Here is a 41,445-nt window from a genome sequence, read left to right as displayed (position 1 = left end):
GAGCGTGGCGACGTGACCGCTGATACCCCCGAAGATGACCCGCGCCGGAAGTTGGCCGACACGATTGGTTGCCTGAGTAAAAATGTTTCACGGATGGACTGCCCGAGCGATCGCACCGCTGGATTACCGACGATGAGTTGTCTGATTGAGTCGCAGGTGGAAAGAGATGAATCATCGTGTCGAAGGGACCGAAAAATGTTGGGACGACGGCGACTCGGGTGAGGCCATCTTGCACGTCTGGGCGGCGCTCATCAGCGATGGATGTCAACTGAATCGCCACATCGCTGGCCGCCCAGGAAGCCATTGCACTTGGCGGACCAAGAAAGAAAGGCAAATTGCGATAACCGGATTCCGATTCACGTGCCTGCACCCTCTATCATGTAACTGGCTGCTTTGACGTCGTGCTTTACGGAGTCGACCAACACGTGGTGCACACGCATGTTGCGAAGGGCGAGCATTGAGAATCTTTCTTGGCATCGATTGGCATTCGGAGTCTCAATACTCGCATTCGTAAACCGCCACCGGAACTCCGGATTCAGGCGTTCGCATTCAGGTAATAAGAAATTGGGGGCAATGGCGCCGGCGACTTCGCAAATCCCTTGACGGGTAAAATGTGGTAAGATAGCGCGCCCATGGGACCTGCGGTTTAGGCCTGGACAAGTTACGTGGATTTAGTTGTGGCTATCCGATTTACTCGCTCAACAATGAGGAATCACGATGATTTTAGGTAAGTTTTGGCGTTCGATTGCAGCCCAAATCAACAAGTTGGCTAACTTCTTTTGGACCGCCGATCCGATTGCTCAAATGCAGTACGAGTACGACAAGGCGGTCGAAGAAATGAAGGCTGGTCGCGAAGGGCTTGAACAATACCGGGGTTTGGTCGAGCGAGTGTCGCGTCAAGTGACCGACGACAAACGTCATCTCGATAAATTGCAATCCAAAGTAAAGGCTTATTTAACGGCGGGCGACCGCGTGACAGCGGGCAAGTTTGCGGTCGAGCTAAATAAGGCGAAAGCACAGCTTGCCGAAAACGAAGAGCAATTGGCCATGCACGAGAAAGCTTACGACAACAATGTCCGTAAGGTGAAGAATGCGATGGGCAAACTGAAATCGATCCGCGAAAAGATTCAGGCTTACGATGCAGAATTGAAAATGAGTCGCGCCGAAGCCGAAATGGCTGAATTGGCGAAAGACTTCAATTTTGACGTCACAACCGACTTTGGCCAAATTGAACAAGTCATCCAGGAAAAGATTTCGCATAACCGTGGCAAGGCTAGAGTCGCAGCCGATTTGAGCGGCGAGGGTATGGAAGACATTGCGCGCGAGGAAGCGATGGAAAATGCGATGGCCGAAGATGCACTGCGAGGTTTTGAAGTCGAGTTAGGTTTGGTTACGCCGCAAACCGCTAAGATCACCGACGATGTGAAAGAGCTAGGACCTGGCACCAAAACCACGCAATCAAATTGATCTGATGAGCAGCCCTTCACCGATGGATCAACCTTCGCGAAAGGTCTCGGTGCCCGACTGGTATCCCGGTTGGGCTCGCGAGATGGCGAACCTCTATTTTGCTGCGAACACTTGCGTGTTTGTTCTGCATGGCAACGTCAATGATCTCTATCATTGCCGAGTGACCACAAAGGGAAAGACGGTTGATCAGTTTTGTGGCCTGACCGATTTCTTATCGCTGCAAATTTTCGGGGCATGGGATTTGGTCACCTCCTACGACATGGGGCAAGGTATTCAGGCACAAGCCGGTGCTGACCAGCAGCGCCACCGCGATATGATGGCGATTCTCGCCACGAACATCGGAAGCCCAACCACATGGACTCGTTCGCCCGATGATGTGTTGACCAATTACCAACGAATGATCCAGAGGAATTTGCTTGAAGACAGTCCTGCGGATCGTAAACGGATCGCGTTTCTATTTCCCTACGCCCAATTCCTTGTCCCCGCAGCGGCTCAATCGAGTATCGCTAATACGCAAGCATCCCATTTGGTTCGGTTTCTGTCGTGGGCACAGAACCCCTATATTAAACGGGTCAATATGGCGATCTGTTTGATTACCGAAACGCTCAACGACTTAAACAAACGGCTCGTCGAAGATCCCCACGTCGCGACGATCGATATCCCTTTGCCAAGCGATTCGACGCGCCGCGTGTTTATCGAAACGTCGTTCGACATGGAGGATTCGGAAAGTGCAGATGCCGAGTCGGAGAACCAGCAGAATTCGAAGGGGATGTCCGTTGCCTCCATCACGCAAGTTTCCAACGGACTTAATTTGGTCAATTTGAATGTGGCGATGTCACGTAGCAAATTGTCAGGCAAATCAGTCGATGTTCGCGAGTTTCGGCGTTTGAAGAAAGACCTGATCGAACGCCAATGTCATGACTTGGTGACGTTCCTTGAGCCAACGCATACCTTGGATATGGTCGTTGGTCACACGGCAGCGAAAGATCGCTTAAAGCTTGACGCCAAATGGATTGTCGAGGGACAACTTGATTCGGCGCCGATGGGTTATCTGATATGCGGACCTGTGGGCACAGGCAAAACGTTTATCTCCGAATGCTATGCTGGATCGATCGGTATTCCTTGCCTAGTTTTGAAGAATTTTCGCTCCAAGTATGTTGGCGAAACCGAAGGTAATTTGGAAAAAGTGCTTAGCACGCTTCGGTCGCTCGGTCCGGTAGTGGTGATTATTGATGAAGCCGACGCGGCACTTGGGAATCGGGAATCCGGAGGCGATTCTGGGACTAGCAATCGAGTGTTCTCGATGATTGCCAGCCAGATGGGGAATACGCGGTTCCGTGGCAAAATCATTTGGATGCTACTCACCAGTCGCCCCGAACTACTGCCGATCGACTTGAAACGCCAAGGCCGCGCCGAAGTTCATATTCCATTATTTTATCCCAAGGAAGAATCCGAACTGAAGACAATGTTCGCGATCATGGGAAAGAAGAACAAGGTTGTGATGGCTGACGATGCGATTCCCGACGTATCGATTGATCGGGAATTGAGTGGTGCCGATATCGAGAGCATTGTGCTCGGAGCCAAGCGTGAGATGATGGCCGAAAATCGAACCATGCTGACACGTGCTGATATGCAATTGGCGCTCGACAGCTTTATTCCGTCGGCGCAGGGCATGGAGAAACAGTTGCAAGAGTTGGTAGCGGTACTGGAATGTACGGATCGGCGATTTTTGACCGCCCAGTGGCGAGAGGAACTGAGCCTTCCAAATGGAAGAGCGGTGTTGCAGAAGAAGGTTGCTGCGATACAAGAGTACTTGGGTAGAGACTGATGAGACATAGCCTAAAACACGACAGGAGAACAAAATGAGTCGAAAAAGTTGGATGGATGAACAGGGCGAAACCACTCTGATTGATGATTACGCGAGCCAATCGACATCGTTTATTGATGCAATGGCCGATGGCAAAATCGATGAATCCGAAGTCCAATCCCAAGAAGCGAAGTTGGTCGCTTTGATGAAAAAGATTGAACCGACACTCGATGACAAACAGCATGCCGAAATCACGGAATTGCTTTGCGAAATGTCCGTTTACAGCGTAATGCAACTGCTCCATACCGCTTATCAAGCACGCATGAGCCAAGGCGTATCAGGGCTCAAGCTTTAATCAAACATCTTGTTCTAACACACACACATTATCACCGGAGAGTTTCGATGCCTGGTAAACCTACCCCGTTATTCTATGTCGCGACAGTCGCCGTCATTGCCGGTCTGATTGGATTCGCAGGCTACCGAGCCACGCGGCCTGCCGACGATGGCATTCCTCAACCCATTGCCGCTAATGGTTCCGGTAGTTCGGCGTCAGGCAGCGGTGAGAACGATCTTGACCTGAGCAAAATCACGGGTGCGGAGTCTCCTGACTCGGTTGGCATTACCACGGTCAAAGAATACGAATTCAAGCCCAGCGAGCGGTTGCCAGAAGTGAAAGGCACGGCTGCTTACAAGCAGATGGAAGACAACACGGTTCGCTTTGCCTTGAACGTCTGGGCCGGATGGGCACCAATCATTCAAGCCAACAACGGCTTTAGCGCGGGCAAAGTATGGAAGACGCCATCGGGTGAAGAGTTCAAAGTCGAATTGGTGCTAATCGATGATCCCGTCGCGATGCGTGACGCTTACACCAGCGGCGAAGTACATATTGGTTGGTGTACACTCGACATGATGCCGTTGTTGATGGAAGGTTTTGTCAAACGCAATGGTGATCCGATTGATAGCCGTGTGATGCCGCGAATTTTCCAACAGGTCGATTGGTCCAACGGTGGTGACGGTATCGTCGCTCGCGGTGGCATCAAATCGATTAGCGACCTACGTGGCAAGAAGATTGTTTTGGCTGAAAATTCGCCCTCGCAATATTTCATCATGAACATGTTGGTTTATGGTGGCGTGCAACCATCGGAAGTCGAGTTTGTTTACACCGCGGATGCATTCCAAGCTGCGGCCGCTTTCAATTCGCAAAAAGACATCGACGCGGTTGTTTCGTGGGCTCCAGACATCTACACGTTGTCGGAAGTCAAAGGGAACACCATGATCGTTTCGACCGGAACGGCGAACAAACTGATCGCGGATGTTTGGTTCGCGCGTGCCGATTTTGCGCAAGAACATCCTGAGATCTGTGAAGGGATCGTGCGAGGCATCTTTGATTCGATGCAAGAGCTCAACACCGACGAAGGGAAACAAAACGTGGCGACGTTGATGGCGGATGGCTACGGTTTGCCCGCCAGTGACGCACTTGGAATGTTAGCGGATGCTCACAGCACGAATTGGGCTGAGAATTACCAGTTTTTCTTGAACAAGAACAACCCCGCTAATTTCGAACGTGTTTGGAACCAAGCTTACTACATCTATCGCCGCATCGGCAAAGTCACGCATCGTACGGTCAAGTTTGATAACGTGATGGACTTTTCGATTATCGAAAAATTGGGTCAAGAAGATAAGTATGCCAATCAAGTGGACGAGTACACGGTTCCGTTTATCAAAACGACAACCAGCCAAGTCCGTGGTGCCGAAGAAATTCTAACCAACACGGTCGTGATTCACTTCTTCCCCAACAGTTCCGAGCTATACAAGAAGATCACCAAGAAGGTTAACGACAAAGATGTGGAATCGCTGTACGACCCGAAGGTCGATTTCGTTTTGGAGGAGATCGCGAAATTGGCAGGCCAATTTGGGACGGCTCGGATTGTGATCGAAGGTCACACCGATAGCTCGATGCGAGGGCAAGCGCCGGCTAGCTTGGTGAAAGAGCTGTCACAGTATCGAGCCGATGCCGTGAAAAATGCGTTGGTCAAGAAGTTTGAACTCGATCCAAATCAGTTCAACACGGATGGTGTCGGTTGGGATCGTCCAGCTGACCCCGAAGACGCGATGAACCACGCCCTGAACCGCCGTGTGGAAGTGAAGATCTACCCGGCCGAAGCGATTGAGTAAAGGGTTCACGCCGGCGGTTAGGATTTCCGCATCGACGGCGTGATTGATGCAATAGGGAACCCCATTTTCATTCATTGAGCAAACGATCGTTGAACGAACCAACTGACAAATCGCCTTCCGAAACGACGGCTCAACCGGACACGCCGGTTCGTCGCAGCAAGCATCGATGGTTTCCCATTCGAGGTGAGATTGGCTTGGTCGTATCGATTGTGCTCGGTGTTTCGTGCGTTGTATTTCTCTATGGAGCATGGTGGTTTCTGACACGTGGCGAGATCGCCGAGGAACGGATCATCGGCCCCCAAGCTTTGCCGAGTCCTTCGGAAACCTTCGAAACCTTCTCGCTGCTTTGGACGGATCGCAAGTTGTTGCTCAATACGTGGACGACGCTTCGCCGAGTGACGATCGGCTTTGCGCTTGCCTCTCTGGTTGGAATCCCGATGGGGGTACTTGCCGGTTGCTTTCCACCTGTCAAAGCATTTCTGACGCCAATGATTCTGTTCGGGCGAAATATCCCGATCGCTGCATTGGTGCCGTTGACGTTTTTCTTTTTTGGCATCGGCGAGTACCAGAAGATTATCTTTATCTTTCTCGCTTGCGTGGCGTTTGTCGTAGCCGATACGGCGACTTCGATTAGTAATGTCGGCCAGCAATATTTGGATACGGCCTACACGTTGGGCGCGAATCGTTGGCAATCGATTGTCAAAGTCTTGGTACCACTCGCGATGCCCGCAGTGTTTGATTCCCTACGTTTACTTTTTGGATTGGCGTTTGGCTACATTATGCTCGCCGAAACCATTAAGCTAGGTAGCGAATCGGGTGGACTAGGGAACTTGATTTTGACGTCACAACGGATTGGCCCGCGAGCACATATCTACTTGATCATATTGATCATCCCCATCGTGGCATTTGTGCTCGATCGATTATTGTTCCTGGTTCAAAAGGGGCTTTTTCCACACAAATACGGTGGCAATGGATGGGCATTGTATGGCGTGCGAATGGTTGCACACGGTCTAGATGACTTGAAGGGATTGTTCTTTAGACCATCGGAAGAAACGGAGTGGCGATCGTGAGCGATTCGAATTCGAAATCAGGCGAAGCCCACGTTGGCGAGAAGGTAGGTGTTGGAAAGGTGGTGGACGTCACGTCGCCGCCTCATCCGGCGACTCCGCCGGTGGTGGAGTTTGATCACGTTACAAAGACCTACAACGATGGACAGCCGAATGCCTTTACTGCGATCAAGGACATCTCGTTTGTCGTGGAGGACAAGCATAACCACGGTGAGTTTGTTGGTATTTTGGGACCGAGCGGATGCGGTAAGAGCACCATTTTGAAACTGATCGCAGGGCTGGAACCTCAGCATCCAGCGACGCTTGGCACCGTGTCGGTGTTAGGCAAGCCCGTTACCGGACCGGGGGCGGATCGTGGGATGGTGTTCCAAGACTACACCAGTTTCGATAATCGTACGGTGCTAGACAATGTCACGTTTGGGCTTGAGTGTCGTGGTATGCCACGGCGAATTCGCGAAGAACTTGGTCGGCATTGGATCGACCAAGTGGGGCTCGACGTCGAGAATGACCAGTACAAATTTCCGCATGAGTTATCGGGCGGGATGCGGCAACGCGTTGCGATTGCACGAACTCTGATCTTAAAACCTCGGGTAATTTTGATGGACGAACCGTTTGGGGCACTCGATCCACAAACGCGATTGAATATGCAGGATTTGTTAGTTAGTTTGTGGCGGAAAGTGGAGGCCACGGTGTTCTTCATTACTCACTCGATCGAAGAGGCGGTTTATCTCGGCGATCGTGTCTACGTTTTAAGTAGCTCTCCTGGTAGACTAGTGCAAGAATTGGAAGTCGAACCGCCCGACCGGCCGGCCGCCGACATGCAACGAGAGCCAGAATTTCGCGAAACGGTTTATTACGTGAACGACTTGATTGCGGCGGAAGAAGCCTTGAAACAAGCGGGCGCAGAGTAAGGGTTATCTGTGCTGAACTACATCAAAACAGCTTTTTTGAATCAGTGGAATCTGCTGTTGTTCGCGGGCGGGATGGGCTTTGCGTTCATCTCCGGACAACCCGATGTTGCAGTGCCCGTGGTGATCGCAGCGGAAACGGCCTATCTCGGTTTGCTAGGGACACATCCGAAATTCCAAAAGTACGTCGATGCCCAATCGGCAAAAGAGTGGCGCAAAGACTCTAGCGAGAAGAACCAACAGGTTCTTGATCGAATTACCTCGACGTTGCCGAAACCACTGCTCGACCGCTACAACGGTTTACGTCGACGCTGTCAATTGCTAGGTCAAATCGCTAGCGATTTGAAAGAACCGTTGGTGTTCGGAAGTCATGAGCAGCTTGAGTCAATGCAACTGCGCGGGCTCGACCGATTGTTATGGGTTTTCTTGCGTTTGTTGTTTGCCCAGCACCAATTGGAGCAGTTTCAAGAAGCGGTGTCCGAAGAGCAGATTCAAGCGGATTTGCAGCGAATTGACTCGCAACTTAATCGTCTTGGCAATACCGATACGTCAAGCGATGTTGCGAAAATCCGACGTACGTTGCTGGATAATCAGGCAACGTTGAACGAGCGACTGAAGAACTATGCGCAAGCGAAAAGCAATTATCTATTTGTGAAATTAGAGCTTGATCGGGTTGAGAATAAGATCAAATCGATATCGGAGTTGTCTGTTAATCGCCAGGACCCTGAATACATCAGCGGCCAAATTGATGCGGTTGCCAACAGCATGAAAGAAACCGAACGCACGATGAACGACCTTCAATTCGTTACCGGAATCGGCAAACTCGATGACGATGCCCCTGAATTGATAAGCGGCAGGCAAGCTCAGGTTGAGTGAATCTTTGGCGATCGAGGCCCGTTGAGTTGTGTTTTTCTCGCTATGACGAAAGCACTTGATGGAGGTACTTGCCGGTTGGGGTTGACGGGTTGGTTGCGATGGTTTCAGGTGCTCCCTCGCCGATAATGTGTCCGCCTTCGAGGCCGCCCGTGGGGCCGAGATCGATAATCCAATCGCATGCGGCAAGTAAGTCGAATTGATGTTCGATGACGAGGACCGTATTGCCTGAGTCCACAAGTTGTTGAAGCACTGCGACGAGACGTTCGATGTCTTGGAAATGAAGCCCCGTGGTTGGTTCATCGAGCAGGTATAGGGTTTGACCGGTGGAAACGCGAGCCAATTCGGTGCCAAGTTTGATTCGCTGAGCCTCGCCGCCACTAAGCGTTGTACTTGATTGGCCTAAGTGGACGTACCCAAGCCCGACCGATTGTAGCGAGCGAAGTTGTCGTTCAATCCGAGGGACGTTCTCGAAGAACGTAGCCGCGTCGTCGACGCTCATCGCTAGCACGTCTGCCACCGACGCTCCTTTGAAGCGAACTTGTAGCGTTTGTCGATTGAACCGCTTGCCGCCGCAACGTGTGCAGGAAACAAACAGGTCACTTAGAAAGTTCATCTCGATTCGTTCGACGCCAAGTCCTTTGCAAAGCTCGCAGCGACCGGCGGCGGAGTTGAACGAGAATCGGCTTGTTGTAAAGCCGCGTGTTTTGGCTTCACGCGTGGTCGCAAACACCTTGCGAATTTCATCGAGCACGCCACAGTAGGTCGCCGGGCAGCTTCGCGGGCTCCGCCCAATCGGGGATTGATCAATCAAAATCAATTTGTCGATGGATTCGGCACCTTTTAACGAACCGAACGGCCCTGGTGCGTTGGCTTGTAATCCCAGGTGGGCGGCCAAAGCGGGGGCAAGCGTGTCGTTGACAAGCGAACTTTTGCCACTGCCTGACACCCCGCTAATCCCCACCAACATGCCGAGTGGGAATTTCGCAGTGACGTTCTTTAGATTGTGCGTTTTGACATCGGCAAGCTCAATCCATTGTGACTTTTTGGGGACGCGACGCTGCTTAGGAATCGGAATCCGTTTTTTTCGCGACAAGTATTGGCCGGTTAAGCTCTTCGTGTCCTTTTCGACTTGCTTGGGCGTCCCTTGGCTAATGATCTTGCCCCCATGGCTTCCAGCACCTTCGCCCATATCGATTAGGCAATCGGCTGCTCGCATCGTCGCTTCGTCATGTTCGACAATGATCACGGTGTTGCCTTGCTTGCGAAGATCTTCGATGCAATCGATTAAACGATCATGGTCCGCTGGATGAAGTCCAATCGATGGTTCATCCAAGACATAGCAAACGCCGACGAGGCCGCTGCCGATACTTGTTGCCAATCGTACGCGTTGCAGCTCGCCGCCACTTAGCGAATCGGCGGCGCGATCAAGGGTCAGGTATTCGACACCGACACGCTGAAGGAACGACAATCGCTTGATCACTTCGGCCGTAATCGGAGCAGCAACTGCGGATTGGAGTGACGAAAGGGATTTGTCGATGGTAGCCATCCATGAAGACGCATCCCCCAACGGCATCGCGGCGAGTTGATGGATCGCGGTATCCTTGATCGTGACGCTAAGAGCTTCTTTGCAGAGTCGCCCACCTCCACAATCAGGACACGTTTCTTTTTGGTCCGCGTTGTTGATGTGGCCAAGGCCGTCGCACGTTCGGCATGCACCGTAGGGACTATTGAAACTAAAGGTTCGCGGTTCGATTTCCTCGAAGCTGGCTCCACACTCGACACACGCCATTGCGGTCGAATAGATCGCTGCTTTCCAATCCCCCGAATCGTCTTGGATCAGCGACGAGGCCAGTCCGTTGCCCAGACGCAATGCCAACAGCACGCTTTCACGTAGCCGGGAATCACCATCTTGATGGCGGCGTTCGTCATCTGAGCGGATCACCAAACGATCGATCACCGCTTCGATAGTATGGTTTTTTCGCGGTGCCAATTCAGGCACTTCGTCAAGCAAGTAGGTTTCACCATCGGTGCGAACTCGAAGCAGTCCTGCTTGGCGGATCGAGTCGAAGACTTCTCGGTGGACGCCGCGTCGACCTCGGACCATTGGGGCCATTAACACTATCTTGGTTCCATCGGGAAGGGAGGCAAGTGATTCGACAATCGCATCGGGGGACTGTTGAGCGATCGCAGAATTACAATTCGCACAATGAGGTGTGCCGACGCGAGCATAGAGGAGTCGCAAGTAGTCGTAGATTTCGCTGATGGTCGCGACGGTGCTACGTCCGTGCGTCGATCCTGGCTTCTGGTCGATTGCCAACGTCGGAGCGAGCCCATCGATCGAATCAACATCAGGCCGAGGAATTTGGTCTAAGAATTGTCGAGCGTAGGCCGAAAGGCTATCGATGTATTGCCGCTGGCCTTCGGCAAAAAGGGTATCAAAGGCCAGCGAACTTTTTCCGCTGCCCGACACGCCGGTGATGACCGTAAGTTTGTCCCGAGGGATATCCACATTCACGTTTTGCAGGTTATGCTCGCGCGCACTGCGGATTTGGATACAGGAGGCTAAGGCCTTGGTGCTGCTCCTCTTCCGTGCGGGCTTTCGTTTTGTGGCGGCCTTGGGCAAAGATGGGTCTCCTGATCAGAAGTGGTGGGATCAAATTGGGCGAGTGGTGGAATTCGCGATGAGTCACTAAGATTGCGGTCGAGAAATTGGACATCACCCTTCCCGACCCTGCAAGCGTGTTACTTGCCCCATGAACTCTATTCGCTTGTACGATCAACGCGAACATTTACTGCTAGCAAGCTATGCAATGCACAGCTGCGATACGGAGGGGCGTGTGCATGCCGAATCGCCTCACCCATACCGGGGGCCTTTTGCCAGGGATCGCGACCGGATTTTGCACAGCAGCGCGTTTCGGCGACTGAGTGGGAAAATGCAGGTGTTCACCGGTGAGATGGGGATTTACCATCGTACTCGGTTAACTCACTCGTTCGAAGTGGCGTCGGTCGCTCGAACGATGGCTCGTGTATTGAGGTTGAACGAGGATTTGACCGAAGCGTTGGCGCTCATGCACGACATCGGCCACCCGCCGTTTGGCCACTGTGGCGAGGATGTGTTGAGCGAGCGGATGGAAGATGTAGGGGGGTTTTCGCATAACGAGTTCGCGTTGGTGATTGTAAACGAACTTGAACAGCGTTATAGCGCGTTCACCGGTCTGAATTTGTCGCGTGAAACATTGGCTGGCCAAGACGTGCGGGCACATAAAGCCGAAGCGGCTGTCGGACGTGCTCCGTTGTTGGAAGTCCAATTGGTCGATGCGGCAGATTCAATAGCCTATGACGCTCATGATGTCGACGATGCCCTGCAAATGGGATTGTTGACAGTGGATGAGTTATCGGAATTAGCGATCGTTCGCCGGGCGATGGAGGCGATCCGAGCGCGGCACGGTATGTTGCCGATCCGCGAGTTGCGGCAATCGCTGGTTCACGAGCTGATTGATTTGCAGGTCAGTGAACTGCTTAGCGTGGCAGTCGAAATGATGCGTCCGCTTGATGGACGCAATCATGAAGACCTGCAAAACCTAGGCGTCCGATTTCATCATGGTGATGTGCTGAGGAAAGAACGTCGCGAATTGGAGTCTTTCTTGTTTAACGCCGTCTATCGTCATCCAAGGCTGATCCCGGTACGTGATTCGGCGGCTCGTCGGTTGAGCGAGTTGTTTGAACTTTTAGTCGCAGATCCCAATCGATTGCCCCTGCGGTTTCGCCAACGTCAGCGGACCCTTCCGCTCGAAAAAGTCGTTGGTGAGTATTTGGCGGGCATGACCGACGCGTTTTGTGATCACCAGCATCGCTACGCAACCACAACTCCGCGCGGTCCATTGGCGGATTGGTGATGCAAATCTCTAGGCGATAAAAAATGCCGATTAGGCAAGGTTTGCTTATCTTGCGGGTTGTGACGGTCCGATGAATAGGAGTGGAGAATCGCTATCGATTCGGCCGCAGGGACCCTGCGCCGACGGTTTTCGGTCCACTTTCGCACGACCTTCGAGGGGCAAAAGCAATGCAATCGCCAATGAATCACTACCACCCAAATGCTGTGCTAGCAAAACCTGCGTCGATTCGACATGCTGTAATTTTTGGCGTTTTCGCAACCTTTCTAATGGCAAACGTGGTCACCGGTCCGAGTGTTTCCGGCGTTGAAAACCAGTTGCGATCAACCAATCAAACGACTCCATCTGTGGATGAATCACGCGTCAGTTGGCAAGCGAAACGGCCGTCGCCGATGCAATCTACACATCGCGGTTCGCTCGTGTCGCAAGCGGCGCACGGAAACGTGATTGATGACATGCCACCGGCGAAATTGGTTAGCGGCAATGTCCGCCAAGCTGGTTTCTATGATGGCGGCTGCAATTGCGATGGTCCCGTCTGCGATTGTGGTGGCCCGGTTTGCGGTGCAGAACCGAATTGTGGCATGGAGTACATGGTTGAACCAGGCTGTGGGATGGAAGTGGTTTGTGGTGTCGAGCCGACTTTCGGGTATGAGCCCGGTTGTGGTGCCGAAGTCTACTACGAAGGTCCAACTTGCGGTTCAGAAATGGCGTGCAACCAATGTGGTGACTTCTGTGATGGTGGTTGCGATTCAGCGTGCCAAGTTCAAACGATCCCGTTGTTTTTGCCACTACTGCGAATTGATTGGCGCCGTTTCGACTTCTTCGCTGGAGTTCAGGGCTTTAAGGGGCCAATGAATTTCGCGAATACGGACGGCACCAACGGCAACAGTCGTGTCGGTTCGGGAAGCTTTGGCTTCTATGAAGGGTTCAACGAAGGTCGCTCATTGAAACCGCTTTTTGGCTGGGATATGGCGATGCAAGTAGGTGCCCGAGCGACTCAGTCAAACCTTTCAGGCGCAGAGTTTACTTCCGAGACACGAAATCAGGTTTTCGTCACTGCCGGGTTATTTCGCCGAGTCGATTACGGTTTACAGTACGGCGTCGTTATCGATTACCTGAACGACGATTGGTATTTCCAAAGTGATTTGACCCAGCTTCGCGGCGAGTTGAGTTGGAAGGATCAAGGTTGCCACGTTTGGGGACTGCAATTCATGGCGGGGCTTGGCGATGACACTTCGACGACGTCGGTCCGCGATGCGACCGGGGCAATCGTCTCTCCGAACATTACATTTGAACCGACCGATCAATACCGATTGTTCTATCGACGACTCCTACACAACGCTGGTTCGTGGGACGCATTCCTCGGATGGACCGATAACGATGACGGAATTATTGGCTCCAACTTGAACTTGCCCCTTCGGCAAAACTTATCGCTGGCTACTGGTGCGACCTTCTTAATTCCGAACCAAGGGTCTAACAGCGGGGGATACCAAGAGGAATCGTGGAACATCGGCCTTGGGTTGGTTTACCGTCCTGGTGGTCCGAAGGGATGTGGGCGATATTGTCGACCGTTGTTTGACGTTGCCGATAACGGCACGTTCATGGTGGATCGATTGTAGCCCGTTCACGGGTTGAACAATCACGGGTTGAACAATCACGGGTTGAACAATCAGGGGTTGAACAATCACGGGCCGAACCCGCCAGAACCGCACTGCCAGAGTAGAATGGTTCTACACTAAAGGGAAATTCGATCCGTTGACCAACTTGATTTTGATTCCAACCGAACTTGAACGCCAAATCATCGAGCCGATGATATCGGGAGCGATTTCAAATTCATCCGGCATCATCGAGCTATGCGGTTTTGGCTTGGTCGCTGCGGCAGCCCGTTCAGCTCAACTGATTGCCCAGCATGCCCCGGCGCGAGTTTATTTGATTGGCATTGCGGGATCACTTTCCGCTTCATGTCGAATTGGGTCAGCATACGAGTTTGGCCAAGTTCGTTGTGATGGTATTGGTGTAGGCGTCGGCCAAAACCATCGGCCAGCGTCGGAACTCGGGTGGAAGCATTTTGGCGATATCGATGATTCGCTTGCACTCGAATCGACTTCCTCATTAAGGCTCGTTAGTGTCTGTGCCGCATCGGCAGCGTTTGCCGATGCCCATCGTCGCGGTAATGCCGATGCCGAAGACATGGAAGGTTACGCTGTGGCGCTTGCCTGTAAGCTAGTCCATACTCCTGTTGTCATCCTTCGTGGAATCTCTAATCAAGCAGGCGATCGCGACCATTCGCGTTGGCAAATCGAGCACTCCCTTCGTGCCGCTGCGGAATTGTTCCTCCAAACCCAACGTGTAAGCGAGTGACGACAACCATTCAACTCGGCATCTCGACCTGTCCGAACGACACGTTCGCGTTTCATGCGTTGATGAATCGGTTGGTTGATTGGCGAGGACTCGATTTTCAGATTCGTTTGCTCGACATCCAAGAACTGAACGAAGGATTGTTCGGTGGCGATTTTGATGTCGCCAAGACAAGCTTTCATGCGGCCCTATTATTGGCAGACGAAACGATTGTGTTGCCGTCGGGTTCGGCAATTGGTTTTGGCGTTGGGCCGTTGCTTCTCTCGTCCTCCGCCGATCAGCAAGACGCGCCAAAGCATTCCGGTCAAGTTGTTTTGTGTCCTGGTGAGCATACCACCGCGACGCTTTTGTTTCGTTTGTTTTATCCGGACACGGCGACGGTTGAGCAGTGTGTTTTCTCGGAGATCATGCCAAGGCTAGCTCGTGGCGAAGCGGACTATGGCGTTTGTATACACGAAGGTCGGTTCACCTATTCACAAGAGGGACTTGGTCTGGTTGAGGACCTCGGGACGCGATGGGAATTGGAGACAAGTTGCCCACTTCCGCTTGGCGGATTGGTCGCTCGGCGAAGCTTACCTGCGTCCACGATCGGGACCATTCAATCGGTCGTTCACGATTCGATCGAGTTTGCTCGCGCGGCCCCTTCCGCTGCATTGCCGACGATGCGGGATTACGCGCAAGAATTCAATGACGATGTCTTGATGCAGCACGTCCATCTTTACGTGAATGATTGGACGGTTGATTTAGGGAGCGTCGGGCGGCGAGCACTTGCCGAGCTGTCCTACCGCGCCAAGATTGGCCGCGGTGGAATTGAAGTCTATAGCCAACGACTATGACTTGCCGAGTTCGCCTCGGGCGTGACGAGCGAGCGTTTCTTGGTACTTTTTCTTGCCCTCTTCGACGCTCGCGCGAATTGCCTTGGTGCTCTCTTCGCTCTCGCGACGTAGGTCGGCAATCATCTCGAGTGACTCGATTTGGAACCCACTGATAGCGTCGACCAATTTTTGTACCGATTCGGGATTGATCGTGCTGCCATATCCAGCTTTCAATGCCGCTCGTTCAAGTGATCGGCCAAGTGTTGCGACATCTTCGAGTCCCTTGTTCACGCCGTCCTTCATCGCTTCGGTCGCCTGCGTGATTTCGTTCAACCCGTGTTGGCTTGTGTAGACCGTCCCGAGAATTGTGAAGACATGCTCGTTGGTGGTAAAGAACGTTACCGCTCGACGATAGACGCGTTCCTTGACATCGTGCGTTTGCTTTAGTTTTGTGATCAGTGTTTCACCGACGTCGTAACCAATTTCAAGGTTCTCGGCGATATCTTTTAGCAATTGATACGTTTCGTCTTCTTTTTCGAATTTGAAACGAGATTCATCACGCGAGAGTTCGAGTTTGCTCTTAATACCTTCTTCGGTACCGGTGTAGGAGTCCAGGGCGTGTTGTGCCTCTGCCAATCCGTCTTTGGCCTGTTGCAACATCGGCGAATGCTTGTCGAGTAGTTCTCGCGATAGCACTTCGGCTTCCTTCAAAGCAAAACGGAAGTCGATGTAGGCTTCCATGATCGCTTCTTCTTTCGTGAGCGCCTCTCGGGTGTCTTTGGAGACGTCGCCATAAACTTCAACAATTTTTTCAAAACGATCGTTTGGGGATCCTCGGCGAATCTTCATCCACCAATTCGACACCTTCTCGGTGCCGCTGATTTTGCCATCATCCAATTGTGAGATCAAACGCTTGCTGTCCTCGCGAACGGAGTCAAACATCTGGGAAATGTCCATGTAGCGGTCACCAATCTTGATGCTTTCGACATTCTCACGGACGAGCGAGTTGAATTCGCTCATATGCTTGATCACGTCCGCGATCGCCACCACCTTGGCTTCATCGATGTAACGGACCTCTTCGAGCAGCGAAATCAATTCTTGAGGGGCGGCATTCTTGTTTTCGCCACCAAATTTTTTCAGGACAACCATTGCGCGATCGAGATACTCACGCATGGAGTTGGTGTCTCGTTCCGCAGCTTTTTCAACGGCAGTTTTAGTTTGGGAATCAGCAGGTTGCGATGCAGACGCTTGCGCTTGGTCGGACATACCGAGGAATCTCCAAGGGGGGTGGCGTAAAGCACGCCAAAAAATAGGAATCGTTTCACCTCTTTAGATTAGGGCCAAAGGAGGGCCAAGGCAATCGTCCCGGTGACGCATTTCCGGCCTCTGGCGGTTCAAATATTGTGAAAAGGTCTCAAATCTTGGGACCTGTTCTTTGCAAAGAAGGCAAACACTGTAGGCAAACGGTGCCAACGCCGTAGAATACTGAAATCAGCGCAATTTCTTCACAATCCTGTTTCCTCGCAGCCCTGATTTTCGCTTCATGTCGAATGCCTCCCAAAGCCAACAAACTGCTCCGCCGCCGCAGCAGAGAAAGTCATTGTCGGAGATTGAGTTACCAGGACAAAACCTGTCGCTTGAGGAGACGCTACGGGTGATGGATGTCGCTCGAGAGCTTCGTAACCGCCGCGAAACCGCTGAGGAAATGTTTCGCCGCGATGACATCCGTTCGGGGCTTCGTGACAAACTGATTCAGACTGCAAAGGTCACTGGCGATAAAGTGACCGCAGCAGAAATCGATATGGCAATCGATCAGTATTTGGCAACCGTGAACACATACGAAGACCCCAAGCCGGGCATGCAAACCTTCTTGGCGCATTGTTGGGTTTGGCGCGATCGGATTGCATTCACAGCCGGATCGATTGCGGTGGTTGCCGGTGGCTTGTGGTTTTTCTTTGCTTAGGATTCATTAATGCCCATATCTGGACCCGTTGTCCATCGCCAATTAATGGACGCTTATTCCAACGCCCAACAGCGGTTGGAACAGGAACGTACACAAGCGACTTCGCATGAGGAACGAGACAACCTCGAAGACCATCGTGGCGAGGCGCTCGTTGAATTGGCCGAGCACTATTTGCCCGAGCTGAGCCGCGACGCAATTCTCAAGACGTGGGTCGACGTGCGCAGCCAATTGGCTGATGTCCTGCGTCGAAAAGAAATTCAACGGCAACACGTCCAAGATCAACTTGAACGAGCGAACCAACAGCGAAAGGAGCTTGAGTCGGCGCTGTTGACGATGAACGCCCAACGAGATGAAGTGAAGGAGGCTATCGAAGAAATCGCCAACCAAGTCGAAGCGGAATTGCGGAAGTCCGCTGAGTTTGTGACCTTGTCGGATCGAGCGGCGATCGCCGAAGCAGCACTCGAGCGAGCGGAAGCAAACTTGAAAGAAATCGAACAAGACGCTGCTGGGAAGCTGCCCTCGTACGACGAAAGCACACTTTTTCAGTACTTGCGCGAACGAGGGTTTGGGACAAGCCAGTACAAGCATCGCGGCTTGACTCGCCGAATGGATCGATGGTTGGCCCGTTACATCAACTACAACAAAGCAAAACAGGGTTACGACTTTCTTCAAAAAACGCCTGAACAGATGCGAGAAATCATTGTTCAAGATCGCGCAGCGTTTGATACTGTGATGGCCGAACTGGAAAAGCATCGTGACGATGCCGCCAATCGTTTTGGGTTTTCTAGCAGAGTCAGCGAGCTACAACAGCTTGAGCAGCAACGCAACGCTCAAATCAAGTTACTCGACCAAGCGACAATGCAAACACAGGGCATTGAAGCGGAGTTGACTGATCTTGAGGGAACTCGAGGTGCGTACTATCGCGAAGCAATCGTGATTTTCCGCAAGATGCTTGAGCAAGCCGACACGCGGGAGCTCGATCGCCGAGCGGCTCAAACGCCGGAATTGACCGACGATCAAATTGTTTCACGCCTAGCCGGTGTGGATGTGGAAATCGGGAAATTGGAGGAAGCGGCAGAACAGCGACGGCAGAGTTTGCTGCACATGCAATCCATGATGGATGCTCTTGGCCAATTGATCCAACGTTTTCGGGCGTTGGAGTTTGATTCGGCGCAATGTCAATTTATCGGAACGCTTGATGTGACCGATGCTTTGTATCGTGCCAAGGGTGAGAGTGATGTTGAATCGTTGTGGCAAGAAATTCGATCCTCGCAGCGATGGGGACCGACGGTGATGGACAAGGTCACGCGTGTTGCCACACATCCGATGACACAAGTGTTGGTTAACGCGATGGCTCACGCAGCCGGTGCAGCCTTGGAATCACACGCCCGCCGAGCTGGCGAGCGGCACCATCGCCGTCGTTGGTAGCCAACGGTGTCTCCTTCGATGCATCTAGACGGAATGTGATGATGGCGAGGACGAGATTTGTGCGAATCCACGCGCATTTTCGTTACCCTTTGCCTAACTAGGACGTAAACTTTCAACGTCAAACTCGGAGCGTTGGGGACTAGGTTAGGAATAAAATGATGAGTCGATTCTTTTTGGTTGCGGTGATCGCTTGCTCGTTTATTTGCAGCAACGCGGAGGCTAAGGGTCGACATTACAATCGTCATAGCCACCATCGCAGCTCCCCTCAAAGCGGCTTTAGCATCCGAATTGGCATCGGAGGGATTTCAGGGTTTGGCTATTCGGGCCACCAATATTCGGGCCACCAATATTCGGGCCACCAATATTCGGGCCACCAATATTCGGGCCACCAATATTCGGGCCTTGGGTATTCTGGCCATCGCTATCAGGCCTATACGTATCCGGTGTATGGATATTCCACGGTCGGCAGCGTCGCTCCGTACGGGCTCGGCTACATCAACGATCCCTATCAATCGGGTAGTTTCAAGGTGCCCGATCTTCTGGACGACCCGCTCTTCATCGAGCAGCACCGTCACGAAAGCCGCTTCCCAGGCCGCCGGCATCGTTGATAGCGTTAAGTCGAACCGGCCGTCTGCAAGGCGAACCGGTCGTCTGCGCTCTTGAAAAGTCGCTCCATGATGCATTTTCGCAAAGTGCAAGACGGCACTTGCGGACGGCCGTCACACCGACAATAAAAGCCGCCGCGTCTCGCTCTATTTCTCAACGGTGACTCTTCTTGCCTTCGTGGGTTCTCTACGCCCGCATGACCGCCCCCAGTTTTCCTAGTTTAGGCAATTTGTCGCTATCCATTGGGGTTCTGCACAGGTTTAGGTATAACGGCTAAACTTTCGTTCCTAGCATCGATTCATCGAGAGTCTTGACGACTTCTGCTACGAAATTGACCCATCACCGGAGCACCGATAAATGACCCCAGTTAAATCACTCAACCACGTCGGCATTGCCGTCCGCTCACTCGACGATCAACGCTCGTTCTACGAAGGCACGCTTGGCGCCCAGTACGAAGGGACCGAAGAAGTGCCGAGCCAAAAGGTTCGTGTTGCATTCTATTTGATCAATGATGTTCGACTTGAACTACTTGAGCCGACGGACCCTGAGAGTGCGATTGCCAAATTTATCGAAAAACGGGGCGAGGGGTTGCACCATTTGGCCTTCACCGTCGACGATATCAAAGCTCGAATCGCCGAATACAAAGAAGGCGGCGTTCGGATGATTGACGACGTCCCTCGTCCTGGGGCCCATCAAGCACAAATTGCATTTGTTCATCCGAAAAGCAGTTGTGGCGTGCTGACCGAATTGTGCCAACCGGCTCACTGATTGGCGTTTCGTGGTGGCTTTGAGTCACCAAGGCAAACGACAAACTTGTGGCGGCGAAAAGCGGCCACTTACGACAATATCACTTCTCCCTTTGAGGCAATCGATGTCGACCTCCAAATTGTCTGTTAAAGACGACTTTCCCACCGTCGAGTACGAAACGTGGCGTACGACGGTCGAAGAGACCCTGCACGGTGCTCCGTTTGAAAAGAAACTGGTCTCGCACACTTACGAAGGGATCGACATTCAGCCGGTCTACACGCGGCGTGACCAACTAGAAGGGTCAAACCCGACTGGGTTCCCTGGTTCCATGCCGTTCGTCCGTGGTAGCAAGCCACTTGGTAGCGTTCTCGGTGGCACCGACCTTCGTCAAGAACACGCTCACCCCGACATCGCGGTCGCCAACAAAGCGATCCTGGCGGACTTGGAAGGTGGCGTGACTTCCGTCCTGGTCAAGCTTGATCCTGCCGCTCGCCAAGGTCTCGAGCCAAACAAGGTTGGCGACACGGTCGGCCAAGATGGTGTGATGGCTTATGATGTCGAAGACTTCGATGCGATGTTGAAGAAAGTGGGCCTCGATATTATCGACGTCACGCTTGACTCCGGAGCCGCGTTTCTTCCTGCAGCCGCGACATTGGCGGGGCTTTGGGACAATCGTGGCGTGATTCCCGCAAAGGCTCGTGGAGCGTTCAATGCCGACCCGCTTGCGGCACTCGCTCGCGAAGGCAGCTTGCCGGTTTCCGCAGAAACCGCGTTGACCCAATTGGCCGACCTTGCGAAGTGGACGTCACAGCATTACCCCCATGTAACCGCCGTTAGTGTTGACACCGCACCGTATCACGATGCTGGAGCAACGGCAGCCCAGGACATCGCGATGGCGATGGCAACCGCTGTCGAATACCTGCGGGCGATGACTGATGCAGGCATGTCGATTGACCGAGCCGCAAACCAAATCTTGTTCCGTCTCAGCCTTGGAACGCACCATTTCCTCGCGATTTCAAAACTGCGTGCCGCCCGCCAATTGTGGGCCCGAGTGGTTGAGGCTTGTGGGGGATCGCCTGTTGGGATGAAACTTCACACGCGAACCGGCAACCGCGTTCTGACACAGCGTGACCCGTACGTCAATTTGCTGCGAAATACAGTCGCTGCATTTGCGGGAATTATCGGTGGTGCGGATGCCGTTACTTCGGTTCCGTTCGATCAAGCAGCTCAACTGCCGAACGAATTTAGTCGGCGAATTGCTCGTAATACGGTGCTGATTCTCGACGAAGAATCACATCTCAACTACGTCGTCGACCCGGCTGGTGGAAGCTGGTTCATGGAGAAGCTAAGTTCGCAGCTTGCCGAAAAAGCTTGGAGCATTTTCCAGGACATTCAGGGTGAAGGCGGCATGCTCGCTGCTTTGAAGAGTGGCTCGGTGGCATCGCAAATCGATGCCGCTTACGCACCCAGGGCCAAAGACATTGCGACGCGTCGCGAAGGGATCACGGGCGTCAGCGAGTTCCCTAACTTGGCCGAAGAACAGCTTGATCAGCGGCCCGTCGATGTGGCCGGACTTCGAACCGCTGCGGCGAAGCGTCAAGAATCCAAAGCGGCAGACATTGCCGACATGTCACTCGAAACGGACTTGTCGTCAGCCTGTTTCAAGGCTGCTAGCGAGGGCGCGTCGATTGGCCAAATCGCCCGAGCACTTGGCTTCCACAAAACGACGACCGATATCACCGCGATCGAACCTCACTTGTTTGCTCAGCCGTTTGAAGAGCTGCGTGATGCAAGCGACGTATGGTGCACGACCAAGGGGCAACGCCCTCGAGTATTCCTGGCGAATATGGGCCCTGTTGCCCATCACACGGGCCGCGCCACGTTCGCCAAGAACTTCTTCGAAGCCGGTGGCTTCGAAGTGATTTCGAACGATGGTTTCAAAGACGCTGACTCAGCGTCAGCCGCGTTCAAAGAAAGCGGCGCAAATATCGCAGTCATCTGTTCAAGTGACAAACTTTATCCCGAAATGGTCCCGTCGGTGACGCCTGCACTCAAGGCGGCAGGGGCACGATCAATTGTTCTGGCCGGCCACCCAGCGGACAACGAGTCGGCTTGGCGTGAAGCGGGAGTTGATCGTTTTATTTTCATCAAATGCGACGTGTTGGCCACGCTACGCGATCTGCTTACTGACGAAGGAGTACTTTCGTAATGAATGCAATCCCTAACTTTACCGAAGTCCCACTGCAATCCCCTTCGAAGTCTGAGGCTTCGCTCGAATCGTGGAAAAAGGCGGTCAGCGAAAACGAAGACCGGCTGAGCTGGAAAACACCCGAACAGCTTCCGATCAATGCGTTGTACTCCGAAGAAGACCTGAAGGACTGCGACCATCTGGAGACGATGCCCGGTTTCGCCCCGTTTATCCGTGGCCCTTACGCCACGATGTACGTCATGCGACCGTGGACAGTCCGTCAATACGCCGGTTTTTCGACCGCGAAAGAATCCAACGCTTTCTATCGCCGCAACTTGGCCGCTGGTCAAAAGGGCCTCAGTATCGCGTTCGATTTGGCGACCCACCGTGGATACGATTCGGATCACCCGCGTGTCGGCGGCGATGTCGGCATGGCAGGCGTGGCGATCGACAGCATCTACGACATGCGAACGCTCTTTGACGGCATCCCGCTCGACAAGATGAGCGTATCGATGACGATGAATGGTGCGGTTCTTCCTGTGTTGGCGCTTTACATCGTTGCAGCTGAAGAGCAGGGAGTTAAGCCAGAGCAGCTTTCAGGAACGATTCAAAACGACATTCTGAAAGAGTTCATGGTTCGTAACACCTATATCTATCCGCCGGAGCCAAGTGTTCGGATTATCGCCGACATCTTCGACTACACTTCACGAGCGATGCCGAAGTTCAATAGCATCAGTATCAGCGGTTACCATATGCAAGAAGCCGGTGCGACGGCTGACTTGGAGTTGGCCTACACGTTGGCTGATGGGCTTGAATACGTCCGAACCGGAATCAAAGCGAATTTGAATGTTGATGCATTCTGCCCTCGCCTGTCGTTCTTCTGGGGCATCGGCATGAACTACTTCATGGAAGTGGCCAAGATGCGAGCGGCTCGATTGATTTGGGCGAAACTGATCAAACAGTTTGATCCCAAAAATCCGAAGAGCTTGTCACTGCGAACGCACAGCCAAACGAGCGGATGGAGCCTTGTGGCTCAAGACGTTTATAACAACGTCATCCGTACGTGTGTCGAAGCGATGGCAGCGACGCATGGTCATACGCAATCGTTGCACACCAACGCACTTGACGAAGCGATCGCATTGCCGACCGACTTCTCAGCCCGGATTGCTCGTAATACGCAGTTATTCTTGCAGCAGGAAACCGATACCTGCAGCGTCGTCGACGCCTGGGGCGGCAGCTACTTCCTTGAAAAATTGACTCACGATTTGGCCGAGCGTGCCTGGGGGCACATTTTGGAAGTGGAAGAAGTCGGCGGAATGACCCAGGCGATCCAAGCCGGCATTCCAAAGATGCGAATCGAAGAGGCGGCCGCTCGAACGCAAGCTCATATCGACTCGGGCAAGCAGCCCGTGATTGGGATGAACAAGTATCGTTTGGAAGTCGAAGACGAATTGAAAGTCTTGCAGGTCGACAACACGGCTGTTCGCACCGCACAGGTCGAGAGTTTGAAAAAGCTCCGTGCCGAGCGGGATCAATCCGAAGTGGACGCGAAGTTGGCTGCCTTGACGGCGGCTGCGAAAGACAAGTCGGGCAACTTGCTTGAATTGGCAGTCGACGCGGCACGTGCCAAGGCAACGGTCGGCGAAATGAGTGCCGCGTTGGAAGAAGTCTACGGTCGTTACGAAGCACCCGTGCAAGCCGTCCGCGGTGTCTATGCGGGGGAAATCAAGGGACACGATTCAATGAAGAGAGTACTGGATCTGGTTGAGCAGTTTGAAAAGGCTGAGGGCCGACGCCCCCGCATCATGGTCGCAAAAATGGGCCAAGATGGGCACGACCGTGGCCAGAAAGTCATTGCATCGGCGTTTGCTGACCTTGGTTTCGACGTTGACATCGGCCCGCTGTTTCGTACTCCTGGGGAAACGGCCAAACAAGCAGTTGAGAACGATGTTCACATCGTCGGCGTTAGTTCACTCGCAGCGGGTCACTTGACGCTCGTGCCTGAGCTAAAGGAAGAGCTTGGCAAACTTGGTCGCGACGACATTATGATTGTCGCCGGTGGAGTGATTCCGCCCCAAGATTACCAATCGCTCTACGATGCCGGTGCCGCAGCTGTGTTTGGCCCAGGAACGGTGATCAGCGACGCGGCAATCATGCTTCTGCAAAAGCTGGCCGACCAATTAGAAATCTCGCTAGCTTCGGCGTAATGGGATCGGGCTAGTCGCCCAGCGTTTTTCTCGGCCCCATTCCGTGGGCCGAGGTCCGACTGAATTTAAGATAACCTAGGGCCAGCAGGCTCGGCCGTTTGCATCGCGATGAGTGCGACGGCAAACGGGCGAGGCTGCTGGCTCTTGCTTTTGTAGTCTCGTTCAGTCACTTGGCTAGTTTGAATGGTTGTAGGTGAATGCATAGGACGCTTCCCCTCCTATGCCTAAGATTTGTATGTCCACGATTAGGAAATCTCATGTCCACAGGCGCAACTCGCCGACCACAATTGACCGCTGACGATTACTTCGTTGGCGTCCGCGATCGCAATTTGTCGGTCTTCGCGCAAGCGTTGACGGCAATCGAATCGAGCAGCCCGCGGCATCGTCCCATTGCCGAAGACCTGCTTACACGTTTGTTGCCGTATACTGGCAACGCGCTTCGCGTAGGAATCACCGGCGTCCCAGGAGTCGGCAAGAGTACTTTTATCGAAGCACTTGGCATGCACTTGGTGCGTCGAGGTTTGCTCGTTGCCGTGTTAGCGGTCGACCCGTCTAGCGGCGTTAGTGGCGGTAGTATCCTCGGCGATAAGACGCGTATGAACGAGCTGGCTTCCGAAGCGAATGCTTTTATTCGACCCTCGCCTGCCGCAGGAACGCTCGGCGGAGTTGCCAATAAGACTCGCGAGACAATGTTTATCGCCGAAGCGGCCGGTTACGACGTGATCTTGGTTGAAACAGTCGGTGTCGGCCAATCCGAAACGATGGTTTGCGACATGACGGATTGTTTCTTGGCGCTAATGCTTCCTGGTGCCGGTGATGAGTTGCAAGGCATTAAGCGAGGCCTGTTGGAGCTCGCCGACGTGATCGCAGTGAACAAAGCCGATGGTGAAAACCGCAAGGCAGCCGAGTTGGCCGCCCGGCAGTATCACACTGCCCTCGAATCGCTCACCGGGCATGATCGAGAAAAAGCGCCGACGATTTTAACTTGCAGTGCTCGGGACGACGCAGGGATCGAATCGGTGTGGGAAGCGATCGAAAAGAAATGTGAACGACGCCGTGAGACGAACGAATTTGTCGAACGCAGGCAAAGGCAAAATTTGCGTTGGCTATGGGCGCTGGTCGACGAGCATTTGCGGCGGTCGATTCAAACGCATCCGGTGGTCAAGCAGATCTACTGTGACATCGAGCAGCAGGTCCTTGAAGGCCAAATGCCCGCTGCGGCCGGAGCGAGAAAGATATTTTCGGCGTTGGGGCTAGAGTAGCCGCCAAGAACAAAAAAAGCCTAAAGGGAACCGGTTGGGTTCTGCCTTTAGGCCAGGGGAATGCGGCGTATTTACTGCCTGGCTGGTCGCAACTTCGGGTTGAATTCCAGGGTTAGGCCCGAATGCCTAACGGGGGCTTTGACGATATTCACGCAGCGTTTCTGCTACGACAACATCGATCCGGTTTTCGCCAGGTTTTTGTGCAGGTCAAAGCAATGTTCAAGGTCGTGCTTGATATGGCTGTTCCGCGAATCCTTGACATACTGATGCAAATACGAACGGTAATCGGGGTGAGCACACTTTTCGATGATTCGCTCCGCTCGTGCCTCCGGTGCAAGGCCGCGAAGATCCGCTAGCCCTTGTTCGGTCACCATCACCTGAACCGAGTGTTCGTTGTGGTCCACGTGGGTGCACATCGGAACGATCGTTGAGATCTTTCCGCCCTTGGCGATCGAGGGACAGAAGAAGACGGACAGGTACGCGTTGCGAGCAAAGTCGCCGCTGCCGCCGATGCCGTTCATGATTGCACTGCCACTGACATGGGTCGAGTTGGCGTGGCCGTAGATGTCAGCTTCGAGGGCCGTGTTGAGCGCGATAACACCAAGTTGGCGGACCGCCGCAGGGTTGTTGGAAATCTCTTGCGGACGCAAGATCATGCGATTGGCAAAGTAGTTCATGTTGTCAGCCAGTTCAATCATTTGCTCTGGCATGAGCGTCAACGCACAGGTGCTTGCACCGCGAAGTCGTCCGCTACGAAGCAAGTCGAACGCAGCTGATTGCAACACTTCGGTGTACATCAAGAAATCGGGAATGTCGGGACTATCGCCCATGCTCTTTGTCACTGCGTTGGCGACGTTACCCACACCACTTTGAAGCGGCAAAAACTCGGGCGGTATGCGTCCGTCACTAAGTTCTTTGCTCAGGAAATTGACGACGTGGCCTGCAATCGCTTCACTCATTTCATCTGGTGGAGCAAAGCCGCCTAGTTCATCGGCTTCGTCGGTTTCAACGACGGCGATGATCTTGCTCGGATCGACTTGCGCATAAGTCTTGCCAATTCGTTGTAGCGGATGTTGAAGACTCAGTGCGGGTCGATGTGGCGGTGGTTCGGGGATGACAATATCAGCCATGTCGCTAATGCGACGACTGGGGCGTTTGTTAAGCTCGATGATGACCTTATCCGCGGTTTTCAAGAACGTCGGTGAAGCCCCGATCGAGGTCGTTAAGAAAACTTTGCCATCTGCGGTAATCTCTGAAGCTTCGATCACCGCAACGTTGACCTTGCCGAAGAAGCCGAACAAGACCGACTGAGGAACGTGCGACAAGTGCATGTCAACGAACGCGACTTTGCCGGCATTGATCTTTTGACGCATCGCCTTTGACGATTGATAAGGCGCTCGCCAACTAACGGCATCGGCTTCGGCTAAACGATCATCAAGACTCGCACCGGTGGAAGCCCCAGTGATGACACGAATTTGAAATGGTTTGCCTTCTTCATGTAGTGCGGTTGCGCGTTTTGCGAGCGCTCTTGGAACCGCCTTCGCTGCTCCCGCAGCGGTAAAGCCACTCATCGCCACAAAATCGTTGTCGTTAATCAACTCCGCCGCTTCCTCTGCTGTTAGCTGGGGGAAAGCATTGCTTGACATCTCAATTTCCTAATTAGAAGTATATTTGCGTATTCGAATTCGATCGTAGGTGGGTGAGTGCGTCCCAAACACGCTCTCGCCGACGATTCTAGTCAGTGCTTTTCAATTGATGAAGGAGGCTGCCTTGATGTGTTTGAACCGAGCCGGTACCTGGATGCGAATCGCGGTCAATGGGTAGTCATTGAATCGACCAGTCATCGATCCTAGTCTCCTGTTTTCTAGGGTTTGGCATGCGGATTATTGACGCAGGATTCCGCGAGAAAAACTGGGTTTTCTGTGCCATTTGTGCTTTGGCCTCGTCCAAGGTGAAGGGTGTGTAAACGGCTTAGTGGCGTCAAAGTTTCCACGAAATGCCTGCGAGGCAAGAATGCCGATCCTCGGTCCGCTTCGCGTCTTCAAGATCACAAATCGTGATTGGCAAAGGTACGCCAGTTGCCACAGTTGCATTCATTAAGTATTCGATGGAAAGATGCCGAAATGAGTAGAACGCACCACTATTCATATTCCATTGTTTGAGTATCGTTATCAGTCGAGCGTGCTGATTCGGGAGGTTTTGGACGCTAAATATCCCCCCCTATTGAACCCGAACGACACAACGCATACTCTCAGAACTGCCAATTGTATAGGACCCTTTGGAGGTCCGTTTCTCGGCAGTCCACCCTAACGTCAGAAATCGAAATGACTATTAAGCAAGAACTGTTAGACGATTTGGAAAAACGCCAAAAGGCGGCCTCATTTGCCGGTGGGCAAGAACGTATCGATAAGCAACATGCCAAAGGGAAAATGACGGCTCGCGAGCGTCTGGATGCTCTCTTTGACCATGCCACGTTCCAAGAATGGGGCATCCATGTTCAACACGGCTGTCACGACTTCGGCATGGAAAAGAAGGACTTGCCAGCCGACGGTGTCGTGACGGGGGTCGGGCAACTTGATGGGCGTCCGGTCGCATCCTTTAGCCAAGACACCGCCGTGGGTGGCGGTGCTTTGGGGCAGCGTCACGCTAAGAAAATCTGTGACCTGATGGACTACGCTAGCCAATGCGGTTTGCCGTTTGTTGCCATCAACGATTCCGGCGGAGCACGGATTCAAGAAGGGGTCGATGCTCTTTCGGGATACGGCCAAGTTTTCTACCGCAATGTGGTTCTGTCCGGCTGTGTTCCTCAGATCGCAGTGATCGCCGGCAACTGCGCAGGTGGTGCGGCCTACTCGCCTGCTCTGATGGATTTCTTGATCATGACTCGCGAGAACGCGAACATGTTCATTTGTGGTCCACAAGTGATCAAGGCGGCTACCGGCATCGACACGACGATGGAAGAGATCGGAAGCGCTGCAGCGAATGCTGGAATCAGCGGAAACGTTCACTTCATTGCTGACAATGACGAACATGCGCTGTCGCTGGTGCACGAACTGCTGAGCTATCTGCCGTCAAACAATGTCGAAAATCCTCCGCACATGCCGACCCCGACGATCAGTTTGGAGCCTGATGAATCGATGAACGCATTGGTGCCCGAAGATTCCAAGGGCGTCATGGATATGTACGAGGTGATCCGCCGAGTGGTCGATAACGGCCAATACTTGGAGGTTCATCAGCAGTTCGCCCAGAACATGATCGTCGCATTTGCTCGCGTCGATGGCATTGTTGTGGGGGTGGTTGCGAATCAGCCGAAGGTCAAAGCGGGAACCATTGACATCGACGCATCGGATAAAGCGGCTCGCTTCATTCGGTTCTGTAACGCTTTCAATATTCCGCTGCTCACGCTCGTGGATGTACCTGGATTCCTGCCCGGCGTTCAACAAGAGCAAGGCGGAATCATTCGCCATGGTGCGAAGATGTTGTTCGCCTATTCGGCTGCGACAGTGCCAAAGATCACGGTGATTTGTCGTAAAGCCTACGGTGGTTCTTACTTGGCAATGTGTAGTCGCGACCTCGGGGCTGATGTTGTTCTTGCTTGGCCCACTGCGGAAATCGCTGTCATGGGAGCCAACGGTGCGGTGAATATTTTGTACCGCCGAGAAATCGCCGCTGCCGAAGACCCGCAAGCGAAGCGAACGGAATTGACCGATGAATACCACGCTCGTTTCGCATCCCCATACATGGCTGCATCGCGTGGTATGATTACCGACGTGATCACCCCTGCGGCCACTCGTGGTGCTGTCTCACTCGCTCTACGCAATACATTGATGAAGAGCGAAACGCGTCCACCAAAGAAGCATGGTTTGATTCCTCTGTAGGCGTCTAATCGCTCCCACTGTTGAGCGGCCTGTTTTGTTGAACAGAATTGTATTGTTTAGTGGGCCTGCCTTTTTTAGCTGGCCTGTCTTATCCGCAAAACAGCCCGTTCTCGTTCCATCCAACCCACGTTGATTTCCTTGAAAGAGTATTAGAATGAAAAAACTGAGAATCACGATCGGCGATAAAGCCTATGACGTGACAGTGGAAACACTCGAATCGGACCCGCACACACAACCTACAGCGATTCGTCCTGCGGGCCCAGCGCCAACGATCGCCCCTGCTCCGATGAAGGCTGCGGCGCCGGCTGCACCGAAGCAGGCACTTTCGCGTGGTTCGATCACGAGCCCAATGGCGGGAGTGATCTTGTCGATCGATGTCGAAGAAGGTGACAGTGTTGACGATGGTCAGTTGTTGCTAGTCCTCGAGGCGATGAAGATGGAAAACCAAATCATTGCTCCTGCGGCTTCGACCGTGAAGAGCATCTTGGTTGCTGTTGGTGAATCGGTTCAGGACGGTCAAGTGCTCGTCGAGCTCGAGTAGACCCAAACAACTCAGAAGCTCTCGCAAGTCGAAATCAACACCGTTTGGTTACCCACGCACGATGATCACTACCATGTTGCACCCGTTACCATTTTCTGTCATGCCGCTGATTGCATTGAATACCGATGCTCTTTTTGAAGAGACCGGTTTGCCGCTTGCAGTCATGGGGATGTTTGTCGTCTTCTCGGCACTGTTGATCTTGATTGGTTGCGTCAGTTTGTTGCCGCGTCTGATGGTGGTGCTAGACAAGATTATTCCTGCTCACGGCCATCATGGGGCTCAGCCAAAGCCAAAGCCAAAGCCAAAGGCCAAGGCCAAGAAGAAGGAAGCAAAGGGGGCTGAGGTTGGTGGAGTGCCCGAAGAAATTGCGGTTGTCATCGCTGCTGCAGTCGCCCAGGTCATGGATCAACCCCATCGAATCGTTCGGACTCGGCAATTGACGGCATCGGAGTTGGCGTGGACCCTGCAAGGACGAATTCAACACCATGCTTCCCATAAGTTGAAACCTCGAAACCGTTAAGAACTTACCAGACAAACACAATCGTTGATCGCGCTGCGGTCAGACGAAGAAAACCATAGGCCTTCACCCAACAAAGCGATCGCTTTGTGTGACCTATGCTTAGCACGAAATCGAATTTTGCATCAAAGGAGCCTCTCAGGTGTTATTATCTGGGTATCTATTCACGAAGCTGCAGCAGCTAGTCGACACCACCGCGTTTCCGAATCTTGAACTCGGCAACACGATGATGATTATCATCGGGCTCATTTTCGTTTACTTAGCGATCGCAAAGGATTACGAACCACTACTTTTGGTTCCAATCGGGTTTGGGATTGTCGTGGGGAACATTCCTGCAGTGCCCGGCATGCCGCTGAGTGTGTATGACGAAGGGAGTGTGATGCAGTATCTCTACTTCGGTGTTTCGCACGGGGTCTATCCGCCACTGATCTTTCTCGGGATCGGTGCGATGACCGACTTTTCGACCATGATGTCGAATCCTAAATTGATATTGCTTGGTGCTGCCGCTCAAATTGGCGTGTTTGGCACCTTCGCCGGTGCGATTGCACTTGGCTTTTCACCAAGTGAAGCGGGTGCGATTGGAATCATTGGCGGTGCGGACGGCCCCACGGCGATTTTCCTCTCTGCGAAATTGGCTCCACAGTTGCTTGGTGCGATTGCCGTTGCAGCTTATTCGTACATGGCACTCGTTCCCGTGATTCAACCGCCGATAATGACGCTGTTAACGACCAAAGAGGAACGCGTGATTCGGATGAAAGCAGCACGCCAAGTTTCCACGCGTGAACGTATCCTGTTTCCAATCATCGCGTTTTTGGTCTGTACCCTGTTGGCACCTGGTGCGATCGTCCTGATCGGCATGCTGTTTTTTGGCAATCTGCTAAAAGAAAGCACGGTAACGGAACGACTTGCGGTAACCGCACGAACGGGAATGATCGACGTCGTCACGATCCTCCTCGGATTTTGTGTCGGTGCCAGCACCAGTGCTCCCTATTTCTTGAATTGGGACTCCATCAAAATTTTCGGACTTGGTGCATTGGCGTTTTCGGTTGCGACAGCGGGCGGGGTCATTTTTGCGAAGGTGATGAACTTGTTCCTTCGTGAAAAGATCAATCCACTGGTCGGTGCAGCCGGCGTTTCAGCGGTCCCAGATGCTGCACGCGTCGTGCAAATGGTCGGCCAGAAAAACGACCCACAAAACTTCCTGCTCATGCATGCGATGGCACCAAACGTTGCTGGCGTGATCGGTTCGGCGATCGCCGCTGGTGTTTTGTGGTCGCAATTGGTCAAGTAGGGTTGCCCTGGACCAGTAAACGGGTATTAACGCTTCTGCCGAACATGCCAGCAGGGCGTTTTAGCTTGTGGATCACTGCCAAATCCAAAACGCATTTTCTGCGTGCCAAGTGAGCCGGAGTGAGGGTGTGGTTTTGTGCACACTCTTGGCGAGTGTACGAACTGCGCCGGAACATTCGTTAAGACCGGTTTTGTGATCAGCGATTCATTCAACGTAACCGTCTGATCTTCTCTGCATTTGCGATAACGATGCAGTAGCTTCTAATGACGGGCCACAAGGTTCGTTTGTTTACAAAAGTTACCTTCGGTCAATCAAAATGAAAAAATACGCAATCGCCATTCTGGCCACGGGTTTGGTCCTTAGTTTTCTCGGAACCGCCCAAGCTCAAAACGTGGGGCTTCGAAGCGCTCCTTATTACACAGCGCCAATTGGAGATGTGTATCCGACACCGCAGCCTATGTATCGCTACTCTTCTCAACCGGGTTGGGGTGGCAATACGGTGCCGAGTTATCGCAGCAACTACCCGACATGGTCGACCTCATCGCCAGTGCAGAGAGGTGGCTTGTTCAGTGAGCTGATGGAACTTGAACGTCGAAAGAACGCTTGGCTCCGCCGAACCTTTTTAGGTCAATAGATCTTGATTCTGAATCACCGGTTGCGGTGTTGTGGATTCGATTTTCCGCAACAAATGTCGCCGTGTCAGCGAGCTTGTTCGATCGCGTATAACTGCTCTAGCGTTGCAACATACAAGACCCCGTTTGCTGCAACGGGGGTGGATGCGATCGGAGCATCAAATTTCTTATGGCTTAAGACCTGCTTCTCTTTAGCGGCAGCCACGATCCAGAAATCCCCGGCTCGTGTTCCTACGTAAACTTTCCCATCGGCCACCAAGGTCGATCCCCATACGTCGCGGCCAAGGTCAATTTTCCAGTAAGCTTCTCCTGTCTTGGCATCGACACAATGAAGCTTGCCGCCACAGTCAGCGACAAACACCATTCCATTATAAATCGATGGAGTACTGCAAGCGTGGTTTTCGAGCGGGTAAGTCCATTGTCTCGCTGAGTGCGTGATGTCGCCCGATTGAGTCGCATCAATGCAGACTAACCAAGCCTTCTTTTTCCCCCACCAAATGTCGCCACCGCCGGTGACGTATAGCCGCTGATGATCGAGTACCGGCATACTCTTGATATTACTCGGCCCTTCGCGACGATTTCTTAGGTAACTGTGAATATCTTTCTTCGGCGCGGTGGGATCGAAGTCAAATCGCCAACGGCGTTCGAACTCAACTGGCACGCTGGTTCCTTTTGAGTCGAGCGCGTTGAAAGCGTATAGAATGCCATCGCCACCGGCAAAGAAAACGAGTCGGCGTCCATCAATTTGGCCCATCGCCGGTGATGACCAAGTGGAATGGAAAATTTGCGGGCCAATGCGTTCAGTGTCTTGACCGACTAGCCGCCCCGTTTGTTTGTCTATCGCAATCAAACTTGGGGCATCGGGAGATCGAATCACCGCGTGTGTGTTGTCTACGCCGTTGCATGTATTGACGTAGAGGTTTTCACCGTCGAGCAAGATGCTGCTATGTGCACCGTCGTGAGGATACGCACCGACTTCGGCTGGCATGTCAAAAATCCAGAGAAGGTCTGCGTCGATATTCGTTATTTCCATTGGCTCGGGATCGATCGATTGTTTGCCTGATTCCTTTAAAGCCATATGCATGCCTTCATCAACGTAAGGGCCATCATTGCCGTTGGCTTGGCCTTGAAGGTCGAGGCATGCGACTTCGAAGCGATTTGTTACCGTATAGACACGATCGCCTTCGACCGTCGGTGGCGAGCACATGCCGATATTCGGCCAGTCTTTGTAGATGTCACCTCCCTCGATTCGGGGCACCGCAAGTTGCCAGCACAAACTGCCGTCATTCTCGTTCAAGCAAAGCAGCACACTTCGGTCTCCCACATGCCGAGCGTCTCGGGGAACAGCATTGTTGGCACCGATGAGCACCTTGCCAGAAGCAATTACGGGGGAACCATACGCATTTGTTCCCAGGGGAGCAGACCATTTGATGTTCTCGCCTGTCTCTAAATCAAAGTTGTCGGGCAAGTTTGTTTCGTGCGAAATCATGTTGCGAGTGTGCGGTTGTCCCCATTGTAGTTGGTCTGCCGCTTGACTCGGCGCACCGAGCACAAGGCAAATTGTGGACATACATGCAAATAGATTGAGGTGCACAGAATTCATAATCGATCACCCGATCGGGTGTTATTTGGGGGGGCAGTGAGAATCAGACGCGTGAAACGAGTCCTGCGCCAGCAGTGTCGATTCCTTTGAGTAGCGAAATTAAGGCTTCGCGGTGCGGTGCATATTCAATTGCTACCTCTTTCGAAATCGCTCCTGCATTGACGAGTTCGCATAGCGAATACGTAAAGTTACGCATCCCTTCGTCATGACACACATTTAAGATAGCAGGAATATCGTCGTCTTGAGAGTTTAGGATTCTCTCTTTTACCAGCGAATTGTTCAACAGAACTTCCGTTGCTGGAAAACGTTCGCCCTCGTTTGCGCCCTTTACCAGGCGTTGGCACATGATTGCTCGCAGACTATTCGCTAATGATGAGCGAATAAACGCGTGTTCTTCTTGCGGGAAGAATTCGAGAATGCGACTGAACGATTGTTCGGCGTCGCTACAGTGCATTGATGCGAGTACTAAGTGACCGGTTTCGGCTGCTTGGATGGCCGCCAAAATGGTTTCTTTGTCACGAAGTTCCCCAATCAAGATACAGTCGGGATCTTGACGCACGACGTAACGAAGGGCATGAGCGTAGTTGGGGACATCAATCCCAATTTCACGCTGCGAAATGATTGACTTCTTGGATTGGAACCGAAATTCGATTGGATCTTCAATCGTGATCACATGCATGTTTTGGTGCGTATTGATGTGATCGAGCATCGCCGCCAATGTGCTGCTTTTTCCACTTCCGGTGACACCGCTGACGATGATTAAACCATCGTGAGTCTTTCCGATGGTCTCTTCGTAGACACTTGGCAACTGCAATTCGGCAAAGTCAGGAATGATGTGTTGGACACGGCGCAGGGCCGCGTGCATTTGGCCATCCGACCGAAACGCATTGACTCGAAAACGATCACCACTTTCGGCCAAGACTGCAAAGTCGGCACTGCCGAGTTCCTTGTACTCTTCAAGCCGCGATTTCGGCATGATCTCCGCCATCATTTCCATGATGTACTCAGACGATGGAAGGGGGTGCACATCGAGATGCCGCAATTGTCCGCCGATGCGAATGAAAGGAGGCAAGCCCACTTTCAGATGAAGGTCCGACGCTTCGTTTTTGCTAACGAACGCTAATAGCAAACGAATCTCGTCGCGAGGGGCTTGAAGCGGTGTCATCGGCACGGTCTCCAGAAAGGCACGGTCTCCAGAAGGAGGCCTGCATGCACAAATAGAAACACTCGGGGCAAACATGTTTGTTCATCCCGAGTGTATTGTAACCGCTTAAGGCCGGTCGTTGTGGGGCAAAACCACCACTTAGCCTACAACTCAACCACGACACGCCCTGTGACACCGCCGGCGAGGATTCGCTCGACCCATGCCGGGGTTTGTTCCAAGGGGACCTTCGTTGTCAATGATTCGATGCCATCGAGTTTCCACTCGCCTGATAGTTTTTCCCAAATCTCTTTTCGTTTGGGCATCGGGCACATTGCTGAGTCAATGCCGCACAGGGTAATGCCGCGGAGAATGAATGGGTGGACAGTGGTGTGCAATTCTGCTCCACCAGCCATACCGCATGCCGTGACACAGCCTCGGTAAGAGATCGACTTCAAGACGGTTTCAAGCATCGAGCCACCAACGGTATCGATGGCTCCGGCATATTTTCCGCTCAGCAAAGGTCGGTTGCTCTTGTCGACAAAATCAGATCGTGTGAGCACCTCATCAACGCCGCGATCGAGTAGGGACTGGTGTTGTTCTTTCTTGCCTGTGACTGCGATGGTTTTGTAACCAAGCTTATTGAGGATTTCCAGTGAAATACTGGCAACGCCTCCTGTTGCGCCAGTCACGATGACGCTGCCCGAATCGGATGTCACACCATGACTGATCAAAGCTTGTACGGATTGTGCAGCCGTAAAACCCGCGGTTCCAAGCGTCATCGCTTCGAGGGGCGACAATGTTTTCGGGAGAGGCAAAACCCATTGACTTGGTACGTCAATCATTTCTGCCCATGCGCCTAAATGTCCCACCCCCAAATCGTTGCCGGTCACTATGACTTCGTCACCAATGGCAAACGCGGCATCTTCGCTGGCAACCACGTGTCCAACCGAATCAATTCCCGGAATGTGAGGGAAGCGGCGTACGATTCCCGGATGCCCGGTGGCAGCTAAAGCATCCTTGTAATTTAGTGAGGACAAATTGACGCGGACCCGAACGTGGGGCGAGTCCGTTTTTGATCCGGATTTAGCGTCATCGAGAATGGAAATCGGTTTCTCGGTGACCGAAGTATTGATTTCGCCCGATTCGGTTTTCTCGACCCAAAAACATCTCATCGCATTATTCACAATGTTTCCTCTGATTTCATAAGTAACCGTTTCCATTTTGGAAGGCCCGGTTTGATTTAGAATGGTAGAATAATATGAAACCTTCCATGAACGTCAGGGGGCAAACAAGGTCATTTGTGGATCCCCACTTAACATCCCACCTAACGGCAATTCGAAGCCCGCTGCGAAAATCGTTGCACTTGATTCGCTGTAAGTAGGTAAAGGATTGATGTGATGAATGAAAACGCCTCCCAACCTGAAAGCGTTACGGCAAGTTGCCCTTCGGGTCATCACGTTCGTGGGGGCAAAGAATTGCTGGGGCGAATGGTGCGGTGTCCCAAATGTGCAACGGAGTTTTTGTTTGAGGTTCCAACGAAGCCACCGATATCCGACTCAGGAGTGATGGCCATTCTTGGCGACGTTCCCCCGCTTCCGCCGCCTCCAAATAAACGCCCAACCACGCGGCCGTGTCCGCAGTGTCAAAAGCTCATCCCCGAATCATCCCACGTATGTCCGCACTGCAGTTTCTATGTTGCAAAGCTGCCGGGGTTCTTTCCGTCATCGTAGAACAGTGCAGAATCCTTGATTTGGCTTTTCGTTTCCAGCATGTATTCGCATTGGCGTCGTACTGTAATGCTTCGTGCAACGCCTAGGACGAGATTTCCGGTGGTTGCTCTCCACGGTAGCGAGCTTCGGCAAATTGTCGATACCAATTGGCCGTGTTTGTTGGCCACTCAGTCGCGTCGACTTGTTGATTGACGTAGCTGTTTTCAATTCGGTTTGCAAATTGATGCATCGTTTCAGAACTCCCACGAACGAGCGACAATCGACGCATTCGGCGGTCGACTCGCCGTAGCAACTTTCGACTGCGAATGTCCTCTGGGTTTTCCTGATTTGCCGACGGCGAATTGTAACGTCGCCAAAGCATCACGGTTATCAGCAAGAACAATGGGGCTTGCGCGAATTGAAAGAGAATCAACACAGGGTTGCTTGATCGAACGACCGCCATGAATGACCAAACTGACGACAACCACGAAGTGTCATCCGATTGTTGATTAATCCATTCTTCTGAATTGACCGCCGATGCCAAGTTTTGCGTGTTCTCCAGTGAAAGTGTTTGATAATGTCTGCCGGGTGTGGATTCAACTGGGAACCACGTGCGAGAATCGTGGTCATAAGCTTCGACCCAAGCGTGAGCATCCCGATTTCTGGCGATCCAGTAACTGTCGGTTGGTTCCCATTCATCGGCAACGTAACCCGTAACGTAACGAGTGGGTACGCCTGCGCAGCGAAGCATCATCGCGGTGGCGGTGGCGAAGAATTCACAGTGAGCTTGATGCCGTGTCTGAAGAAAATAGAGTAGCGGATCTTCTGAGCTTGGTGCCTTTGGATGTTCGAGTGAGTACGAAAAATTCGCTGCGAAAAATGACTCGATTTGTCTTGCTTTTTCTCGCGGTGGGCTTTGCTCGTCGCAAATGTCATTGACGATAGGCTGACAGGCGATCCGGACTTTTTCGGGAACCAGTAGCATAAGTCTTTGGCGATCTTGTTCCAAAGTCTCGGGCGCCGGTCGACTTGCTACACCTGCTACATAGGGATAATTGACGTTGATGCCATGGAGCACGGTTTGTTGGTGAGAAAGTGAAATACCGATGCTGCTCGCTTCGAGCCATTGTGTGCCTAAGGGGAAAAAAATGGTCGAACCCTTTAACGGAACATTGCGGACTTCGATGGTATTGTTCGCAGTGTTAATGGATGGGAAAAGATTGAAACGTTTCAAATGAAGTCGATTGCTTGAGACGATTGCCGTCGTTGCAGGCCCATTCGGTCTAACGGTGTAGTGATTGATCGTGGAAGACTGGAAGTGTTCCAGCGGTTGGTGTTCAGGATAAGTTTGCCATTGTCCAGATGCGTAGCTGTCAAAAGCATGCCCTCGCAGGTAGCCAGGCGACGAATTTGAAAAGACGCGTAGTGCAATCTCATTGGGATTGGCTAGCAATTTTCCGCGGATTGAGCCAATTGTTGCGCCGAATACATAGCGAGTTCCCGTTAACGCTTGACCGTTGACCATTTGGTCGAGCGAGTTTTTCAGTTTGGAGTGAACTATTTGTTGAATCTGAGGAAGCGATTCGCTGGTAGCGCGCGTCAGCAATCCGGTGCTGATCAAGATCGCCGAGAGCGTTAGTGTCGACAAGAGCATTGATGTGCGGTTCCAATTCCCTAGAACGGAAAACCCCGGCGAAGCACGAGGGCCAGAACGACTTTCGCGATGAAGTTCGAGATCCTGGCGTCCTAAAATGATTTGAGATGCAATCAGGAAACCGGTGCAAGTACAAAAGGCAACGGTGGTTTGGCCACGGATCGATTGGCTTGATCCGCCAGCGGCTGCACAGAACAACGTGGCGGCAAGCGCCAACCCAAGCATTGCAGGATGGCCTTGCCCGGCGCGAAGGCCCAAAAGAATTAGGATCGTTGTTAGCGCGGCGTGCGACAAAACATCGGCGCCTAAGTTGAGTGGATTGAAGTTCGCGTTTTGCAGGTACGGGACGGCTCGTGTAGAGCAAACCAACAGCACTAGGCAAAGCCCAAAGATCCAAACGAACAATCGATGCACTAGAGAGGGTGCGGCAGGCCGCGAATCAGAGGCGACGGAACCTTGCTTTGCCGAAGTCAAAGCGATACCAAGTAGACTGAGCGAAAGCAGCACAAGGATTGCCGGCCAAGAGCTGAACGAGTGCCCCACAAAGGCTGCCAAAAGCAGAGTCAGCCAAACGAGCATCCATCTTGGTCGCGAACGCATGGTTGGGATTTCCTCAGAGAATCGAAATTGCATCGTTGCCTTTGGCACTCGATTATTGTATCAGAGTTGCCAATGGACAAATGGCTCCGTTAGTGCAATCGGTGCAGTACCATAAACCCGACTGTCGGGTGCTTTGCCGTTTAGCGAAGCATCGTTTGGCGGCAAACATCGGCGATCAAATCGGCCGAAGCTAGGTGAAAAGTGGGGATTCGGCCAGCAATCATTGGCCCTGCAATTGCGGAGTAGTCGTTGATGTCGTGCGTGTTGATAATCACAGCGACGGCCCAACCGCGACGGGCTAACCCCAAGATCGCGGCTAATGATTCGGGTGGACACATTTGCAGTATGATCAAGACGGTCGTTTCGCTTGAGATTTGCGATTCGCTTTCGGTCAGCAGCTCTGCTAAGGTCAATCCGTCGGTTCGTTCCAACCGAGCGAACGTCCCTGTCATTTCGCGAAGCGCCACCGGGCCTCGCGACGCCGGTTGAAGGATCGGCCGCAATCGATCACTTTCGGATTGCATGGAAGCTGCTGCGGTGACCTCGTCGCGGACTCGATAATCGCCCACCCATCCCTCGCTACGGATTCGATCGGCGGCGTCTCGGCCGTTGGTCGCTAATCCAAATGGCTCGCCCGCATCGTGAAGTGCATGTGCGATCGAGGCTGCCGTGGTAATCGCCAAATCAGTTCGAACCGGCTCGTGCTTTATCGGGTTGGTATCAGCGTGCAGATCCAACACCAAGGTCGCGCCCGCAATCGACGAAGGTTCATAGATTTTGCTATGTAGCGTGCCGGTTCGGGCCGTCGCGGCCCAGTGAACGCTGCGCATGGGATCGCCGGGTTGCCAGCGCCGTATCCCGCGAAGTCGCGTTGGATCATCCATGACATTTTCACGCATCCGAATTTCGCCAATCGGTCGGCGTGAACCAATTTCGTAAGTCGATAGTGGGACGATGCTGGGCAAAACCGTGACATATTGGGGTGTGGTTCCAACACGATAGCGGCGATACAAACCCATTAAGTCGCCGGTTTCCAAAACGGTCGGACCGATTTGGTAATAGCCTCTTCGGTTGCAAGTGATTTCGTAGCTGAGCGTCTTGGTTTGGCCGCCCCACAGCATGACCACTTGCACACGCGTCCCTTCAATAGCCAATGCAGGCGGGTTAAAGATCAGTGCTTGGCGCGGCAACAGATCTTCAACCAAAACCCAAACCACTGGCAAACGACTTCGGTTGGTGAGTTTGATTTCGACATCGATTCGCGAGCCCATTTTTCGTTCCACGTCACCTGTGTTTCGTGTTGCGATTACCGAATCGGACCAGATCCGTGCTAGACGCGAATTGACAAAGACTAAGATGCCTGCGGCGATTCCGGCTAATACCCACAGCGATGCACCGAATAGCATTCCCACCAATAGCAACGTACAAACGCCAGCGAGAAGTCCGAAGTTTGGACTACCAGACGGCGGCGATTTTGTATCGGGTGAGCGTTTCAATAGTCGTTTTCCATCGAACCTACTTCGCATCGATTGTCGGTACGGCGATTTCGCTGACGATTTCTTCGAGGACGTGTTCTGCCGTTACTTTGCGCAATCGACTTTCAGGCCGCACGATCAAGCGATGATTCATCACCGGTGCAACGATTCGTTTTACATCGTCCGGCAACACGTACGTTCGGCCGCGAATCGCCGCCATCGCTTGCGAGCAACGAAACAACGAAATCGTTGCGCGAGGGCTGCCGCCGAGTGCTAAGTCCGAGTTCAATCGCGTTTGATGAACAATTTGAAGCAAGTATTGACGAACTCGCGGGTCCACATGAACCTTTTTGATTTCGGATTGGGCTTGAACCAATTCCAATGCTTCGGCAACTGGTTTTAATTTGTCGACCGGGTGTTTGTCTCGTAACAGTTCGAGCATTCGCAGTTCCTCTTCCATCGACGGGTAACCAAGGGTGAACCGCATCATGAATCGGTCCAACTGAGCCTCGGGTAACGGAAAGGTTCCTTCATGGTCGACCGGGTTTTGTGTGGCAATCACTAAGAACGGAGGATCGAGCGAATGAGTGGTGCCATCGACGGTGACGCAAGCTTCGGCCATCGCTTCGAGTAG

At 52.7% G+C, this 41,445-nt stretch carries 34 protein-coding genes (1 of these 34 only partly in view); 24 read left to right on the top strand and 10 right to left on the bottom strand.

From position 1 onward, the window contains the following. From CA13_RS35250 to CA13_RS15880, 8 genes are all read left to right on the top strand, one after another. Positions 1 to 222 (top strand): hypothetical protein (locus CA13_RS35250; protein WP_419194430.1); only part of this gene is annotated, 222 nt, incomplete at its 5' end. Positions 223 to 717: 495 nt separating this feature from the next. Beyond that, positions 718 to 1,467, top strand: coding sequence for a PspA/IM30 family protein (locus CA13_RS15910; protein WP_419194429.1), 750 nt, complete (start codon positions 718 to 720; stop codon positions 1,465 to 1,467). A 4-nt stretch (positions 1,468 to 1,471) separates the two neighbouring features. Beyond that, positions 1,472 to 3,295, top strand: a complete 1,824-nt coding sequence (locus CA13_RS15905; protein WP_146398228.1) for an ATP-binding protein — start codon at positions 1,472 to 1,474, stop codon at positions 3,293 to 3,295. Positions 3,296 to 3,329: 34 nt separating this feature from the next. Next, positions 3,330 to 3,629, top strand: a complete 300-nt coding sequence (locus CA13_RS15900) for a hypothetical protein (protein ID WP_146398226.1) — start codon at positions 3,330 to 3,332, stop codon at positions 3,627 to 3,629. A 47-nt stretch (positions 3,630 to 3,676) separates the two neighbouring features. Then, positions 3,677 to 5,449, top strand: coding sequence for a phosphate ABC transporter substrate-binding/OmpA family protein (locus CA13_RS15895; protein WP_146398224.1), 1,773 nt, complete (start codon positions 3,677 to 3,679; stop codon positions 5,447 to 5,449). 89 nt (positions 5,450 to 5,538) lie between these two features. Beyond that, positions 5,539 to 6,519, top strand: a complete 981-nt coding sequence (locus CA13_RS15890; protein WP_146398222.1) for an ABC transporter permease — start codon at positions 5,539 to 5,541, stop codon at positions 6,517 to 6,519. Then, entirely contained in the window at positions 6,516 to 7,427 is a 912-nt protein-coding gene (locus CA13_RS15885; protein ID WP_419194428.1) for an ABC transporter ATP-binding protein, read from the top strand. The genes CA13_RS15890 and CA13_RS15885 overlap by 4 nt, the downstream gene beginning before the upstream one ends. Positions 7,428 to 7,436: 9 nt before the next feature. Then, positions 7,437 to 8,300 (top strand): hypothetical protein, encoded by an 864-nt coding sequence (locus CA13_RS15880; protein WP_146398218.1) that lies wholly within the window; start codon positions 7,437 to 7,439, stop codon positions 8,298 to 8,300. A gap of 40 nt (positions 8,301 to 8,340) precedes the next feature. Here CA13_RS15880 and uvrA read toward each other — a convergent pair whose 3' ends face one another. Further along, a complete protein-coding gene (uvrA, locus tag CA13_RS15875; RefSeq protein WP_419194427.1) occupies positions 8,341 to 10,809 on the bottom strand; it encodes an excinuclease ABC subunit UvrA in 2,469 nt (822 codons plus the stop codon). 244 nt (positions 10,810 to 11,053) lie between these two features. On the opposite strand from uvrA, the gene dgt reads away from it, so the two are divergent. The 4 genes from dgt (at position 11,054) to CA13_RS15855 (ending at position 15,387) form a co-directional block, all read left to right on the top strand. Beyond that, positions 11,054 to 12,196, top strand: coding sequence for a dGTP triphosphohydrolase (gene dgt / locus CA13_RS15870; RefSeq protein WP_146398216.1), 1,143 nt, complete (start codon positions 11,054 to 11,056; stop codon positions 12,194 to 12,196). A gap of 179 nt (positions 12,197 to 12,375) precedes the next feature. Continuing rightward, positions 12,376 to 13,812 (top strand): DUF6666 family protein, encoded by a 1,437-nt coding sequence (locus CA13_RS15865; protein ID WP_146398214.1) that lies wholly within the window; start codon positions 12,376 to 12,378, stop codon positions 13,810 to 13,812. 136 nt (positions 13,813 to 13,948) lie between these two features. Then, positions 13,949 to 14,554, top strand: a complete 606-nt coding sequence (locus CA13_RS15860; protein ID WP_419194426.1) for a phosphorylase family protein — start codon at positions 13,949 to 13,951, stop codon at positions 14,552 to 14,554. Beyond that, positions 14,551 to 15,387 (top strand): 1,4-dihydroxy-6-naphtoate synthase, encoded by an 837-nt coding sequence (locus CA13_RS15855; RefSeq protein ID WP_419194425.1) that lies wholly within the window; start codon positions 14,551 to 14,553, stop codon positions 15,385 to 15,387. Before CA13_RS15860 ends, CA13_RS15855 begins: the two co-directional genes overlap by 4 nt. Here the strand turns inward: CA13_RS15855 and CA13_RS15850 are convergent. Further along, positions 15,382 to 16,632 (bottom strand): cell surface protein, encoded by a 1,251-nt coding sequence (locus CA13_RS15850; protein WP_146398212.1) that lies wholly within the window; start codon positions 16,630 to 16,632, stop codon positions 15,382 to 15,384. The genes CA13_RS15855 and CA13_RS15850 overlap by 6 nt on opposite strands. 277 nt (positions 16,633 to 16,909) lie before the next feature. Between CA13_RS15850 and CA13_RS15845 the strand changes: the two genes are divergently transcribed. The 6 genes from CA13_RS15845 (at position 16,910) to scpA (ending at position 24,505) form a co-directional block, all read left to right on the top strand. Then, the gene (locus tag CA13_RS15845; protein ID WP_146398211.1) at positions 16,910 to 17,329 is read left to right on the top strand and encodes a DUF6384 family protein; all 420 of its coding nucleotides are present in this window, start codon (positions 16,910 to 16,912) and stop codon (positions 17,327 to 17,329) included. A 9-nt stretch (positions 17,330 to 17,338) separates the two neighbouring features. Further along, entirely contained in the window at positions 17,339 to 18,757 is a 1,419-nt protein-coding gene (locus CA13_RS15840) for a coiled-coil domain-containing protein (protein ID WP_146398209.1), read from the top strand. Between the two features lie 158 nt (positions 18,758 to 18,915). Continuing rightward, entirely contained in the window at positions 18,916 to 19,365 is a 450-nt protein-coding gene (locus CA13_RS15835; protein WP_419194424.1) for a hypothetical protein, read from the top strand. Between the two features lie 355 nt (positions 19,366 to 19,720). Beyond that, positions 19,721 to 20,131, top strand: a complete 411-nt coding sequence (gene mce, locus CA13_RS15830) for a methylmalonyl-CoA epimerase (protein WP_146398205.1) — start codon at positions 19,721 to 19,723, stop codon at positions 20,129 to 20,131. A gap of 103 nt (positions 20,132 to 20,234) precedes the next feature. After that, positions 20,235 to 22,319, top strand: a complete 2,085-nt coding sequence (locus CA13_RS15825) for a methylmalonyl-CoA mutase family protein (RefSeq protein WP_146398203.1) — start codon at positions 20,235 to 20,237, stop codon at positions 22,317 to 22,319. After that, the gene (gene scpA, locus CA13_RS15820) at positions 22,319 to 24,505 is read left to right on the top strand and encodes a methylmalonyl-CoA mutase (RefSeq protein WP_146398201.1); all 2,187 of its coding nucleotides are present in this window, start codon (positions 22,319 to 22,321) and stop codon (positions 24,503 to 24,505) included. The genes CA13_RS15825 and scpA overlap by 1 nt, the downstream gene beginning before the upstream one ends. Before the next feature lie 65 nt (positions 24,506 to 24,570). On the opposite strand, the gene CA13_RS35245 is transcribed toward scpA, so the two are convergent. Continuing rightward, the gene (locus tag CA13_RS35245; RefSeq protein ID WP_419194423.1) at positions 24,571 to 24,708 is read right to left on the bottom strand and encodes a hypothetical protein; all 138 of its coding nucleotides are present in this window, start codon (positions 24,706 to 24,708) and stop codon (positions 24,571 to 24,573) included. Positions 24,709 to 24,762: 54 nt separating this feature from the next. Between CA13_RS35245 and meaB the strand changes: the two genes are divergently transcribed. After that, on the top strand, positions 24,763 to 25,767 hold the full coding sequence (gene meaB / locus CA13_RS15815; protein WP_146398199.1) for a methylmalonyl Co-A mutase-associated GTPase MeaB: 1,005 nt from the start codon (positions 24,763 to 24,765) through the stop codon (positions 25,765 to 25,767). Positions 25,768 to 25,931: 164 nt separating this feature from the next. On the opposite strand, the gene CA13_RS15810 is transcribed toward meaB, so the two are convergent. Continuing rightward, complete coding sequence (locus CA13_RS15810; RefSeq protein WP_146398197.1) at positions 25,932 to 27,413, bottom strand: succinate CoA transferase; 1,482 nt, start codon at positions 27,411 to 27,413, stop codon at positions 25,932 to 25,934. Between the two features lie 678 nt (positions 27,414 to 28,091). Between CA13_RS15810 and CA13_RS15805 the strand changes: the two genes are divergently transcribed. From CA13_RS15805 to CA13_RS15785, 5 genes are all read left to right on the top strand, one after another. Continuing rightward, positions 28,092 to 29,645, top strand: coding sequence for an acyl-CoA carboxylase subunit beta (locus CA13_RS15805; protein ID WP_146398195.1), 1,554 nt, complete (start codon positions 28,092 to 28,094; stop codon positions 29,643 to 29,645). A 154-nt stretch (positions 29,646 to 29,799) separates the two neighbouring features. Next, positions 29,800 to 30,186: a biotin/lipoyl-containing protein gene (locus tag CA13_RS15800; protein WP_146398193.1), complete on the top strand. Its 387-nt coding sequence runs from the start codon at positions 29,800 to 29,802 to the stop codon at positions 30,184 to 30,186. Between the two features lie 73 nt (positions 30,187 to 30,259). Continuing rightward, positions 30,260 to 30,706, top strand: coding sequence for an OadG family protein (locus tag CA13_RS15795; RefSeq protein WP_419194422.1), 447 nt, complete (start codon positions 30,260 to 30,262; stop codon positions 30,704 to 30,706). Positions 30,707 to 30,845: 139 nt separating this feature from the next. Next, positions 30,846 to 31,994, top strand: coding sequence for a sodium ion-translocating decarboxylase subunit beta (locus tag CA13_RS15790; RefSeq protein ID WP_473087465.1), 1,149 nt, complete (start codon positions 30,846 to 30,848; stop codon positions 31,992 to 31,994). A gap of 316 nt (positions 31,995 to 32,310) precedes the next feature. Continuing rightward, on the top strand, positions 32,311 to 32,628 hold the full coding sequence (locus tag CA13_RS15785) for a hypothetical protein (protein WP_146398191.1): 318 nt from the start codon (positions 32,311 to 32,313) through the stop codon (positions 32,626 to 32,628). 65 nt (positions 32,629 to 32,693) lie between these two features. Here the strand turns inward: CA13_RS15785 and CA13_RS15780 are convergent, their stop codons facing one another. The 6 genes from CA13_RS15780 to CA13_RS15755 form a co-directional block, all read right to left on the bottom strand. Continuing rightward, the gene (locus tag CA13_RS15780; protein ID WP_419194421.1) at positions 32,694 to 34,229 is read right to left on the bottom strand and encodes an outer membrane protein assembly factor BamB family protein; all 1,536 of its coding nucleotides are present in this window, start codon (positions 34,227 to 34,229) and stop codon (positions 32,694 to 32,696) included. Between the two features lie 43 nt (positions 34,230 to 34,272). Then, entirely contained in the window at positions 34,273 to 35,394 is a 1,122-nt protein-coding gene (locus CA13_RS15775; protein WP_419194420.1) for a type IV pilus twitching motility protein PilT, read from the bottom strand. Positions 35,395 to 35,537: 143 nt separating this feature from the next. Next, positions 35,538 to 36,545, bottom strand: a complete 1,008-nt coding sequence (locus CA13_RS15770; protein ID WP_146398188.1) for a YhdH/YhfP family quinone oxidoreductase — start codon at positions 36,543 to 36,545, stop codon at positions 35,538 to 35,540. A 640-nt stretch (positions 36,546 to 37,185) separates the two neighbouring features. Next, positions 37,186 to 39,336 carry a transglutaminase-like domain-containing protein gene (locus CA13_RS15765; protein ID WP_419194419.1) on the bottom strand — a complete coding sequence of 717 codons (2,151 nt, stop codon included), beginning with the start codon at positions 39,334 to 39,336 and terminating at the stop codon, positions 37,186 to 37,188. 140 nt (positions 39,337 to 39,476) lie between these two features. Beyond that, on the bottom strand, positions 39,477 to 40,832 hold the full coding sequence (locus tag CA13_RS15760) for a DUF58 domain-containing protein (RefSeq protein ID WP_419194418.1): 1,356 nt from the start codon (positions 40,830 to 40,832) through the stop codon (positions 39,477 to 39,479). A gap of 19 nt (positions 40,833 to 40,851) precedes the next feature. Next, positions 40,852 to 41,445, bottom strand: partial view of an AAA family ATPase gene (locus tag CA13_RS15755; RefSeq protein WP_146398182.1) — the 3' portion only. 441 nt of this gene lie beyond the right edge of the window; only the last 594 of its 1,035 coding nucleotides appear in the window; its start codon lies off the right edge, out of view — the gene reads right to left on this strand; it ends in the stop codon at positions 40,852 to 40,854.

This window comes from Novipirellula herctigrandis (genome assembly GCA_007859835.1).
Taxonomy (GTDB): Bacteria; Planctomycetota; Planctomycetia; order Pirellulales; family Pirellulaceae; genus Novipirellula_A; species Novipirellula_A herctigrandis.
This window is presented reverse-complemented; position numbering and strand designations above follow the sequence as displayed.

Bases quoted from the DNA above. Each gene is read 5' to 3' on its own strand.
- CA13_RS15910 (WP_419194429.1), top strand. From the start codon at position 718: ATGATTTTAGGTAAGTTTTGGCGTTCGATTGCAGCCCAAATCAACAAG.
- CA13_RS15905 (WP_146398228.1), top strand. From the start codon at position 1,472: ATGAGCAGCCCTTCACCGATGGATCAACCTTCGCGAAAGGTCTCGGTG.
- CA13_RS15900 (WP_146398226.1), top strand. From the start codon at position 3,330: ATGAGTCGAAAAAGTTGGATGGATGAACAGGGCGAAACCACTCTGATT.
- CA13_RS15895 (WP_146398224.1), top strand. From the start codon at position 3,677: ATGCCTGGTAAACCTACCCCGTTATTCTATGTCGCGACAGTCGCCGTC.
- dgt (WP_146398216.1), top strand. From the start codon at position 11,054: ATGAACTCTATTCGCTTGTACGATCAACGCGAACATTTACTGCTAGCA.
- CA13_RS15865 (WP_146398214.1), top strand. From the start codon at position 12,376: ATGAATCACTACCACCCAAATGCTGTGCTAGCAAAACCTGCGTCGATT.
- CA13_RS15850 (WP_146398212.1), bottom strand. From the start codon at position 16,632: ATGTCCGACCAAGCGCAAGCGTCTGCATCGCAACCTGCTGATTCCCAA.
- CA13_RS15845 (WP_146398211.1), top strand. From the start codon at position 16,910: ATGTCGAATGCCTCCCAAAGCCAACAAACTGCTCCGCCGCCGCAGCAG.
- CA13_RS15840 (WP_146398209.1), top strand. From the start codon at position 17,339: ATGCCCATATCTGGACCCGTTGTCCATCGCCAATTAATGGACGCTTAT.
- CA13_RS15835 (WP_419194424.1), top strand. From the start codon at position 18,916: ATGAGTCGATTCTTTTTGGTTGCGGTGATCGCTTGCTCGTTTATTTGC.
- mce (WP_146398205.1), top strand. From the start codon at position 19,721: ATGACCCCAGTTAAATCACTCAACCACGTCGGCATTGCCGTCCGCTCA.
- CA13_RS15825 (WP_146398203.1), top strand. From the start codon at position 20,235: ATGTCGACCTCCAAATTGTCTGTTAAAGACGACTTTCCCACCGTCGAG.
- scpA (WP_146398201.1), top strand. From the start codon at position 22,319: ATGAATGCAATCCCTAACTTTACCGAAGTCCCACTGCAATCCCCTTCG.
- CA13_RS35245 (WP_419194423.1), bottom strand. From the start codon at position 24,708: ATGCATTCACCTACAACCATTCAAACTAGCCAAGTGACTGAACGAGAC.
- meaB (WP_146398199.1), top strand. From the start codon at position 24,763: ATGTCCACAGGCGCAACTCGCCGACCACAATTGACCGCTGACGATTAC.
- CA13_RS15810 (WP_146398197.1), bottom strand. From the start codon at position 27,413: ATGTCAAGCAATGCTTTCCCCCAGCTAACAGCAGAGGAAGCGGCGGAG.
- CA13_RS15805 (WP_146398195.1), top strand. From the start codon at position 28,092: ATGACTATTAAGCAAGAACTGTTAGACGATTTGGAAAAACGCCAAAAG.
- CA13_RS15800 (WP_146398193.1), top strand. From the start codon at position 29,800: ATGAAAAAACTGAGAATCACGATCGGCGATAAAGCCTATGACGTGACA.
- CA13_RS15795 (WP_419194422.1), top strand. From the start codon at position 30,260: ATGTTGCACCCGTTACCATTTTCTGTCATGCCGCTGATTGCATTGAAT.
- CA13_RS15785 (WP_146398191.1), top strand. From the start codon at position 32,311: ATGAAAAAATACGCAATCGCCATTCTGGCCACGGGTTTGGTCCTTAGT.
- CA13_RS15780 (WP_419194421.1), bottom strand. From the start codon at position 34,229: ATGAATTCTGTGCACCTCAATCTATTTGCATGTATGTCCACAATTTGC.
- CA13_RS15775 (WP_419194420.1), bottom strand. From the start codon at position 35,394: ATGACACCGCTTCAAGCCCCTCGCGACGAGATTCGTTTGCTATTAGCG.
- CA13_RS15770 (WP_146398188.1), bottom strand. From the start codon at position 36,545: ATGAGATGTTTTTGGGTCGAGAAAACCGAATCGGGCGAAATCAATACT.
- CA13_RS15765 (WP_419194419.1), bottom strand. From the start codon at position 39,336: ATGCGTTCGCGACCAAGATGGATGCTCGTTTGGCTGACTCTGCTTTTG.